The sequence below is a fragment of the Sediminibacterium sp. genome (assembly GCF_030695065.1).
Taxonomy (GTDB): domain Bacteria; phylum Bacteroidota; class Bacteroidia; order Chitinophagales; family Chitinophagaceae; genus Sediminibacterium.
Window position 1 is genome coordinate 115,344 of record NZ_JAUYTR010000007.1, and the last position, 57,671, is coordinate 173,014.

The following is a 57,671-nucleotide window of genomic DNA, read 5'->3' on the forward strand; positions in this document are numbered from 1 at the left end:
GAGGTATTGATTGTAATCGGCTTCTTTTTGGAGTGCGGCTTTTTGTGCTTGTAATTCATTAAAAGCGGCCAATACAGCGCTCCACTCTTTAAAATATTGTTGATGGGTAGCCAATATGTTTTCATTGGATGCCAATGCATCTATCACAGTTCTTTGAAAATCGCTATCGCCCAATTCTAAGGTATCAAACTGTTGGTGTAAGTCTACTAGTAAGCCTGCTAGTTCTTTTAATTGTTGCAGTGTAGCAGGGGTGTCATTAATAAAAGCCCTCGATTTTCCATTGCTTCCAATTTCTCTTCTAATGACTACACTGTGGTCTGTAGTTGTTGCTTCTTCAAAATCGTGTTGTTGCAAAAAAACTTGAACTGCTGTTTTTTTACCTGCTGTAAAATAGCCTTCTATAATGCATTTGCGCTCTTTGTTTACCAACACACTGGTGTCGGCTCTTTCGCCAAGTATCAAACTTAATGCACCCATTAAAATACTTTTACCTGCACCCGTTTCGCCGGTGATAATATTAAGCCTTTCATCAAAATCAATGGTTAATTCATCTATGATGGCATAATTCTGTATGGTTAACTGACGCAACAAATAAATAGTTTTTAATAGAGTAGCAAGTTAACTAATTTCCAGAACACCTTGCAATACCCGATTTTGCTCTTTGATCTAATGAATCCTTGTATTCATGGTCTTCCATGCTAATACATTTTTGATAATATTGAATAGCCAAGGCTTTCTCTCCTTTGTTTTCATAGATTTGTCCTATTTGAAAAGCAGCTCTTGCAGCATAGTATTCTTTTCTGTTTTCCCCTAATTTGATGGTATTTAGATAATTTTTAATGGCATCCTCCTTTCTACCTAAATCGTCGTAAATGCGCGCAACTCTATACACGAATTCTACGCTTTCTTCCTCTTTACTAAAGTTGTTCAACGATTTGCCTGCTAATTGTTTTAATGCTTCTAAATGGTATCCACCATCGCTCAATAATCGGGCTTTTAATAAAGTTATATTGGGCCAAATCTTTTCTTTAGCATCTTTTAAAGCCTTTTTGTCTGCATCGGAATAAGTAGCGCCTTTTACAATTGCCAACTGTTTATTGGCATTGGCTTGTTGCATATTTCCTTGCAAAAAATAGCACCAACTAATTTTTTGGTACACGTCTTTTACATAAAATTTTCCTTTGAATTTTTTGGTGTACTGTTCAAAATAATAAATGGCTTCTGGTGTTTCTAAATGGTACATTTTAGCATACCCCATCAGAAAATCCCAAATGGGTAATGGTAAATATTCGTCCGATTTATTTCTATTGAAAATAATGTTTTTGCTTAGCTCTACTTCTTTGTTGTTTAAAGCAAGGTTGGCTGCCATAAATGCATGCAAATGATTATTTTCTAAGTCTAATTTTTTTTGGTTAATGAAGGTTAAAGCCGCTTCTTTATCATTTTCTAAATAAAAAAGTAAGTAGGTGTACACAAAGGCCGATTCATTAAAAAAGAGTTTAGCCCAAGGATCGTTGCTATAAGTGAAGTTGCGTACTTTCTTCATTCCTTGTGCAATAGAACCCCTCATTCCAAATAAGCTGGTTAGCCATTTATATCCCTTTGGAACGGTTCCAATAACGGCTTCTAATGCACCAAACCATAAATCGTTTGGACTAAACTGAGGAAATTTCTTCTTATTTTCTTTTAATAGTATAAATGCTTTTCGGCAATCCCATCCTGCATCCCAAAAATTTCCAAATTTAATTTGTACGGTTGCTCGTTGTATGCGAATTACTGCTTGACTGTATAAATAAAAAGGAGACGATTTATTTCCTTTTTCTATGAGGGTTAATCTTTCTTGGAATTGTGGAAATAGCGTTGTGTATTCGGCTGGGTCTTCGTTAAAAAACAACGTATAAAAGTCAATGTAATTTTTGAGTAAAACAGGAACCAGGTTATCGGGCTGTTGCAAATGCAATTGTTGAATTTGTAGTTGGCCTGTTTTAGTTTTTAGTTTTCCTATTTCTTGGTAAGCCTGAAAACAACTTGCATTAAAATCAAATTTAGTTTGTGCCCACCCGTTTAAAGTGCTACACAAGAAAATTAATATAATGCTGGCAATTTTAGTCACGGCCTAAAAATAAGAAAGGGCAGCCAAACGACTGCCCTTGAGTATGTTAAATGCGTTTATTTATTTTACATCAACGCTGTCGTTCAAATCTGCATCTACTAAAATACGTCCGCAGTTTTCGCAAACGATGATTTTTTTGTGTAAACGAATTTCGCTCTGACGTTGAGGTGGAATAGAGTTAAAGCAACCGCCGCAAGCATCACGCTCAACAGCAACAACAGCTAAACCGTTTCTGTAGCTGGTTCTGATTCTATCATAGCTGTAAATTAAACGTTCGTCAATATGCGCTCTTGCATCTGCACTAAAACCATTTAATTCAGTTTCTTCTTTAACAGTGTCTGCAATAATTTTTTCTAATTCGCCTTTCTTGTGGTTCAACACGCCTTCTTTAACAGCAACCATTTTCTTGGCATTCTCTAATTGCTTAATTTTTTCTGCCAATTCTTCGTTTGCATCGCGGATATGCTTTTCGCAGAGTTTAACCTCTAGCTGTTGCATTTCTACTTCTTTATTGATTGCTTCGAACTCACGGTTGTTCTTAACGTTCTCACTTTGCTTTTCGTACTTCGCAATTAAGGCTTCGCTATCTTTGATGGCATTTTTCTTTCCTTCAATAAATTCGCCAATACCATTAATTTCTTCTTCAATACGAGTCTGACGTGCAGATAATCCTAAAATCTCGTCTTCAAGGTCGCTTACTTCCATTGGAAGTTCTCCTTTTAATACCTGAATTTCATCGAGCTTGCTGTCAATTTTTTGTAAACGTAATAGGTTTACTAGTTTTTCTTCAACGGAGAAATCTTTTACAGATGCCATATCGTGTTGGTAATTATAAAGTTTATCCCAAAAAATAACGCACAGGATTTGTCTGAACGGTTGTTTTAAGGACGGCAAAGTTAGGGAATTTGCTGGTTATTAGCGAAAAAAGGAGGTCAATCGTGTATTGTTCGCTTTCCCAATGCCCTATATCGGCCACTACCAGCTGGTTGTTGGCGTCAAAAAACTCATGGTATTTAATGTCGGCACTCACAAAAAAGTCGGCTCCAGCTGCAATGGCATCTTTAATTAAGAAACTGCCTGCACCCCCACAAAGGGCTATTTTTTGTACTTTTTTGCCCAATAATGGGGTGTGTTTGACCAATTTTAGACCAAATTGGGTACCTAATAGGCTTAAAAAGGCTTTTTCTTCCAAGGGGGATTGTAACTGTCCTATCATGCCAGACCCTACTTGTTGATTGAAATTGTTCAAAGGAATTAAATCGTATGCCACTTCTTCGTAGGGATGGGCTTCTTTTAAAGCAGTTACTACTTGCTGCTCCAAATAATTGGGTAAAATGACTTCAATGCGGGTTTCTTCCACCTGCTCTCGCACCCCTGGAGTGCCATTGGTAGGATTCGACAATTCCGATCCGCGGAAGGTCCCCATCCCCCCGGAACTAAAACTGGTTTCACTGTACTCCCCAATATTTCCTGCACCTGCTTCAAACAAAGCTGCTTGTACTTGCATGAATTGTGGTGTTGGTACAAAAGTTACAAGCTTGGTAAGTATTGATTTTTTGGGTTGTAAAATTTGGCAATGCGTTAATCCTATTCTTTGTGCTATAACACTGTTTACGCCTCCCCAAACATTGTCTAAATTGGTATGGATGGCATAAATGGCCAGATCATTTTTAATGGCGTAAATCAAGGCTTCTTCTACATAGTTTTTTCCAGTGATTTTAGTAATGCCTTTAAATAAAATAGGATGATGGGCTACTACCAAATTGGCACCTGCTGCCTTGGCTTCTTCCAAAACCGCTAGGGTAGCATCTAAAGCGCAAACTACACCCGTACACTCCCAATTGGCCGATCCGGTTAGCAAGCCTGCATTGTCGTAAGACTCTTGATATGCAAGTGGAGCAAAGCTTTCAAGGGTTTGGGTAATTTGGCGTATGGTCATAAATAATAATTGCTCCAACGAATTTAGCTTCAATCTATCTTTGTTGTATGTCTGCTGCACAATTTCTTTTTAGCGATGGTAAAATACTAAAGCACGATAAGCGCTTGATATCGCCCAATAACCGTTCTTTTAGATATGGGGATGGTTTCTTTGAAACCATGAAATGGCATAAAGGGAAAATTTTATTAGCGCAGTTGCATATGGAACGATTGTTTCATACCCTACATGCATTGCATTTTAAACCACCGGCTTATTTTACGGATGAATATATTATGAATGCAATTCAAGCTTTGGTAGCCAAGAATCAGCACCACCAGTTGGCAAGAATTCGTGTTACCATTTATCGCGGCGATGGGGGAATTTATGATGAACAAAATCATTTTCCTCACTTGCTTATTCAAACCTGGGCGCTGAATGCTATGAACAATCGCTTGAACGAAAATGGATTGACCATTGATATTTATGCTGCGGCTGTAAAGCAAGCAGATCATTTTTCGTTGTTGAAAACGAATAATTATTTAGGCTATGCCATGGCTGCTTTATGGGCTAAAGAACAGCATTTGAATGATGCTATTTTGTTGAATCCACAAGGCAATATTGCAGACGCAACTATTGCGAATGTTTTTTTAATTCAGAATGGTTCAATTATAACGCCTGCTTTATCGGAAGGTCCTGTTAGCGGTGTAATGCGAAAATACTTGTTGACTCAATTGCGCGAAAAAGGCTATGAAGTAAAAGAGGGCGTTGTTACTGCTGCAGATTTAGCCAATGCTTCTGAAGTATTTTTAACCAATGCCATTTATGGGATGCGTTGGGTGAAGGAATCTGGCAAGAATGCGTATTCGCACCAGTTAGTGCCGCATTTGTATAAAGAAATTATTGCCCCTTTATTTGTTTAATTTTTATTGGGTTTCAATGGCATTATTGCTCGGTTGAACTTTTTATTGCTAATTCTGTTGAATGCTAAAACGTTTTAATGAAGCCCTCCGTTAATATCATTTGGTTTAGAAGAGACTTGCGATTAAAAGATAATGCAGCTTTATACCATGCATTGCAATCGGGAGTTCCTGTTTTACCTATTTTCATTTTTGATACCACTATCTTAGATCAATTACCAGATAGGGCAGATAAACGTGTTGCATTTATTCATGCTGCTATTGCTGAAATGCAAACTGAATTGGTGGCATTGGGGAGCACGCTTCAGGTATTTCATGGAAAACCTTTGGAGGTTTTTACTCAATTGGTTCAATCGTATCATGTCCAAACTGTTTTTACGAATCATGATTATGAACCCTATGCGCAAGAGCGTGATAATGCAATTGCCGATTTGCTCACTCATGCTGGTGTTGGTTTTGAAACCTATAAAGACCAAGTCATTTTTGAAAAAGAGGAAGTAACCAAAGACGATGGCAAACCTTATACTGTGTTTACTCCCTATTCAAGAAAATGGAAAGCCAAACTTACACCTGATTTTTTGAAGCCTTACCCTACAGAAAAATATGTTGATGCTTTTTATAAACAAGCACCCATTGCAATTCCTTCTTTGGCTTCAATGAATTTTAAAGAAGTAAACATGGAGTTCCCCTCTAAGCAATTGAATGAAGAGATTGTTCGCAAGTACAGTCAGAACAGAGATTTTCCTGCTTTAGAAAATGGTACTTCAAAAATGGGGGTGCATTTAAGATTTGGTACTGTGAGTATTCGCGCACTAGCTACCATTGCTGCTGGTTTAAATGAAACTTATTTGAACGAGTTAATATGGAGAGAATTTTATCAAATGATTTTATGGCATTTCCCTAAAGTAGGAAAGGGGCATGCTTTTAAAGCAGAATACGAAAAAATAAAATGGCGCAACAACGAAGAAGAATTTCAAAAGTGGTGCGATGGTAAAACTGGTTACCCTATTGTAGATGCAGGAATGCGTGAATTGAATGCAACTGGTTTCATGCACAATCGTGTGAGGATGATTGTGGCTTCTTTTTTAACCAAACATTTACTCATAGATTGGCGTTGGGGCGAAGCTTATTTTGCCAATAAATTATTAGACTTTGATTTGTCGGCCAACAACGGTGGTTGGCAATGGGCTGCTAGTAGTGGTTGTGATGCGGCGCCTTACTTTAGGGTATTTAATCCTTATTTGCAAACGGAGAAATTTGACAAAGAATTAAAGTACATTAAAAAATGGGTGCCTGAGTTTCAGGAGTTTAATTATCCGCAGCCTATTGTGGTGCATGAAGTGGCGAGGAAGCGAGTACTCGAAACTTATGCTGCTGCGTTGAAGCCTGTTTAAATTTTACATTAGTCTTGGCTGTGGGAAACATTTCCACTTTCGCTACAATCCTTCTTCGAAGTCTTAAATGCTCAGTGAAAATTTTCCCACAGCCAACTATATATAATCAGGCTTCAATGCAGCAACATATTAGTTGGTCCTTTGCGTTGTGAGCATTTAAGACGTTTACGGATTGTAGCGAAGAAAAGGTTTTCCTGAAGTGTTTGGAATCTTTTTTTAATTTTAGTTAAATGAATATGCGTGAAACTCTATATTAAGAATATGGTTTGTGGCCGCTGCAAGCTGATTGTGAAATCTGAGTTGGAGAAATTGGGTTTTTCATTAAAGTCGATTGAATTGGGCGAAGTGGAGATAGATGAATCTATTAATACTGATCAAAAAAAAGTAATAGCTGCAACATTATCCAGCTTTGGGTTTGAACTGATTAATGATAAGAAAAGTAAAACCATTGAACAAACTAAGAATCTCATTAGAGATTTGGTTCACAGTAAGAATAATGAGCTAGACATTAATTTGTCAAAATATATTAGTCAACACCTTACTATAGATTATACTTCTTTAAGTAATCTCTTTTCTGAAGTTGAGGGAACTACTATTGAAAAATATTTTATTCTGCAGAAAATTGAAAGGGTTAAAGAACTTTTAATGTATGATGAGCTTAGCTTGAGCGAAATTGCTTTTTTACTCAATTACAGCAGTGTTGCTTATTTAAGCAATCAATTCAAAAAAATCACTGGTTTAACGCCTTCTCATTTTAAACAACTCAAGAATAAGAAGCGGAAACACTTAGATGATTTGTAAATATTACAAATCAAACCCATAATTCTACAACGTCAGCTATTTGAGTAAATAGATCTTTGTACCCTTAAACAATTAAAATTGAATAAAATGGTACATCAATATCAAATTACTGGAATGACTTGCGGGAACTGTGTAGCTAAAGTTAAGTCTGCATTGCTAATGGTTCCCAATGTATCTGAAGTTGAAGTTTCTAAAGAATCTGGTTCAGCAACCATAACTATGGAAAAACATATTGCTTTGAACGTGTTACAAAACGCACTAGATCCTAAATACCAAATTGCTGCTTTAGGTCATACAGAAATGACAGAACAAGCTAAAAGCTGGTTTGAAACTTACAAACCTGTTATATTGATTTTTGCATATATACTAGTTATAACTCTCCTCATCCAGTTTTCTCGTTCTGTATTTGATTGGATGCAATGGATGGAACATTTTATGGCAGGTTTCTTCTTGGTCTTTTCTTTTTTTAAGCTCTTAAATATAAAAGGCTTTGCTGAAAGTTATCAGATGTACGATATAGTTGCAAAACAGTTTAAAGGATGGGCATATATATATGTTTTTATTGAATTGTTACTGGGCTTGGCTTTCTTACTTAATTTTAATCTAGTTATTACCAATTTGATTACATTATTGGTAATGAGCATTAGCATTATAGGTGTATTGCAGTCTGTGCTAAATAAGAAAAAAATACAATGTGCCTGTTTGGGTGATGTATTTAACTTGCCGATGAGTACGGTAACCATCATTGAAGATGCCTTAATGATTGGTATGAGTGCGGTAATGTTGTTGATTCATTTTTTGTAATTTTTTAAATTTAAATACTATGCGTAGTTTTTTATTTGTAATGTTTGTTATGTTTTTTTCAATGCAAGCTATAGCTCAGCACGAAAATCATACGATGCCAAAAGATACCGTTGTTAAAGCCAAAAGTCCGCGTACTTCAACCATGGCTTTAGTTGGCGGGAATCATGTACATATTGATTATGGTTCTCCTAGTGTTAGGGGTAGAAATATCTGGAATGGCTTAGTTGCCTATGGTCAAGTTTGGGCAACCGGTGCCCATAAAGCAACCTGGATTGAGTTTTCTAGTGATGTACAAATCAATAACAAACTTGTTCCAAAAGGGAAGTATGGTTTTTTTACTATTCCCGATAAAAACGAGTGGACATTGATTTTGAATAAGGATTGGGATATGCATTTGGCTGATGCATATAAAGCTGAAAGTGATATGATTAGAATTATAACTAAGCCAAAGAAGAATAAAAATTTAACAGAGGCACTCAAGTATCAAGTGATTAAAACAGGCAACGACAAAGGAAAAGTTGAAATAAGTTGGGAGTACTTAACTGTTTCCTTCGATTTTCAAAATGTAAAATCATAGCCCTTTTAATTATGCGAATTGATTCAAATAAATTATCCCGTATAGTAGTGATTGTTTTTTTCGTTTTTGTAGCCAATTATTTGGTAGCACAAAAGCGAGTGCGGTATGATTTATTTGTAAAAGACACGATGGTGTCATTTGCCGGTAAAACAAAAAGGGCCATTGCGGTGAATGGGCAAATTCCAATGCCTACCCTTACTTTTACCGAGGGTGATACTGCAGAAATTTTGGTGCATAATCTACTAAATGAACCTACTTCCCTCCATTGGCATGGTTTATTTTTACCAAATAAAGAAGATGGAGTTCCCTTTTTAACTCAAATGCCCATTGCCCCTGGTGCGCAGCATTTGTATGAATTCCCCATTATTCAAAATGGAACCCATTGGTATCACAGCCATAGTGGTTTACAAGAACAAATTGGTATGTATGGCTCCATGGTTTTGAATAAGCGTTCTAGTGATACGTCATTTAGAAAGGGGATTGATGATTTGCCAACCATACCCATTATTTTAAGTGAATGGACCAATTACAATCCAGAAAACGTGCACAGAATGTTGCACAATGCGTCTGACTGGTTTGCCATTAAAAAGGGAACTACTCAAAGCTATGCTGAAGCAATTAAAGCTGGTCATTTCAAGACCAAATTTAAAAATGAGTGGAAACGAATGTTGGCAATGGATGTAAGTGATATTTATTATGATGCTGTACTCATTAATGGTAAAGAAGAAATTGCATTGTCTTCTTTTAAAGCGGGTGATAAAATTAGGTTGCGGGTTTCAAATGGAGGTGCGTCTACTTATTTTTGGCTTTCTTATGCTGGGGGTCCAATTACTGTTGTGGCCAGTGATGGCAATGACGTTGTACCTGTAATAGCGGATAGACTCATTATTGGTGTGTCTGAAACCTATGATATCATTGTTACTATACCTGCTGCAAATACCTCTTTTGAATTGTTGGCTACGGCAGAAGATCGAATTAAATCGGCCTCTCTTTTTTTAGGACTAGGGGTTAAAAAAAGAGCAGATCCATTGCCTAAGTTGAAATATTTTGAAGGGATGCAGATGATGAACGATATGATGAAAATGAATGGTGATATGGATGTAATGGGGATGGATATGAGCATGCAAAAAATGGATATGAATTCAGTTATGTACTCCGAAAGCAGTGATATTAATACATTAAATTATACTAAGCTTAAATCTCCTGTTAAAACCAATTTAAATGCAAAGGCCCCAGTTAAAGAATTTCGTTTTGAGTTAACAGGTAATATGAATAGGTATGTATGGAGTATGGATAATAAAGTGCTTTCTGAGTCGGACAAAATTTTAATAAAAAAGGGTGAAGTTGTTCGCATTACTTTATACAATAATTCAATGATGAGACACCCCATGCATTTGCATGGTCATGATTTTAGAGTGGTGAATGGACAAGGCGATTATGCTCCACTAAAAAATGTATTAGATATCATGCCTATGGAAACCAATACCATAGAGTTTGAAGCCAATACAGAAGGTGATTGGTTTTTTCACTGTCATATCCTTTATCATATGATGGCAGGAATGAATAGGGTTTTTAGTTACGAGAAACAATTGGATAACCCATTATTGCCCAACAAAAAATGGGCATATAAGCAGTTGCAAAAAGAAAGTAACCGTTTTCACTTAATGGCGCAAAATGATTTTGCAACCAATGGAAACGATGGAATGGCTATGATACAAAATACTAGATGGAGTATTTCTTCAGAATGGCGCCTGGGATATAATGATATGCATGGTTATGAAAGCGAAACCCATATTGGTAGATATATCGGAAGAATGCAATGGCTAATGCCTTTTATTGGGTTTGATTGGCGATTTAGAAAACTAGGCATTCACCCTGTTGAGAAAAACATCTTTGGTCAAAAAAATACGAAAGACAGCCGAACACAAATTAGTTTGGGTTTGGCTTATACATTACCATTGTTGGTTACGCTGCAAACAGAAGTGTACCATGATGGTAATATACGCATACAACTAAAAAGAGAAGATATTCCTATTTCTAAAAGAATCCGAACTGCTTTTATGGTTAATTCTGATAAGGAATATATGTTGTCTGCAAACTATATTGTTGCAAAGAATGCTGGACTTCGAATTCATTACGATAGCGATATGGGTTTTGGGATTGGATTTTCTATGAACTATTAGTTGTACCTTACAGCTATACTTTTAGATATGTTTTGATTGCGGCAATCACATTTATCTAAAATTTATTTTATGAAATTTTCTCATTTCACTTTAGTACTTGTACTAAGTCTTTCTCTTGCATCTTGTGCCACCACTGCTAAATTTCCGGTTTCAACTGTAGTACCTGCAGCAGAAATAACTGCAAAAAAGAGTACTGATGCCAATAAAAACAATACGCTTGAAATTACTGCTCGTAATTTGGCTAGTCCCGATCGTTTAGTTCCTGCTGGAACAAATTACAGTATTTGGGTAATATCAAAAGGGCAGGGTACCAAAAATGTAGGCCAGTTATTGGTGAGCAATGGAGACAAAGCCACTTTTAAAACTACTACCGCTTTTGATTTTGACGAAGTGTTCATTACTGTTGAAAATCAAAGCGACTTAACGTATCCTACTGGGGTTGAAATTTCCAGGACTAAGTTTTAAAATATTGCATGCATCAGGAAACATTTTTTCTACTTCAAGAAATCTTCACGCCTTCGCTACAATCCGTTAACACGTCTTAAATGCTCGGCGTGAATTTTCTTGAAGTATATAACTATTGATTAAGCATGCGTCAGGAAAATTTTTTCTGAGCATTTAAGACTTCGAAGAAGGATTGCAGCGAAGAAAAAATGTTTGCTGATGCATGCATTGATTGATGGTTGCAGCGAAGGCGTGAAGTTTTCATGGCATATTATTAATTAAATGCGTGTGAGTTTTTCAACTGCTGCGTGGCCTTCACTGCCTAGATTGAGCGAAAAATTGTTTACGTAGAGATTGATATGCTGCCGCATTACGTCTTCGCTCATTTCTTGTGCATGCTCAATTACATAGGGTGCAACGGTGGGATAGTTGGCAAATGCGTATTTGATGCTTTCATTTATTAATGCATCTACTTGTTGTATGATAGTGGGGTCAATGGTTTTCTTGGCAATGATACCCCCTAGTGGAATGGGCAATTGTTGGGTTTCTTCCCAATATGCGCCAAGGTCTATGATCTTTTCTAATCCCCTTGATTCATAAGTGAATCGATTCTCATGTATAATTACCCCTGCATCTACTTCACCATTCAACACCGCGTTTTCTATTTCATGAAATACTTTGAATACTTTTTTTGTTGCGTTGGGATATGCCAAACTAAATAATAAATGTGCAGTAGTATTTTCTCCAGGTATGGCAATGGTCATTTGATCAATGGCTTCTTGTGTGTAGTTCTTTGGGGAATTAATTGTACTGGGTTTGGTTATTAATAATGGCCCTACTCCCTTGCCTAGTGCGCCTCCGCTATTGAGTAAATGGTATTGATATTGCACTTTACTCCATACCCCATAACTGATTTTAGAAAAATCCATTTTGCCTTGTATTGCCCATTCATTAAGGGTTTGTACGTCTTCTAAAAAGACCTCAAAGCTTATTCCTTGTGTATCTATTTTTTGATTTACCAATGCATCAAAAATAAAAGTATCGTTGGGGCAGGGAGAAAATGCCAGACTAAATTTCATAATTACGGATTGTTTGAACAACCATTCTTTTCAAATTTATTTCACATTATACAGCTTATCAACATATTGAAGCAACACTTTGTTGAGCCCTTCTATACTCTCTTTCAATAACCATTTGCTTTTATCTCTTTCGCCTACATAATTAGAAATAGACCTTATTTGTATAAATGGAATACCGGTTTCTCTTCCTACATAATGGAGTGATGCGCCTTCCATACTTTCTACTGCAGCCCCGTATTTCTTTTTTAATGCTGCAATTCGAGTGGGTTGGGTGGTTACTTGATTAACCGTTAATCCATCTACAATGGGTAAATTCAATAGGTTGTATTGTTTTATCCATGGATTGGGCAGTTTTCTTTTTTCGAAGGGATGATAGCTGCTCTTTTCTAGCTTCATATCGAATAGGTCTTTCCAAACTCCTTTTTCTTCTACTCCTGCATCTCCCAAGATTTCATTGTTCACTACCACTATTTGCCCGGGTGCATATTTTTTGCTGAAACTGCCTGCTATTCCTGCCTGAATAATTAAATCGGGTCGTTCTTCTATGGCCAATCGGGTAATGGCTACCGAGGAGGCCAATAATCCCACCCCTGACTGATAGAATTGCAGTTTTAAGCGATTGCTTTTACCTGTATACAATTCATTCACGTTCACAAATGTGGGCATCCATTCTGCTGTTGTGGCCGATGTTATGACAATCCTCATGCTGTAAAGTTGACGAAAAACACGCAACTTTCTCCATTTTTGTACCTTTGCAAAAATTTTTAACGGAATGGTGTACCTGACCAGACAAGAACATTTTAATGCAGCACATAAATTATTCAATCCTGCTTGGTCTAAAGAACGCAATGAGCAGGTTTTTGGAGTTTGTGCCAATGAAAACTGGCATGGTCACAATTATGACCTTTATATTACTATTAAAGGTATTCCTGACCCTGATACGGGCTTCTTGTTCGACGTAAAAGCATTGAGCAAACTCATTAAGACCCACGTGATTGATCATTTGGACCATAAGAACCTTAATATGGATGTGCCTTTTATGGCGGGTAAAATGTGTAGCACCGAAAACCTGGCTTTGGCAATTTGGAACCAATTGGCCCCCCATTTACCCCAACCGGTAAAGCTCCATTGTGTTAAATTGTACGAGACCCCCAGAATTTATGTGGAATATTTTGGGGAGTAAGTTTAAACAATTTGTTTGTAGTTGCGTTATATACTCATGAATCTGCCTAAATACATCTTTTTTGGTTTCTGGTACGTATTTGGATAGGTTTACAGAACAATTGGTTTAGACACTTGATCAGCACACTTCTGAAACAGTACTAAACAAACAAACGTTCACCTGGCTTTTGATTTAAGATTAACGAACAATGAATAACAAAAGAATCACTGTTTTCCGTAAGGAACATTTTAATGCTGCTCATCGACTGAATAATCCAGCTTGGTCTGCTGAGCGCAATAAAGCGGTTTTTGGGTTATGCAATAATGAAAACTTTCATGGCCACAACTATGAATTAATTGTTCAGGTGTCTGGTGAAATAGATCCAGAAACGGGTTACTTAATAGACTTAAAAATATTGAGCGACTTAATTAAAGAACAAGTATTAAACCGATTTGATCATAAAAATTTGAATCTAGATACGCAGGAGTTCAAGCACTTAAATCCTACGGCTGAAAATATTGCAGTAGTTATTTACGACTTAATAAGAGCTAAGCTAGACGAGCGTTACACATTAAAAATTAGATTGTATGAAACAGAACGAAACTTTGTCGAATATCCGACTGAATGGTGATAAAATTGTTTTCACTGATGATGAGTTAATGGAGGAAATGGGAGACAACCATATCAGTACTTCTGTAGATACCCCTATGGTTGCTGGTGCTTTTGATAAATCGGATGAGGAGAAGATTGCGATTATTCAAGATCATTTTAAAGCCATCATGGAAACCCTTGGTTTAGACTTAACCGATGATAGCTTAAAAGGTACGCCTAAGCGTGTGGCTAAAATGTACGTGAAAGAAATTTTCAGCGGCCTCAATCCTGCCAATAAGCCTTCTGTTGCTCTATTCGACAATAAATACAAGTACAACGAAATGTTGGTGGAAAAGAATATTTCTTTTTACAGCAACTGTGAACACCATTTTGTTCCCATCATTGGTAAAGCTCATTTAGCTTATATAAGCAACGGTAGAGTAATTGGTTTGAGCAAGCTAAATAGATTGGTAGAGTATTATGCAAAACGTCCTCAAGTACAAGAGCGTTTAACCATGCAAATTGCCAAGGAATTACAAAAAGAATTGGGTACTGAAGATGTGGCAATTGTAATTGATGCAAAACACCTTTGTGTTGCTAGCAGGGGAGTGGAAGATGATACTTCTTCTACCATCACTTCTTTTTACGGAGGTAAGTTTAAAGACGAAAAACGCAAGGAAGAATTTCTTCGTTACCTAGAATTAAAGACTGAGTTTTAAAAAATCATTTACTTTGCCATAAATTTTTAATTCATGGCAAAGCATGCTTTTGTATTCCCTGGTCAGGGCGCTCAGTTTTCTGGAATGGGAAAAAATTTATATGAAGCGCATTCTTCTGTAAAAGAACTATTTGAACAAGCCAATGATATTTTAGGCTTTCGTATTAGTGATACCATGTTTGCTGGAACCGACGAAGAATTAAAGCAAACCAATATTACCCAACCTGCTATTTTTATACATTCTGTTGCTGTTTTCAAAACCATTGAAAACGCAAAACCTGATATGGTTGCTGGTCATTCTTTGGGTGAGTTTTCTGCCCTTGTTGCCAATGGTGTGTTGGCTTTTGATAAAGCACTTGAGTTGGTTAGCATTCGTGCTATAGCCATGCAAAAAGCCTGTGAATTGAATCCTTCTACAATGGCTGCGGTATTAAACTTAGCAGATGAGAAAGTAGAAGAAATTTGCGCGGCTATTCAAGCTGAAACGGGTGAAGTAGTGGTGGCGGCTAATTATAATTGTCCTGGGCAGTTGGTGATTAGTGGCTCTATCAAAGCCATCGATTTAGCTTGTATTAGAATGAAAGAAGCGGGCGCAAAGCGTGCATTGGTGCTTCCTGTTGGTGGTGCTTTTCATTCTCCTTTAATGGCACCTGCTAAAGAAGAATTGGCTGCTGCTATTGAAGCTGCTGTATTTAATACCCCCACTTGTCCTGTTTACCAAAACACTGTTGCAAAAGCAGTTTCTGATGCTTCAGAAATAAAACAAAATTTAATTAATCAATTAACCGGTGCCGTTAAATGGACCCAGTGTGTGCAAGCAATGGTGGCCGATGGAGCTACTGAGTTTACTGAATGTGGTCCTGGTAAAGTATTGCAAGGATTGGTAGGTAAAATTGCTGGTGCAACCGTTACCACTAATGGCTTTAGTTAATTATTGCGGCTAATTTAATTTCAAGGCTTTTAGTATACCGTTGTCCCAAACCGGTAATACTGCCCTTGTGCCTGTGGTATAAGTTGCAATGCCAAATGTATCATCGTAGTCCCATACTCCCCAACCAATTCCAAACTTGTTGAGGTAGGTAGACATATCGGTCATGTAATTGAGAATGCTTTCGGGTGGAGCTACTTTTTTGTGTACGCCAAATTCATTGCAGATTACATCTACTTTTTTCTGTGTACTCCAGTTGTAAACGGCCTGCATAATTTTATTAATAGAGTCGGCAGCAAACTGTTGTTGGCCATACCATTCAATTTGAAACTTGGCTCCTGCATTAGATGCATTGGCTGCCAATGTACTCACATTGGTAGGATTACCAGGATAGGGAAGAAAGCGGATAAACGAATATGGTGCGCCAATCCAATCTGCTCCTTGGTGCGTGTAGGTGAATGGTTCGTAAAAATGAAAATTGTAAATGATGTTTTTCTTTGCAATGGGTTGTAATTGTATTAGCTCGTACCAATTACTGTGGCTTTCTGCAGTCACAATAATATAATGATTGGGTGCAGCTTCTCTAATAGAATTCACTATTTGCTCTTGATAAGGTGCCCACCAATTTTTGTCGATGCCCGATACCAAACGTTCTGCGCCAATATGCGGCTCGTTCCAAACTTCAAAAAACACTTTTGATGTGTCGTATGCTTTAAAATGGTTGGCTAAGTTTTTCCAAAACTGTCTGAAAGACAATCTTGCTAATGGGTCTATAGCCAATCTTGCTTCAAAATTATCACCCGTTGCATGCATTTCTAAAACAACCGATAAACCTGCAGCAGTAATGCCCTTAACTGCATTTTCTACATGTACTAAATTGGCTGCTTGCAATTCTTCAATCTTACTTGGATTACTAATAACAGATGGCCCAATGGGCAATCTTACATAAGTAAAACCTGCATCTTTAATTTGTTTATAGTGGTTGTTATTGAATCGATTGGCGTATTGCCCTGCATCGGAATAATCATTAAACCAATTAGAGAGATTGATTCCTTTGGCTAATTTGTCTACTGCTGTTCCTTTGGGGCCAACAACTGGATCTGCTGATGTTCCTGTTTTAGAACAAGCCGCAAATAATACTGTTACTCCAACCAGTAAACCAATAATGCCTTTGTTCAATCTCACTTTTCTATTTTTAGTTGATGCTGCAATTGATCCACTCCGGATCAAAATTGGCATTGTATTTTTTATAAAAATGTATAGCGGGCTCATTCCATTCTAACACCTGCCAAACCATCCCTTTTAGCCCTTTCTCTTTACACTCTTCTATTAAACGTTCAAAAAGCAGCTTTCCGATATGTTGCCCCCTCATTTTTTCTGTAACTAATAGGTCTTCTAAGTACATTCTTTGTCCTTTCCATGTACTGTATCTTATATAATAGAGTGCAAATCCATGGATTTCGTTGCTTCCGTCTTCCTTTGTTTCTTCGGCTACAAATGCCCACCATACTGGTTTCTCTCCAAATCCACTTTCTATAAAATGGTCTAAAGTTACCGTTACTTCGTCTGGTGCTTTTTCGTAAACAGCCAACTCCTTAATTAATGTTAATATTCTTGCACAGTCTCGTGCTTCGGCTCTTCTGATTTGGATATTCATAGTTTGTTAAGGGCTTGTTCAAAATCGGCAATAATATCTTCTACATTTTCTATTCCAACACTGAGTCTGATTAATCCGTCGGTAATATCAAATTGCAAACGTTCTTCTTTGGATAATCCCATATGACTCATACTAGCAGGATGCGATAAAAGTGTATCGGGTGTTCCGAATGAAATGGCTCTCACACAAATTTGTAAAGCGTCAATAAATTTTTTACCTGCTTCTAATCCACCTTTTAATTCAAAACTCATTAAAGCCCCTGCTTGCTTCATTTGCTTTCTTGCAATAGCATAGTCTGGGTGTGTGGGTAGTCCACAAAAATTTACTTTTTCTACTGCTTCGTGGTGGGCTAGAAAATTAGCAACCTGTACAGCATTGCTACAGTGTCGCTCCATCCTTAACTCTAATGTTTTTAGTCCATTGGTTAATAAAAATGAATCGAATGCATTGCTATTGCCTCCTAATAAAACATGCCATTTCCAAATAGGTCCGTTCATTAACGCAAGGTCTTTTCCTAATAATATTCCACCTACTGCCGTTCCATGTCCATTTAAAAATTTGGTGGTACTGTGCATTACAAAATCTGCACCCCATTTAAAGGGTTGCTGCAAATAAGGCGTTGCGGCAGTGTTGTCTACAGAAACTAAAATATTTTTTGTTTTTGCTATTGTGCAAACTCTTTCAATATCTATACAACGCAGGGTAGGATTGGAGGGTGTTTCAATATGAATCAGTTTAATAGAAGGATATTGAACAAGCGCCGCTTCAATTTCCGCTTCATTATTTAGGTTGATCATAACTGTCTCAACACCTGTATCCGCTAATACTTTATGCAAGAGTTCGTGTGTGCCACCATACAATGCATGATGTGTTAATACGGCATCTCCTTTGCTTAAAGTACCTAGAAACAACGTGCTCAATGCTGCTTGACCGCTTGAATGCAATAGGGCTTTTACTTCTAGCGGATCCCCTGCCTCGTTCTTAAGTAAAAATGTTTCTAGTGCTGCAATAATTTCTTCAGCAACAGTAAAACTTGGGTTGCCCCATCTGCTGTATATTTTGGTTTTGTCTTTTCCTGCAAAACGCTCACTGCCTTCTGTTGCTGTATCAAATGTAAAAGTTGAACTAGCATAAACAGGTGTTAAGTGTGCATGGTCTGCATTGGCATGGCCAGATGCATGTATTGCAGTGGTTCCAATTCCTTTAAACTTTTTATTCATACCCTTCGGTTCTTTTAGAAATTATTATTGGCTATTATTCACTGTCGTAAGCCCACTTAACCCATGTTGCACCCCAGGTAAATCCACCCCCGAATGCTGCCAAAACAATATTGTCTCCTTTCTTTAATTGTTTCTCCCAATCCCATAAACAAAGTGGCAATGTTGCAGCAGTAGTGTTGCCATACTTCTGAATATTAATCATCACTTTTTCTTTGGGTAAACCCATGCGATTGGCAGTAGCATCAATAATTCTTAAATTGGCTTGGTGTGGTACCAACCATGCTATATCGTCTGCTGTTAAATTGTTTCGCTCTAATAATTCGGCACTAACATCGGCCATGCCTTTCACCGCAAATTTGAAAACCGCTTGTCCTTCTTGGTATGCATAGTGTTCCTTAGCCATTACTGTTTCTACCGTTGCTGGTTTTAAAGATCCACCCGCTTTCATATGTAAATATTGTCTGCCACTTCCATCACTGCGCAAGATGCTGTCTTTAATGCCCACTTCTTCTTCGGTTGGTTGTAATAATATTGCTCCAGCTCCGTCTCCAAAAATGATGCAAGTAGCTCTATCGGTATAGTCTATGATGGCACTCATTTTATCTACCCCAACTACAATCACATTTTTATAGCGGCCACTCTCAATAAACATGGCTCCTGTTGTAACGGCATATAAGAACCCACTGCATGCTGCACTCAAATCAAATCCCCATGCATTGGTTGCGCCTAATTTATCGGCTATAATATTGGCGGTTGCAGGAAATACCATATCGGGTGTAACAGTTGCACAAATAATGCAATCAATATCTGTTGGTGCAAGATTTTTCTTGCGAAGAATTTCTTGTATGGCAGGTACAGCCATATCGCTGCTTGCTTTGCCGGGCTCTTTTAAAATTCTTCTTTCTTCTATTCCGGTTCTGGTTCTAATCCACTCGTCGTTGGTATCTACCATTTTTTCTAAATCGAAATTGGTCAACTTTGTTTCGGGAACATATCCTCCTACTGCGGTAATTGCTGCGCTTCTTTTATTCATTTATTATCAGGGTTATATAAAAGGTTGAAGGTAAGGCTAATTGCTTTCTTTTTGCTATTTTCGTCTCAATTATGATAGCTTTTGTTCGTGGTCAATTTGCAGTTAAAACACCTGCCCGTGTTGTGGTAGATGTGAATGGAGTGGGGTATGATCTTCAAATAAGCCTAAATACCTTTTCTGCCATTAGCAATAAAGAAAGCGGGCAATTGTTCACTTATTTGCATATTACTGAGAACGCACATACCCTTTTTGGTTTTGCAGAATTGTCTGAGAAAGACCTTTTTTTACAATTGATTAGTGTGTCTGGAGTAGGTGCTTCTACTGCCCGTATGATGTTGTCTGGTATGAAGCCCGAAGAAATAACCCGTGCCATTGTTCAGGGAAACACCAAACAGCTAGAAGGAATCAAGGGGATTGGTAAAAAATCGGCTGAAAGATTGATTGTAGAACTAAGGGATAAGCTGGCTAAACAGCATAATGAAAATATTTTACCCGGATTTGTTACCCCGCAAATAGATTCGGATGCAATAAATGCCTTAATTTCATTGGGCATTGGCAGAGTAATGGCCGAACAAGCCGTTAAGAAAACCATGCAAATATCCCCAGAAAACAGTTCATTAGAAGAAATTATTAAACTAGCACTCAAAAACCTATAGCCATCGAATTGAGCTTTACTTAACCAAGCGGGACTGTTGTTGAAGTATTCCTACACCATTGTATTTTTTTGTTTGACCATTTTGTGGTGTAATAATTCTTTTGCCCAAACCAAAGACAGTTTGCGTTTTCCTATTCAAGACAGAAGGGGTGATGCAATAAGTGCACCCAACAAAAATCCATTCGATATTAAGGATACTGGATTAGTAAAAAGAAAGACGGAATACGATCCTAAAACCAAGTCTTATTTTGTTAGTGAAAAAATTGGCAATATTTGGTACCGCAAACCCGCTGCTATTTCTTTTGAAGACTTTTGGAAATTGGAAGCAAAGAAATCGGAGAACGATTATTTTAAAAAAAGAGCCAATGCCCTTTCTCTGTTAAATCAAAAAAGTAAGCGGCCTCCCTTACAAACTTATCCTAAATTATTCGACCGCATATTTGGGTTAACTGGTCAAAACCTTAAAGTAGATATTCGTCCTTCTGGTGAAGTAAATGTAATGGCAGGATATCAAGGACAAAATATCAAGAATCCTACTTTGCCTGAACGTGCTAGAAAAAATGGTGGCTTCGATTTTGATATGAATGCCAACTTGAATTTGAATGCCAATATTGGTGACAAACTCAAGTTCCCCATCAACTATAATACCCTTACCAATTTAGGTTTCGACAACCAATTGAAATTAGATTACAAGGGCATGGATGATGAAATTATCAAGAGTATTGAAGCAGGTAATATTTCTTTTCAATCGAAGGGTACCCTAATACCAAGTGCACAAAACTTATTTGGGGTTAAGGCACAATTTCAATTTGGAAAATTATTTGTGACAGGTGCTTTGGCCAACCAACGTTCATCTAGGCAGAGTTTAAATTTACAAGGAGGTGCTGCAACCCAATCCTTTCAAAAAAGATTGGATGAATACGAAGAGAACAGACACTTTTTATTGGGGAAATATTTTAAAGACAATTTTAATAAAACCATGCGCAATTTACCTGTTGTGAATTCTCAGGTACAAATTCAGCGCATGGAAGTTTGGGTAACCAATAGAACAGGGGCAACTACCGATGCAAGAGATATTGTGGGTTTGATGGATTTAGGAGAACCAGCACCGTTTAATCCTTCTATTCAGTCTTTAACCAGTAATCCTTTACCTGCCAATGGATCCAATAATTTATATGCTTCTTTAGCAGGCGATCCCAATGCAAGAAATCCTGCGTTCATCAATAGTTTATTATTGACCAAGGGCTTAAGACCAGTAGATGATTTTGAAAAAACATTTGCCCGAAAATTATCTACCAACGAATATTATTTTAATGCACAAGCGGGTTTCCTTTCTATTAATACCCAATTGCAAGCAGATGAAGTATTAGCAGTTGCTTATCAATATACCTACAATGGTAGGGTGTTTCAAGTGGGTGAATTTTCACAGGATATTTCTTTGGATTCTAATAAGGGCGTACAAAAAGTATTGTTCTTAAAATTATTAAAAGCCACTTCACAAAGAACCAACCTACCTATCTGGAGTTGGATGATGAAGAATGTTTATTCGCTTGATTTATTTGGCGGGATTGAAAGAACCGATTTTAAATTAAATGTATTATACGAAGAGCCCAGTGGTGGGTTAAAAAGATTCTTGCCTGAAACGGCTCCTGCTGTAGACGGTCAACCACTTTTGCGTATTTTAAATTTAGACAGACTCAACAACCGAAACGATCCACAGCCCGATGGCGTATTTGATTATATAGAAGGCTTTACCATTTTGCCCCAAATGGGTAGGGTGGTGTTTCCGGTATTAGAGCCTTTTGGTAGAGACTTAGATACCCTTGCATTTACTGGCTTGCCTCAAGCTACCAAGGATAAATATGTGTACTATCAATTGTATGATTCAATTAAAGCCATTGCACAAACATTTGCCAATGTGAATCGATTTGTGATGCAAGGTCAAGTGAAAGGATCGGGTGGTAGTTCTGAAATTTATTTGAACACATTTAATATTCCACAAGGTTCGGTATCGGTTACTGCAGGCGGGCAAGTATTAAGAGAAGGTGCAGACTTTATTGTGGATTACAATTTGGGTACAGTTAAAATTTTAAACCAAGGTATTTTAAGTGCGAATATTCCAGTTAAAGTAAACTTTGAAAACAATATTGGATTTGGCATGCAGCAAAGAGGATTTGCTGGATTACGGGTAGACTATTTAGCGAGTAAAAAATTATCGGTTGGGGCTTCTATGGTAAGATTGGGTGAGCGCCCTTTCTTTACTAAAATGGGTTATGGTGATGACCCTATTAGAAATACCATGTATGGAGTAGATTTTAGTTATAGATCAGAGTTGCCTGGATTAACTAGATTATTAGATAAACTTCCTTTTTATACTACTAAAGCCAAGTCTTCTATAAATGCATATGGAGAAGCTGCTGTATTAAAGCCCGGACATCCACCACAAATAGGGAAAGGAGACCAGGGGTTAATTTTCATTGATGATTTTGAAGGAACTCGAGCTTCCATTGATTTGCGTTTTCCTTTTGTGTCTTGGGCTTTGGCTTCTACACCGCAAGGGAATCCTCGTTTTCCTGAATCTACTTTAACCGATTCAATTGATTATAATTTTAACCGAGCAAAAATGGCTTGGTACAATATTGAACCCAATTTACAAGACAAGAATAGCCCGAATAATCCATTGCGCAGAAATTTGGCCGAGCTAAGTGACCCTCGTGTTCGTCAAGTATTTACCAACGAATTGTTTCCTCAGCGTACTACCAATATTACCGACGTTCAAGCTGCTACTTTTGATTTGGCTTTTTATCCAACTGAAAAAGGTCCTTATAATTTTGAAACCAGACCTGGACAAATTAATGCCAATGGTCGTTTGAGTAATCCAACCACTCGCTGGGGTGGTATTATGCGAGCGATTGATCAAACAGATTTTGAAACAAACAATATTGAGTTTGTTGAGTTCTGGATGCAAAATCCTTTTATTACCAATCCTGCAAGCAGAGGAGGAAAATTATTTTTAAACTTTGGTAATATTAGTGAAGACATTTTAAAAGATGGACGTCGCTTTTATGAAAACGGAATGAATACACCTACGGTTCCTGCTTCGGTTGATAGCAGTAATACTTGGGGTAAAACACCAGTGAATCCAATTCAAATTACTCAAGCATTCAGCAACGACCCTAATGATCGTATTTTTCAAGATGTGGGTTTTGATGGAATTGATGATATAGCAGAGCGAAGAAAGAAGAGTTATATTTTGCAACAATTGGCCAACAATTTTGGTCCTGCTTCTGCAGTTTATCAGCGTGCATTTCAAGATCCATCTAACGATAACTATCAGTGGTACAGAGACCCTTCATTTGATGCCGTTGGAACGGGTATTTTAGGCCGCTATAAAAACTTTAATAATCCGCAGGGCAATTCACCTGTAGCTACTTCAGACGGCATATTCACTTCTGCTGCAACATTGTATCCTGATAATGAAGATTTAAACAGAGACAATACCTTGAATGAATCTGAATCTTATTATGAATATGAAGTACCATTGGCTCCTGGAATGGATGTGGGTAGAACGCCTTATATTACCGATAAGAAAAGAGTAACTGTTAATTCTGCAGATGGAGTAACCAGAACAGAAGATTGGTATTTATTCAGGGTCCCCATTAAGGGCTATACCAGAAAAATTGGAAATATTCCCGACTTTAAATCAATTCGTTTTGTTCGTTTATTCATGACCGATTTTGAAGATTCGGTTGTAGTTAGATTGGCTCGACTAGATTTAGTAAGAAACCAGTGGCGCCAGTTTATTTATAATTTAGATACTACTGGTTCTTATACTCCAATCAATACTACAACTGGAACATTATTTAATACGCTTGCAGTAAACTTAGAAGAGAACAGCAGTAGAACACCTGTGAATTATTTAATGCCTCCGAATGTAGAACGTGTTCAATTACTGAGCAATAACGGTGTAAACCTTCAGCAGAATGAACAAGCCATTTCTATGCGGGTAAATAATTTACAAGCGGGTGATGCAAGGGGAATATTTAAAACATTGAATTTGGATATTAGAAGATATACCAAATTGTCTATGTATTTACACGCAGAATCTATTACTGGGCAACGACCAGTGGTAGACAATGAAATAAGAGCGGTTATTAGAATTGGGCAAGATTTTTTAAACAACTACTATGAAATTAAAGTTCCCCTTAAAATAACTGCACCTGGCATTTATCCTCGTGGACAAGAAGCAAGGGTTTGGCCAGAAGAAAATAATATTGATTTCTTGCTGAGAGACTTAATTGATTTAAAATTAGAGCGAAATAATTCGGGTGCTTCGTTAAGCAATATTTATAGAAAAATCATTGGCAATAAAACCATGTCTATCATGGGTAATCCTAATTTAGGGGAAGTGCGTGGATTTTTAGTTGCAGTAGAAAATCCTGCTAGACCCAATGGGGTAGCAGTTAGTGCTGAAGTTTGGGCCAATGAATTAAGGTTGTCTGGCTTAGATGAAAAAGGGGGATATGCTGCACTCGGAAGAGTAGATTTGGTATTGGCCGATTTGGGAACCCTATCTGTTTCTGCCAATACGTATACGCAAGGATTTGGTACCATTGAACAAAGAGTGAACGAAAGAGCCAGAGATAATTTAATGCAATTTGATGTGGCTGCAAATATTGATGCAGGTAAATTGGTTCCTAAAAAAGCCAGATTATCTGTACCCATTTATGCAAGTATAAATCGCTCTACTTTAACGCCTGAGTTTGATCCATATGATATGGACGTTAATTACAGAGATAAATTAAATGCGGCTGCCCCAGATAAACGGGACTCTATCAAAAGAGCGGCGGCCGATATTACCACCATCAAAACATTAAACTTCACCAATGTTCGAGTGCTGCAAGGGCAAGGGAGAGCGGGCTTATTAAGCTTGAGTAATTTTGATTTTAGTTATTCCTTTACCCAAACAGAACATACCAGTCCGGTTATTGCGCAAAACAAAGTAACCAGACATAGAGGTGGTTTGGGATACACTTATATTGGACAAAATAATTTTATTGAGCCATTTAAAAAAATGATTAAAGGCAAGAGCCCTTGGTTGGCATTTGTTAGAGATGCTAATTTTAATTTGAAGCCTTCTTTCTTAAGTTTCCGTGCAGATATCAATAGACAATTTGGTGAGTTTATTCCTCGAATTGTTAATACAGTAAATAGCAAAGTAGATAGAGTAGATACTACTTACGATAAGTATTTTACGTTTGATCGTTTTTATAATTTACGGTGGGATTTAACCCGCTCTGTTAACGTAGATTTTAACGCAACCAACAACGCTAGAATAGACGAGCCTTTTGGAAGAATTGATACCAAACTTAAAAAAGATTCTGTTAGAACAAATTTCTTTAAAGGTGGTAGAAATACCTTGTATCAGCAGAAGGCCATTATGAATTACAATATTCCATTGAATAAGTTTCCTTTCTCAGATTGGATTACCGCCCGATACAGTTATGGAACTTCGTATAGTTGGATAGGGGCAAGTAGAATAGCTGTTAACTTAGGAAATACTATTGAAAATTCACAAGAGAACAATTTGAATGCGCAGTTCAATTTTGGAAATCTATATGCCAAATCTAGGTGGATGCGTGCGTTGGATAATATTCCACCACCGCGTTCTAAGAATGATCCTAAGAATGGCAAAAGTGCACCACCAGTTGTGAATCCATTGGGGTCAGTATTTCCTACTAAAGCAGAAGTGATAGCTGGATTGATTGGTCAAAAAAGAACCGATGCCTTAAAGCGTTGGAGACAACAAAGAAGGGATATCAAGAATGCAGAAAAAATGTTGCGACAAGCAACTACGCCAGAGCTTGGAGGGCTTGAAAGATCGGCGGGTAAGTTCATAACCATGTTTAAAAATATTTCTATTAATTATGGCGAAAACTTTAGAAGCAGATTGCCGGGTTATATGGATAGTACTCATTTTATTGGTCAGAATTTTCAAACCATGGCACCTGGTTTAGATTATGTGTTTGGTAAACAACCCGATGCTAATTGGATCAACAACAAGATTTCAAAAGGCTTATTAACCAAAGACAGTACATTCAATTTCTTGTACAGACAAAGTTTTGAACAAAGGCTTAGTATTACTGCACAAATTGAGCCCATACGTGAGTTATTAATTGATATTAATTTAGATAAATCATTTACCAAAGACTATACCGCACTAATTAAAGACACTACAGGTTCGGGCAATAATTTTGGGCAATTGAATCCATTGTTTAATGGCGGTTTCAGTGTTTCTTATATTGCCTTCAATACCTTATTTGGTAGCAGTAATCCCAATGAATTGTCTGCTACATTCAAGGAGTTTGAAGCCAATCGTTTGGTGGTATCTAGAAGAGTAGCTGCATTAAATCCTTATTGGCAGCAATTGCCTGCGAACCAACAATTTACTTCTGATGGGTATGCCACCGGATATGGCAGGTATGCACAAGATGTATTAATACCTTCTTTCTTGGCTGCTTATACTGGGAAAGATCCTAACACCATTGCTTTATTAAGAGAAGGTGCAAGTAAAATAAGCGCGAATCCATTTAGTGGAATTATTCCTAAGCCCAATTGGAAATTAACTTATACCGGCCTCACTAAAATACCAGCAATTGCTTCTATGTTTAGCAATTTTACCATTAGTCATGGCTACAATGGTCAGTTGAGTATGAATAGTTTTAGCAGTGCACTACTGTACCAAGATCCATTCAGGTTAAGTGCGCCTGGATTTATTGATACTACCAGTGGAAACTTTATTCCATTCTTCTTGGTTCCTAATATTAGCATGGCAGAACGCTTTGAACCTTTATTAAAAATTGATTTCACTACCATTGGTCAATTCAATTTCAATTTAGAATTTAGAAAGAGCAGACAACTTAGCTTGAGTTTAATAGATTACCAATTAAGTGAAAGCAGAAGTACCGAATGGATTGTGGGATTGAATTGGAGAAAGAGAGGATTAAAATTGCCGTTTAATATAGCAGGTAAAGGATTGCAAAACGACTTGAATTTAAAACTAGATGTTTCTGTAAGAGATGTATCTATCAGCAATAGTAGATTAGACCAAACCAATGCCTATGGTACGGGTGGCCAAAAAGAAATCACTATTCAGCCTGCCATTGATTATGTAATCAACAGTAGGATTAATGTGAAACTATTCTTTGATCAACGTAGGGTTACACCGTATATTTCTACATCAGCGCCTATTACGAATACAAGGGCTGGAGTGAATGTGCGGATTTCGTTGGCGCAATAATATTTTAAAATGATTTGATTGCTAAAAAAAAAGAGTGCGATTGTTGTCGCACTCTTTTTTATTGTGAATCTGAGTTTAGTTTTTTCGGAAAGCCCATTTACCAATTTCTTTCCAGCCAACCTTTTTACCATACATTAAAATACCCGTACGATATACTTTTCCACTTAACCAAGTAGTTAATAAGAAACTTCCAACTAAAGTGAGCATACTTGCAGCCAATTGCCAATAAGGTACGGTGCCTGGTACTCCATATGCAATTCTAGCCATCATTACCATGGGAGAACTAAATGGAATAATACTTGCCCAAGTAGCCATACTCGTGCTTGGATCTTCCACAGCACGACTCATAATAATGAAAGAGAAAATGATGGGCATTGTAATCGGTAACATTAAACTTTGAGCATCTTGTGGATCTTCGTTAACTACTGAACCAACAGCCGCAAATAAAGAAGCATAAAATAAGTATCCACCCAAGAAGTAAAAAATAAAGCAACTGATAATTAATGGCCAGTTGGCAGTACTCATGGTGTTTTGAAACTTATAGAGTTTCTGCGCTGTTTCGCCTGCTTGTGCCATTGAAGCGCCAGGTCCCATTTGTGCATTGGCTTTTTGCAATTCAGCTACTTGCTGAAGCACATCTTGCGGAATAAAAAATTGTGAAGCAGCAATGATGCCAAAAATCAATATGATCCAAACAAAAAATTGGGTTAACCCCACTGCGCCAATACCAATGATTTTTCCCATCATTAATTGAAAAGGTTTTGCACTGCTGATCATCACTTCTGCAATACGATTGGTTTTTTCTTCCATCACCCCACGCATAACCATGGCGCCATAAATAAACATCGTGATATAGATGAGCATGCCTGATCCAAATCCAATTCCATAAGAGAGTGCAGCACTGCTTTCTTTTACAGAATCACCAGACTCTTCCAATGATTTCATTTCCGCAAACTGTGAAGATGATTTGATGGAATCTAGCTTTGCTCTATCTATACCTGCCTGCTGCAACATTTGGTCTTCAATGGCATCATTAATTCTGTCTTCAATTTTAGATTCTAAGCTTAAGCCAATTCTTTTTTTAGATCGAATGATGTATTCTGCTTTGGCTGTTCCCTCAAATTTTGGAATGATAATAATATCGGTATAGCCTTTCTTTGAATAGTTAGCAGTATCTACATCAGTAGGAAATTCAAATTTGACATCACTTGCATCTCTTAAGTTTCCTTTAAAGAAACCATTCTGGTCTACTACCGCAATTTTATGCATTTCTTTATCTGTTGCGGCAAGGAATGCAGCTCCTGCTATAAAGCCCACCATAATTAAGGGGGTGAGAATGGTAGTCAGTAGAAAGCGCTTGTTCATTACTCTACTGAGGTATTCGCGCTGTATAATAATCAATATCTTGTTCATATAATTAGTTGTCTATTTTTTGAAATGCTCTTGCAGTTGCGTGTGTGCCTTCTACCTGGCTAATGAAAATTTCATTGAGGGTAGGAAGAATTTCATGAAAAGATTCAATGGTGCATTGGTTGTTTAAGAAATGGGTTAAAATATCATTGCTTTTATATCCCTCATTAATTTGCAATACCAATTCATTGTTGTTTACATTCACAATGTTGAAAGCTGGTGCGCTTAATGTTCCTGGCAATTCATTTAATTTAATACTGAACTTATTTTCTTTGAACTGCTGCTTTATATTATGGACTGTTCCATCTAAAATTTTCTTGCCCAAGTTTACCAAAACAATATGGTCGCAAATTTCTTCTACCTGCTCCATTCTATGTGTACTGAATATAACGGTACTGCCTCTTTTAGCCAAGCCGTATATTTCTTCTTTAATTAGGTTGGCATTGAGTGGATCTAAGCCACTGAATGGTTCGTCTAGAATAATGAGTTTGGGTTCGTGTAATACCGTTGTTACAAATTGTAATTTCTGGCTCATTCCTTTACTAAGGTCTTCAACTTTTTTATTCCACCAGGTTTCCATTTCCAATTTCTTAAACCAAAACTTGATTTTTTGCATTGCTTCTGCTTTGCTCAAACCCTTTAGCTGTGCTAAGTACATGGCTTGCTCACCAATTTTCATTTTCTTGTACAAGCCCCTTTCTTCTGGCATATAGCCAATCTTGATAATGTCGTTTAATGGATCAAAGGTTTGTCCATCAAATTGAATATGACCACTGTCTGGATAAAATATCCCTGTTATCATTCTCAATAAGGTGGTTTTACCTGCACCATTTGGCCCCAGTAATCCAAAAATACTTCCTTGCTCAATGGAGAAACTAATATCGTCTACCGCTTTTTGGGTGGCGTAATGTTTTCTCAAATTGGTTAATTCTAAAATTGCACTCATATGCTTATTTATATATGAACTAAATGTAATGATTAGTGTTGCCTTTCAACAAAATATTACAAGAACGGGCTTGTTTTTGAGTAATTTTGCATAAAATATTTAAAGCAAGCGAAATGAAGGGTTTATTAAGGGGGGGGAGACTACTTTTATTGGGAACATTACTTGTTGCATTATCTAGTTGGGGTTTTTTGGTACATAGAACCATACACCAATTAGCCGTTTATCAACTTCCAGCTGAAATGGCTGGCTTTTTTCACAGCAATATGGCTAAACTGGTGTACGATGCGCCAAGAGCAGATACCAGAAGAAATACCGATAGCACCGAAGCGCCTAAGCATTTTATTGATCTAGAACCATTCAATGAAAAGCCTGCTTATGATTTGCCCCATGATTTTAATAAAGCAATAGCAAAATATAGTATGGATACCCTAACTAAATATGGGTATGTTCCTTATCAAATTATTGTGCTGAAAAACCAATTGACCAATGCATTCAAAATGCAAAACAAAGATTCTATTTTGTTTTATGCCGCAGACCTTGGTCATTATATAGGTGATGCAAATGTTCCTTTGCATACTACCATTAATTACGATGGGCAGTTAACCAATCAACAAGGGTTACATAGTTTATGGGAATCTATGATTCCTGAATTAGAAATAGAGCAATACAATTTATACAGTGGTCATAAAGTGCGTTATCTTAGAAATCCTATAAAAGATGTTTTTCGTGCTATCAAAAGAGCGCATGAGTTAGTACCTACAATGTTGGCTAAAGAAGTGGAAACCTCATTGGAGTTTACCGACTCTACCAAGTATCGATATCAAATGCGCAACGGAAGACAATCTAGGTCTTACACCACCGCTTTTGCAAAAGCCTATTCAGAAAAATTAAAGCCTACGATTAATCAACAACTATTGCATTCTGCAGATATGATTGCCGATTTCTGGTACACTGCTTGGGTAGATGCAGGCAAGCCTGATTTAAGTGGCATCACTAATTGGACTCCTGAAAAGAAAGAACAATTTGCGGCAGAGCAAGCAGCGTATCAATTGAATTCTTTAATAAAGGAAAACTTATTAGAGGCAAAGAAAAAATAAAGGAATCATTTTGTTATGCCCATACAATAGCAATTTGCCTTGCTAACTTTTGGCCATCCATTGCGGCGCTTACAATTCCCCCTGCATATCCCGCACCTTCACCACATGGGTATAAATTATTGAGTTGTGGATGAGTTAGTGTTACTACATCTCTTGGAATACGAATAGGTGAGGAGGTTCTGCTTTCTGTTGCTACCAATACGGCATCATTGGTATAGTATCCTTTCATTTTTGCACCAAACATTTTTAATGCACCCTGCAAACTTTCTATAATAAAGTTGGGCAATACTTCTTTTAAATTAGCAGCAGCCAATCCAGGTAAATAACTGCAATCTGGTAAATTACTTGACGGCTTGTTGTTGCAAAAATCTACCATTCTTTGCGCAGGTGCTACAAATTTTCCACCTCCTGCATTGTAAGCTTTTTGTTCTACCGATTGTTGAAAATCCATTAGTAACAATGCATCAGCCGATTGCTTGTTGAAATAGTTTAATGCATCTGTTTCTGCCACTTGCACCACCATACCGCTATTGGCAAATGGATTGTTTCTTTTACTGGGGCTCCAGCCGTTCACCACTAATTCTCCGGGATCTGTTGACGCGGTGGCTATGATCCCCCCGGGGCACATGCAAAAACTAAATACACCTCGTTGGTTTACTTGTTCCACTAAGCTATAAGATGCTGGTGGTAAAAAATTACCCCTAACATCGCAATGGTATTGAGCTGCATCAATAATGCTTTGCGGATGTTCTATTCTTACGCCTAGTGCAAATGGCTTTGATTCAATTAAAATATTTTTTTGGTGCAACAACCTAAAAATATCTCGTGCGGAGTGTCCTGTTGCCAATATATACGCATCCGCCGAAAACCGATTGCCATTGGCGGTGATTAGCTCGTGTATTGCATTTTGCTTTGTAACTATATTGGTTACCTTGGTTTCAAAATGAACTTCGCCACCTGCAGCAATAATTTGCTCACGCATGGCAGAAATAATCTGTGGTAATTTATTGGTGCCAATATGCGGATGCGATTGGTATAATATTTTTTCTTCGGCACCAAACTGATAAAATAATTGCAATACCTTATCTATGCTGCCTCTTTTACTGCTTCGTGTGTACAACTTCCCATCACTATAAGTGCCTGCACCACCTTCGCCAAAGCAATAATTACTATCGGGGTTAATAATGCCTTCTTTATTGAGTACCGCTAAATCTCTTCTTCTTGCTTTAACGTCTTTGCCTCTCTCTAGTATAATGGGTTTAATGCCCAATTCAATCAATTCCAATGCTGCAAACAATCCTGCTGGCCCTGCACCAATAATAATGACTGTTTTTGCTTTGGTTTTAATGGGATCTAGCGGAATACTGATTCTTTCTCTTTCTACAAAAGGCTCATTTATAAAAGCCTGAAGGGTTAGGTTGATCCAGACTTGCTGCCTACTTCGGGCATCGATGGATTGTTTGAGGGTTCTATATCCGGTAACCGCTGAAATAGCAACGCCAACTGACTGTGCAATCAATTGATGCACTAATTCAGGTAAGGCAGCTTCTTCTGGCTTTAATTTTAACGTGATTTGTTTTTGCATACTGTCAGGTGTTGATCCTAAAAAGTAATTGGGTGTTTTAGAATGGCAAGTCGTCTACCACTTCTCCCGGAGGTGGCATATCGTTGTAACTGGCTGATGGCGGCATGTCTACATCACTGGTCAATTTTACCGTTTCCATTCTCCAAGCATCTAAGTTGGTGATATAATTTTCGCGACCATCTTTCATCCACTTGGTTCCTTTAATATTGAACATCACTTTTACTTCTTCTCCTAAATTAAAGCGATCGGGCATGGCTGTTTTGTCTTGCACACATTGAAACTTTACATAATTGGTAATGGTTCTTCCATTAATATCTTCTGATTTCTCAATTACAAATTCCCTGGTTTTAAAGTTTTCCGTGCGTTGTACTATGTCAAATTTAGCAACCAATTTGCCGGTGATTTCGTAACTCATGTTTGTGCTTTTATTTACTGCAAAAGTAGGTTTAAATTTTCCAATTATTATTGTACCTTTCTTCACTTCAATGTTTATTCATGCGTATTCTATCAATTTTTTATAGTGGGTTCATTTTACTGTTGTTGGCTTGTGGTACTACTCAAGTTCCAAAACAGGTAAGTTATTTGGGTTACCCTATATCACCTAAAATTAAAGCGGATACTGCTTTAATTAATTTGTTACAACCCTATTCAATGGAAGTAAACCGTACCATGAATAATGTAATTGGGTTTACGCCTACAACAATGACCAAGCGTTTACCTGAAAGTGGGTTGGGCAATTTTATGGCAGACTGTATGAAAGAAATGGCATCTCAAAAATTCGGATTACCTGTAGATATTGCTTTCATGAATCAAGGAGGCATAAGAGCCAGCATTAATAAAGGAAATATTACCATCGGCAATGTATATGAATTAATGCCTTTTGATAATTTACTGGTATTACAAGAGCTCAAAGGCTCGGTGATTGAAGCCTTAATGAATCATATTGCCGCAGACGGTGGTTGGCCTATTTCTAAAGGGTCTTCTTTTAAGATTAGGAATAAACAGGCGGTAGATATTATCATTAATGGAAAGCCACTTGATCGCAATGCTACTTATATAACGGCCAATTCAGATTATATAGCACAGGGTGGGAGCGATGCCGCTATGTTAAAACCATTCCCTTTTCAAAACAAAGGGTATCTTATTAGAGACGCATTAATTGAATACATCAAACAAATTACCGCTAGCGGTAAACCAGTTGATGCTAAAATTGAAAACCGAGTAACCAGCAGCAACAATGAATAGAAGACATTTTATTAAACAAACCGCATTGGCAAGTTCTGCAGTAATGGCTAGCACTGTTGCTGGAACTTCTTTATTGAGCGCACAAGGCATACCCGAACAATCTTTGCTCACCATTTTGCATACCAATGATGTACACAGCAGATTGGATCCTTTTCCAATGGATGGGAGCAGGAACCAAGGATTGGGCGGAGTAGCAGCCAGGTCATCGTTGATTCAATCTATTCGGGAAGAAAACAATCCAACCCTTTTATTGGATGCGGGAGATATTTTTCAAGGCACCCCTTATTTTAATTTGTACAAGGGCGAACCTGAAATGAAAGCCATGAGCAAAATGGGGTATGATGCAGTTACCATGGGTAATCACGATTTTGATGCGGGAATTGAAAATTTTGCGAATCAATTGCAACATGTAAGTTTTCCAGTGGTCATAAGCAACTATGATTTCGCCAATACACCCATGGAGTATAATTATAAACCATATACCATTATTCAGAAAGGAAAGCAGCGCATTGGCATTTTAGGGGTTGGTATTGAATTAGAAGGCTTGGTGCCAAAGAATTTATATGGTAATACTGTTTATAAAGATCCCATTGTTGCTGCCAATGAAACAGCTGAAATATTGCGTCAAAAAAAATGCGATTTAATCATTTGCTTATCACACTTAGGTGATAAATACAGTGATAATAAAGTGAGTGATGAAATTTTGGCAAAAGAGAGTCGAAACATCGATTTGATTATAGGGGGGCATACGCATCGCTTTTTTGATCAACCTAGAAAATATACCAACAAAGACGGTGGGGATATTTTGGTGAACCAAATGGGCTGGGGAGGCATCCAAATGGGTCGTTTGGATTATAATTTTTCGGCGAGCAAAAGGAAAAATTCGCCGAAAGCCCATACTGTAGTTATAATGAGAAAACCTAACGAATAAAAAAATTTTTTTTTCAACATAAAGTCTACATATTCGCATCCCTATTTTATTTTTTAAACATATCCACATATGGGGAAAATAAGATAACTTGTAGCAGAGACTTAACTTAACTGATTATATAAAATTGTTCACTTTTTTGTATGGCTAAGAACGCTGAAAATGTTTGGATCAATTGTTTAAAGATTATTAAAGACATTGTAGAATGGCAACATTTTAAAACATGGTTTGAACCTATTACTCCTGTAGAACTAAAAGGGAATGTATTAATGATACAAGTTCCTTCTCAATTCTTTTATGAGTACTTAGAAGAACACTATGTTACTTTGCTTGCGAAAACCTTAAAACGTGAATTGGGTAAAGATGCTCGACTAGAATACCGTATTATGGTAGATAGTGGCAACACCAATAGCAGAAATGGTTCTGTTGATATTCCTGCACGTGGTCCTAAATCGATCAACAACAATGAAATGAATTTTCCATTGGTGATTGATAATCCGGTGAAGAATCCATTTGTAATTCCTGGTTTAAAGAAAATGCAAATTGACCCTCAATTGAATCATGGCTATATTTTTGATTCATTTATAGAGGGAGATTGTAATAGGGTTGCCCGTAGAGCTGGTAAAACAGTAGCTGAGAAGCCAGGTGCCAACTCATTTAATCCATTGGTTATATATGGTGGAGTTGGATTAGGCAAAACCCACTTGGCTCAAGCTATTGGAAATGATGTAAAAAGAATGCACCCTTCTAAAGTGGTGTTATATGTAAGTAGCGAAAAATTCATTAACCAATTTGTTGACCATAGTCGCAATAATGCCATTAATGATTTTATTCACTTCTATCAGTTGATTGATGTGTTGATTATTGATGACGTTCAGTTTTTTAGCAGAGCAGAAAAAAGCCAAGATGCTTTCTTTGCCATCTTTAACCACTTACACCAAAGCGGTAAGCAGTTGGTGTTAACTTCTGATAAACCACCTAAGGATTTAGATGGTATGCAAGAGCGTTTGTTGAGCAGGTTCAGATGGGGACTTAGTGCAGACTTGCAAGTACCCGACTACGAAACAAGAATTGAAATTCTAGAAAAGAAAATGAAGAACGACGGACTAGATATGCCTAAAGAGGTAATCAAGTACGTTGCATACAATATCAATACAAATGTGCGCGAATTAGAAGGCGCATTAATTTCTTTATTGGCTCAATCTTCTTTAAACAAAAAAGAAATAGATGTAGAGTTGGCTAAGAAAGTATTGAGAAACTTTGTTAAAACCAGCAGCAAAGAAATTACTATTGACGCCATTCAAAAAATGGTCTGCGAATATTTTGATGTTCCTTACGACCGTTTGCTTCACAAAACACGTAAAAGAGAAATTGTACAAGCCCGCCAAATTACTATGTACTTGGCCAAGGCATTTACCAAGAACTCTTTGAAGACTATCGGGGAGCATTTTGGAGGCAGAGACCATACTACTGTTATTCACTCTTGTCAAACAGTGAAAGACTTAATGGACACAGACTCTATTTTTAGAGAAAATGTAATGGAATTAACGCAGAAAGTGCAGTTAGCTGCTATGTAATTAAGTTTAGTTTCGCCTGAAAATACTGTGCATCCTGTCTCTTGTAGGCGGGATGTTTTATTTTATGATTTTTTGCATCATTTTTTGGCAGTTAAGCTTAGGAAACTTATTTTTGCAGCCCTCTCCCAAAAGGAGTAAGGACGGTGAGGTGGATGAGTGGCTGAAATCAGTAGTTTGCTAAACTGCCGTACGGGTTAAACTGTACCGCGGGTTCGAATCCCGCCCTCACCGCAGATTAACTAAACACTAATCTGCAAGCAAACTCAAGAATGATTTTCTCCGGCGAAAATCAGGATAACAAAGTCTCGGGAAGTAGCGCAGGCCGGTAGCGCACCTGGTTTGGGACCAGGGGGTCGCAGGTTCGAATCCTGTCTTCCCGACGAAACAAAAAGAGCCTCGGCAATAGCCGGGGTTTTTTTGTGCGCGAGTGTTGAGCGTTTACGCTCATAAACGAGAGCGCAAAAAAAACCAAAGAGCGCGAAGCGCTCAGGCTCATTTTGTTTCAGTACCCCCCACAATAGGATCACGGAGCGCAGCGACGTGAATCCTATTGTGATCAGCGAACATGAAAACTTATATATATTGGGTTAACAACTTTTTGGTAATTATCGAAATTCTAATTTATTTCAATTGTTTGTTAAAAAAGGAATAAAAAAGCAAAATTGGGATATAAAAATAGGAAGATCCAAACAACAATCAAACTATTTAATCAACTTTGGAATTTATCCTAAATCAATCAAGTTTAAGCTACTCTATATCTATCTTGATCTTAAGTTGCAAGACGTAGCAGTCACTGTTGAAAGAATAAATAATTATTTGTTTAGGTAAAGGCTAATCAGGAATGATGCTTTTACAAATAATGGATAATGCTCTTTGAAAATATAGAAGCGAATTGTATTTCGGCACTACGAATAATTATGGTGCAACACGAGTATATACTTGAGCTTTTTGCAAATAAGAATGCCGATCAGATAATATTCCTTAAATTTTTTTTTACACTTTCATTTCTTGATAAACCCAAAATATACATTCTGACTAAGCCTATTAATTCCAATAATCCATGCACAAACAGTGGATTCATGAAACACTAAGAATGAATTAAGAAAATTCTTAAATGAGTTTACGAAATGGAATATACTGATCAGAATGTTTTCGCTACATTCAAGGAAAAAAAGAAACAATACGAAAGTAAATTTTAATATGTTCACAAATACAAATGCTCGAAGCAAAAATATTTTCCGATCGCATGCTTGAACTTGTTCGCGACTCATTTTTTTCTCTTTTTATACAGATATAGCGATACCTGATCTCCCAAATTTAAAATCTCTGCAGATTTAGTCAGGTTCGCATGGTGTGCGATGGTTGACTTACAAGCGTGAGAAAAGCTTTATTACACCCCATGTAACACTGCTTAATCGTGTAGATCAATCACTTGAAAAGTATGCTTTATCAAAAAATACAAAGGTGCAACATACATGTTTTCCCAAAGTATCTATTCAATAACTCAACGAAGCTCTTAAAATGATTAGTGAAATTTGTGATAAGGGATGTCATTGAATTTCTTTATGGCCAGACATACGTTTGCCACGACTTTCACTCTTGAGCAGGATATTCCAATTACTACTAAAAAGAAATGATGGAATATGACATACTAGAAAGCACAATGAACTAAACTAAGACGTCAAAATGCCTGATATCTGCTGATATGAGATTATTGAATGAAAAAACTCGGACAAAATGCTGTGATTAATAAACAATTACAGACCTTCATTTTGCTTAAGATAAACTAATAAATTTAGTATTCCTATAAAAAAATACCCATTAATTTAATATTCAGTAAGTTAAATATCATATTTTTCAATTGCCGAAATCGAAATTGAACTTTTCTCAAAATAATTAGTGCTAATTACTAATATTTTTAGTAATTTGGTTTTATTCATCAGTGTTTGTAGATAATATTTTATGCACATGACGGATTTTATAGAGGGGAACTGTATAAAAAATACATAATAACTTATATATTTAGCATTATGGGAAAGCCTTTTGGGAACGAACTGGAATTATTGGATGAAACCATTGAATGGGCTTCAGGAGTGGACGTAGAATCTCTCTCAGCAAGTGTCAAAAAATATCACCATCCTGTTTACATCGTGGGTTCTGGCGGTTCATTTAGCGCCTGTATTTACGCAGCAGATCTGCTAACAGCCCGAGGTGTCTTTGCTAAAGCAGTTACACCATTGGAACTCTTTTATGCCAGATCAACGTTGCGGAGGTCAAATTTGATTTTTATAAGTGCAAGCGGACGCAACACAGATATTCTTTTTGCTTTTAAAAAGGCTGTTGAAAGCGAGCCGGTATCTGTCATCAGCATTTGTATGCAGAAAAAAACAAAATTAACTGCTCTTTCTTCAAATTATTCTGCTTGCACGACCTACGAATTTGAACTACCTACCGGTAAGGACGGTTTTTTGGCGACTAATTCGCTTGCAGCCTATTTTGCGATATTATACAGGGCAATCGAGAATCCTGTGTTAGGTAAGTTACCTGCCAAAAAGCCAGAATCATTTTACACAGATTTTATCAGGCAAACCACCACCGGTACTTGTTTTGCGATACTCTATGGTTCTTATAATCACGGGGTCGCCGTAGACCTTGAGTCTAAATTTTCTGAAGCTGGTTTAGCACCGTCTCTGCTAAGTGATTATAGGCATTTTGCTCATGGCAGACATCAATGGTTTGATAAAAGAGAAGACTCAGCCATTATTGCTCTAACAAGCAAATCAGATGAAAAGCTTGCTCATAAAACACTTGCGTTGTTACCTGACAAAATACCGAGAATCATATTGCATAGCGACGAACCCAATCATAGTGCTGCAATTCATTTGTTGGTGCAATCAATGCAAATCATTAAGCATTACGGGAAAAAGCAAGGCATCGACCCAGGCCGCCCTGGTGTCCCAGATTATGGTTCCAAAATTTATCATCTACGCTATGATAGGTTGATCAGTAATAGGGCAGAAACGAACATGGAAGTTGCCATTAAACGTAAGGCAAAAATCGAGGGTGCCGCAATTCTTAGCGATGATAGTTTAAAAGTCTGGAAGGGGTATTACGAAAGTTTTATTGAAACACTTAGTCTCGCAAAATATGGAAGTCTTGTTTTCGATTATGATGGAACGTTATGTTCTTCAGCCAATCGGTTTAAAGGCATGGGAGAAGATGTTCAACAGTTGCTGGTAAATTTTGTCAAGAAGGGATTCGTTTTAGGTATTATATCAGGTAGAGGCAAATCATTGCGAGAGGATCTTGAAAAAGCGTTTGCTAAAACACCTGAGCTAAAGAAGAACGTAATTGTAGGTTATTATAACGGAAGCGATATCGCTCCATTGACGAACTCCAAACGGCCGGATAAAACCAGCGCGATGCATCCATCTCTTAAGATAATTCAGGGAAAACTGGCGAAGATTGGAATTATCGGAGCCGAGAGCCCTAATCAGCTCACTTTTGGTTCTGCATCTACTGACGAATGGAGTACTTTGAGGGATGCCTTGTTAAATGAAATGATGTTGCTTGATCTCGAAGATATAACCGTTGTTGAATCCTCACATTCAATTGATGTCATACCAAGAAAAATTGCGTCAAAGAACAACATGCTTGCGCATTGTTACAAAAAAAGTAAGCAACTAGGGTTGGTGCAAGAAGCGCTATGTATTGGCGATAAAGGTCAGTGGCCAGGAAACGATTATGCATTACTTGCAAACAAATATTCGTTGAGTGTAGGTGAGGTATCTTCAAATCCTGATACGGGCTGGAATATCTGCCCTGCTGGGTTACGAGATGAGAAGGCAGTCGCTTACCTTTTTGAGAAAATAAAATTCAGTAAAGGATACTTTTCATTTCAAGCAAAATAAGAATACATGAAGATCGAAATAGCTGAAGCTTTACTGCAAAAAGTTCTTGAAAAGTCAACAATAACTGAAGATAGGATTGATGAGTATCGTAAGTATTTTCAAAGAATGGCTAAGTACAAGTATGACAATTACGAGCAGTATGGTGCTGGTATGCGCTTTATTGAAAAGCTTGCCCTTTGGCTTGACGGCATGGAAGATGCTGACAAAGAAACAGCATTGGAGTTTATAAAAAACCGAGTGGTGTTTATTTCTGCCTTGGAAATGCGTTTGTTGGTTGAGGCTTGTTATCCTGATTTAATAAAAGATATTCTGATTGATACTATTAATATTCAAAATTCATATCCGTCATACACACTTAATAAAGTCATCAATTCTCAGGAATACAAAATGCTTCTCAGACGTTCGCTTTTTTTTGGGATGAGCGATGGTGCACGTATTGATGAATTTAGGCGTGCTAATACGGGCAAAATATCACACGAGCAAATCTACCAGACCTATGAGCTATCCGAAGTTCGGGCAGAGAAAATGCAGAAGGAACTGATTCAGGATTTCCCTGGTCTCTTTGGACGTGAAGCTAAGGAGGGTGAAGACAAATTTCAGCGATTGTTTTTACTTGACGATTTTTCAGCAAGCGGAACCTCTTATTTGAAATATGATAAAGAGAAGGATAAATTGAAAGGAAAAATTGCTGGACTATACGAATCCGTTTTTTCAAAGGATAGTAAACTCTCAAAAATTTTTGATATCGACAATCTGAAAGTATATGTAATAATATATCTCTGCACTCAACAGGCCAAGAATGCCATTGAATCAAACTTCGATATACTCGAAGCAAAGTACGGTCATCGTCCACAACTTCTTACGATGCATACAATTCCGCAATCATTTGCGCTTGATCCATCCAGTGATCAAGACAAACTGATATGTGAGATCTGCATGAAAGATCAATATTATGACCCTAAATTACAAAATAAGCATACCGACCAAGGAGGTACTGATGTAAAAATGGGCTTTGGAGGATGTGGTCTGCCTTTAATTCTCCATCACAATACCCCTAATAATTCTGTACCTATATTATGGTCATATGAGAACAGTAAATTTGAAGGATTGTTTCCAAGAATTCCAAGACATATAGTGCTATGAGAATAGATAAAAATCCTTTCGTAACCCGTACGTCTGAATATATTGACATGGAGGAAAAATTCATTCAATTATTCAGTGCTGATATATTGCAGCTATTTAAGGATGATGAACTTTGGAATAAGGTTAATGTACTAAGGAGTTCTCCTGGCGGTGGTAAAACGACATTATTAAAGCTATTCACCCCAAAGGTCCTTCATGCCATTACTCTTAATAAAAATCATAATGAGCATGTCAAAGAAGTGTTCTTGGAGCTAAAGTCCCGTGGGGTATTTGATCGTCAGGAAAGGATTAATGTTGTTGGAACATATATTTCATTCAATACCCAATTTTCAACTTTCGAATATCTTCCTTTTCCAGCCGGGCAGCAACTCAGGATATTTTTTTCGCTAGTGAATGTAAGATCGATCTTATCCTTTTTGAAATCTTTGTGCCTTGTCAAAGATTTTCAATACCCGCAGCAATTAGATAGGATATCCTTTGGTGATACAACATTACCGAGCATGCCTTCACCGCTTCATATGTTGTCAAAAGGATATGAATTATATTCGTGGGCTATTGCTCAAGAAGAAAAGATTTTCGATGCTGTGGATAGTATCAACCTAAAAGATGTTGAGCAATTAACCGGTAGTGATGATTTATACGCCCTAGATTTCCTCGCGGCAGCTAATATTCGTGTTGATGGGGAACCAATAAAAGAGAAAGTGTTAGTCATGTTTGACGATGTGCAAAATCTATCGCGCAGTCAGCGTAATCATTTAGTAAAAACGATAGTCGATAAAAGGCCCCTGGTAAATACTTGGATTGCAGAACGGCTCCGTGCTTTAACTATGGAAGAGTTGCTTTCCGAGGGACAGATTGAACAACGAGATTTACGGATTATTGAACTGGAAAAGTTCTGGTCACGGCGATACCAACAGTTTGAAAAATTTGCAAAATCTGTTGCCAATCGAAGGCTAGAATCTGCTTTCCCGGATCAGCAGTATGATTTTAGTAGTTTTTTGATGTCCTCTATGGGCCATGGCAACACCGTAAAGATTGAAAAGGCATTGACCACAGTGAAAGAAAGGATTAAAGAAAAGTTTGGTAAGCAGGAACAATATAAAGCTTGGATTTCACAAAAGGAGGAGTTGCAGGGTGAACCTTTTCATTTATTGATCGAATGGAGAACGCTTGAGATCATCCTTCACCGTGAGAGTAATCAGGCAAACCTGTTTGATTTTACAGAGCTTAGTGAAGACCAGTTGCAGGAGCAGGAAGGAAATGAAGAGAAGGTGGCGGCACAGTTGTTTGTTTATCGGGAATTTGGCATTCCCTTTTATTATGGATTTGAACTCGTTGCTCGATTATCATCTTCTAATATTGAACAGTTTCTCACAATCGCCTCCGCATTATTTGAGGAGATACGAAGTAATTCAATTAAAAAAGTGTTACGGTCACAGACGACGCTGCATATAACGCCAGAAAAACAACAGCAGATCATTCAAAAACTGGCTGGTGAAAAGTGGAAGGCATTGGATAAGCGTGTCCATGAATTTAATGACATAAAAAGATTGCTCGACGCAATAGGCGAACTTTGCCGGTCTGAAACTTATGTGCCGAATGCCTGGAATGCACCCGGTATTAACGGAATTGCTATTACAATGGCCGAACGCAATTTACTTAAGGATTATGCTTTAAAAGATAACACACATATCTATCATTATCTCGCTAGATGCCTTGTGCTATGCATTAGCTATAACCTAATAGATATCAAACTAAATTATCGCTGCAAAGGAAAAGATTTAATGATCATTTACCTTAACAGGCTATACTGTGCCAAATATGAACTCCCCCTACATAATGGCCGTTTTAAAGAACGAAACCTTGGAATCTTAGCTGGTTATCTTACCAAAGGTTTCCAAGGTCAAATTAAAATGAAAATGTAATATGAGGTGGGAAAATTACATATTAAGAAGTGATGAAAAGTTCATGCCTTTTTGGAATGAATATTTGGCGCAACCACGGGACATTCTCTATATCATGGGACTTGGTTTTGATCCGAGATCTGTAGTGGGAATTTCAAACATTTATGGAGTGAAAAGTACTGGACTGCGTGATACACTAATCGTTCGATACTACAAAAACGAGAAGGATAAATTTTCATCGACTCATCCTAAAGTAGTTGAAAACCTTTCTACCCTTACTGATTTTTTATTAGCGAACGGCCATGCGTCTTTCACCGAAAAAGATGTAATTTTTAGATCAGATGAAGACACTAGTATTACTGCACTCCAATCTGGTGGTATTATAGCATCAACGAGTGACATAGAGCAGTATTCAGATATTATCGTTGACATTAGTGCCATGCCCAGAAGTGTTTTTATCCCATTAATTGTAAAACTGCTGATGTTGATTGATGGTCATAATGCAACTTCAGGCGCTACAGTTAAAAATTTGCATATTGTTGTAGCGGAAAATCCATCTCTTGATGGAAAAATCCATGATAATGGTACAGATGAAGAAGCAGATTATATACACAGTCTTCGCGCAAGAGAGATCAGTAAATATGAAGACCAAAAGGAAGTTTGGATTCCCATATTAGGTGAAAATCAGGAGGAGCAATTTGCTAAAATTCGAAAGAAGTTATCACCTGTTGAAACCTGTCCGATATTGCCATTCCCATCTGAAAACCTGCGACGTGGTGACAATCTTATTAATAAGTATGGTGAAATGCTGTTCAATGATGCAGATTTTGAAACAAAAAATATTGTGTATGCAGATGAGGGAAATCCGTTTCATGTTTACCGTTTACTCAATAAAACGATTGAAAGATATAATCGGTCGTTTCAAATTCTGGAGGGTTGCAAAATCGTTGTTTCGGCACTTTCCAGCAAATTATTGACTGTTGGCGCGTTTTTGTCTGTATATGAGCAAAAAACACTTGGGAAAAATGTTGGAATTATGCATGTAGAATCGTTAGAGCATGCTTTGGATGATGATTACGAGACAGTAAAAAATGAAGTTGAAAAAAACCATAAATTATTCGAAATTTGGCTCGCGGGAGAACCCTACATTGGACTATGAAAAACGCACCTGTTTGTTTTGGGACCGGTTTGGTCGCTTTAGATGTCATTTTAAACGGCAGCCCAGCCACTTTGCCTAAGCTTTCGGCTGGCGGGTCGTGCGGTAATGTTTTGAGTATTCTCAGTTACCTGAATTGGTCTGCATATCCGGTAGCTAGACTTGCAAATGATCGCGCAGGTGCAGAACTTGTCTTAGATATGACCAGATGGGGGGTTCATCAAGAATTCCTTTCCCAAACGGAAGAAGGAAGCACGCCGATAATAATCCATCGTATTTTAAAGGATAAAAATGGTCTCCCTATACATAAATTTGAATTTAAAGACCCGGAGACCAAAGGTTGGCTTCCACAGTTTAAGCCAATTACAAAAAATGTTGCCGCTGAAGTAATGCACTCTAATCTGATTCCACAGGTGCTGTATTTTGACCGTATGAATCCAGGTACATTTGAGCTTGCAAAATACTATAAAGCAAAAGGATCTGTTATTTTTTTCGAACCGACATCGGCGAAAGACGAGGAATTATTTGAAAAGTTTCTAGCATTGGCTGATGTTGTCAAGTACTCACACGAACGTATTCCAGAATTTAGAATAAAGCACCCTTCAATTACCTCTTTTTTGGAAATTGAAACACTAGGAAAGGAAGGTTTAGTTTTTCGCTGTAAAAATCGAACTAAACCCAATCATTGGAAAGAGGCTAAAGGTTTTGATATTGAAAAGGTGCAGGATGCTGCAGGTGCTGGCGATTGGTGTTCAGCAGGCTTGATTACTCAGTTGTGCAGTAACGGCTATAAAGGTTTATCTAGTTCTTCACATAATGATGTTGAGAAAGCCATCAGTTTTGGCCAAATTCTTGGCGCCCTTAATTGTTTATATGATGGTGCACGCGGATTGATGTACTATATCGAGTCCAAAAAACTGGTTAAAGCTGTTGCAAGTGTCGAAATGAGTAAATCTATTTCTAGCCTGAAACTGCCTACAACTCCGATTATTGATATAAGCTCGAATCTAAGGTTTGCAAAACTCTACAGTAAGAAATAATAAAATAGTTGTGTTTGGTATTCTACAAATCGGTATGTCGCCTCCGTTTTCGCGCTTCTTTTCTGCTTTCTATAATTCTACCGAATAGAAATTCCTCTATATCATCATAGTTGAGTTCTAATTCGTCTATTGCAATATCTACATCTTTCTCTTCCAAAATACTCGCTGGAATTACAATTGTATGCTCAAAGATTATATTGTCGGTATCCTCTGCCAAGTACACATGATCATTCCAATCGGATACTGATGGTAATTTTACATCATCATAAATTTCATAGTACAATGATCGATCCATAAAGAAATCGATGGAAGCTTCCCCAGTTATTTTTAACGGAACGTAAAATTCTCCATCAATTAATTTTACCTCGTCTGTATTGATTGATACTTTGACATCATCAATCGATCCGACAGAGATATGATCATCGTTTGATAGAGGATAGTCAACGAAAGCTTCAAACGGTTTCCACAGATATACTTCTTCTTCAATGACTTTCCGCACCGACGGTATCAAGTCGATGAATTTCATCATTAATAATTCGTTTTTGCCTTTATGCTCATAGTAGAGTTTAGTACATTCAAACTCATTTGAATTGTAAAAATTCTCAAATGTTTTGTGAACAGTAATGTTTGATATCGTAGCAGCTGTAGCTCCTAGGTTCTCATCGCTCGAAAGAAAATGTATTGGATGTTTTAATGCAAGGTCCTTCAGGCTTTCGAAAATATAGGCATCGGGAATATCTTCTCTACTTTTTAATTTTTTAAACGGCGGCAAGACAGAGAAATATCCTTCAAATATTTTCGCTGTGTAATCTTCACGAAGTGGATGAAGAATAGAGTTAGTTTCTTTTATGTATTCATTCCAGACCTTCTCCACTGAATCTTTCACCATAGGTTTCGTCTTACGTATTTGATAAGCAATTCTATTAAGGACTAATTCCTCATCTTCGTGGAGACCCTTACGCGATAGGTTTTTAAGTTTATTTTCTGCAGTGTCGAGTTCACTGGTAATATCTGCAATATTATGCGAAGTGCATTCCTTGTAAACTATCCAAGGAAAATGCATCTTAACTAATCCAAGCTTAGCCAAGGAACGCATGTAAATCATATCGGTTTTGTTTAAAGATCTATCAGTACGCAAAACGTTACTATCAAAAACGACATGTATTAAATCTGGCTTTCTTACCGTAGGTTCTTCCATCAATAGAATATTTATATCACAAAAATACTAAATACATTTTGTGGGCAGTGCTTTCTTCCGAACCTTGTAGATCTCAAGCCAGCCTTTTTACACTCATAATTGCCCCATAACATTAAATTAATCAACATCACCGTAGGGTCACCCTCCATTTTCAGAATCGTCGAATAAAGGGCGGTTGTTCAGCCCCCTTCTTAACCAGTGAAAGAACAAACGTTTACATCCTTACTTACGCGATACCGCCTAGGTGCAGCTACACCTGACGAGCGGGAGTTCCTGGAGCGCATGTTTGAATGATTATCAAACGAGCCTAAATCATCACAGAAGAAGACTGGCAGTTGGCGCAAGGGGAGGAAAGCATGTTTAAAGCGATCACAGCTGGATATGAACGGGAAGAAGAACCAATTGCCGCGGAAACAGAACAGACAGACGCCACACGGATTGGCACGCCGTGCCGGGATCAGAAGATTGATCACAGTGGTAACAGCTGCATGTGTTCTGGCACTTGCTAGCGTAGGGTCGTATTTCCTGTTTTTTAACGGAGGCAGACAAGGCCCAACCAGCCCTTACTGCCCAACACACCGGAATTCGAGATGAATAAGTCGATCAAGGGAAAGACCGGTCCTTTCAGCGACCTCCAGTAGCTCAAGTCGCAGTTCTTGTCGGCAGGTATTAAGCTTACCAGAAAATAAACGGAGATCAAAACTCATTGGTTAAACTTTTGATCTTATAGATATATTGAAATGGAATGAGAGGACGATAGTTCTAATCGGTGGTACAAAATTTACATACAAACTGATATAAAAAAAGCACCATTGATATCCTGTATTTTGTACCTTAACAATAGTTCTTTCACAAACACATTTTCTATCCTGAGTTATTCCTTGAGTTAAGCTTTTTAAAAAAGTAACTTGCTGAATATTAACATATTAGTGCCCCCCCCATTTAATTTCAATTAAAAAAGAATTAATTTGAAAGATATATTCTTTTAATACAACCAATTCATGAAAAGTTATCTTTTAAAAGGGTTATTCTTTTGCTGTTTATTTTTCTCGTGGACCAATTTTGTTATTGCCCAAAAACAAAATATTTTTTCATTAGTAAAAGAAGCTGATCCAGCAAAACTTAAAAAGTACCTAGATACGACTAAAATTCCGCTTAATATAACGAATACAAAAGGCTATTCACCTTTGCATATGTTGATTGAGCACTATGTACAATATCGTGTTGATTATGCTGCAACTGATGAAGCAAAATACAATATCACCACTACAAAATCAGAGATGTATTGGGATTGTATGAAATTGTTATTAGATAAAGGAGCACCACCAAATCAATTGACTCCTGAAGGGTGGAATGCTTTACAATATGCGGTGCTAAATGGTAAACTATCTGCTATTAACCAAATACTATTAAAAGCAAAGGGGGGAGATATCAGAGACCAAAATGGAAATACACTATTGCATTTAAGCATGTTAATCAATCCTGATGAAATAATGCCAACTTTTCATGAGCAGTTAAGTGGGCTATTAGTAGCTTATAAAATTGAAAAATATACTACTAATTTCCTGGGTCAAACTCCACTTGTTTTTTACATGAGTCAACCTAGGTGTAATTGGAAAAATCCTTTAAACGTACCAGCTTTTAAAATACCATCAACCACTAACTCGCAAACAAATATTAATTGTCAAACAAGTGCAACAAACCGAATGTTAGAAGTTTTTCAAGACTATGAACTTAAGTGTATTTTAACCAAAGACTTTTCAGGAAGAAATGCTATGGATTATATGAAAATACAGAATCCTTGGGCAGAAAAGTCTTTCGCCTCTTTTGTGAGTCGTGCCTCGGCAGCCCATAAAGAAGTAGAGAATTACCAACGGCAGATAAATGAAATTACTAGGCAGAATTTGGAAATATACAAAAATAACAAGCTAGCTGCTAAGGGTAGTAATGAGTGTACAAAATGTTTAGTAGACAAATCATTTAATATCAAATACGAGTATGATTGCAATAAAAATCAGTTTAGCAATGATAAAATTGTTGCTTATAAAATGACTTCAAAAGTATCATTTGAGGTTAAACCTAACAAGATGGTAATTTTTTTTCCTAATCATGTAATTGAAGCCCCTATTATTGCAAGTAAGTATAATACTATTGGATTTATAGAGTATGAGTTGGATAATTATGCATTTAAATCAGTAGGTTTTAAAAATGATTTGAGTCATGTCTTTTTAATACGTAAAACTGGAACTGTAGAGGGATTTTGTAATTTTTAGTATGATAAACAAAATAATTCCATGACTAAAATAGTAGGCTTTCTCCGCGGCATCAATGTTGGTGGTCATCATAAAGTGCCAATGGCAGAGCTAAAAAATATCCTTACTCAATTTGGCTGTGAAAATGTAATAACGATTTTGAATTCAGGAAATTTTGTATTCGAATTAAAAAATGATGACCTTAAAGCTTTAGAAAACAAAATAGAATCAGTTCTAGCTAAATCATTTGGATTTGCTATCCCAGTGATTTTAATCTCCCATAAACAATTAACCCAATTGGTTAATAAAGACCCTTTTGCAGGCATTGATGTTCACAAAAATATTCGACTATATATATCATTTTTAAAGGATACACCTAAGGTAAAGCTTGCTATTCCTTACATATCCAATGACCAAGCATTCAGCATTATTGGTGTGAAAGATAAAATCATTGCAAGTGTTTTAGATATCACTACCACTAATACCCCAAAAGGAATGGAAGACTTAGAAAAGCTTTTTGGGAAAAATATTACCACCAGAAATTGGAATACGATTCAGAAAATACATAATTGTTGAAAAATTCACATTATAGTGTGAAAAATGAGCTAATTTATCTTGAAGTCATTAAAATATTTAAAAATTCACATTTCGGTGTGAAAATTGTTACTTTTTTCGATTATTTTCATAATATTGTATCATAAATCACACTATAATGTTAATTAGTGAAATAGGAAATAGGATAAAATTGAGAAGAAAGGCATTACGAATTACTCAATCAGATTTAAGCCAACTTGCCAATATTTCAATAAACACTTTATACAAAATTGAGAGAGGTCAAACCAATCCAACAATTGATATTATTGAGAAGATTATAGCAGTCTTAGGTTTGGAAATGAAACTATCAGTAAAAGAAAGTTCAATTAATCCTCTTTCATGAGAAAATTAGGCATTTATCGTAATAAAGAATTTGCAGGAATGCTTACAGAAGTAAGCAGAGAAATGTATGTTTTTGAATATGATGAAGCATATTATAATGACAATTCAAAACCTCCAATAAGTCTCACCATTCCGAAATCACAAAAAGAGTTCACTTCATCTTTTTTGTTCCCATTCTTTTTTAATATGCTATCTGAAGGTGTCAATAGGCAATTGCAATGTAGACTGCTAAAAATAGATGAGCACGATCATTTTGGGTTACTTTCTGCTACTGCACAACATGATACTATTGGAGCAATAACTGTAAAACCATTCAAATTTTAATGAGCCAAATAGAAATAACATATTGTCCAGGAACATTATCAGAGGGTTTTACAACTTATAGCCCTTCGTGTTTACGCAATATGTTTAATAATAAAAAAGTAAGTCATATCCTTCCTTACGACGCTCCACAAGTAAATGAAGTTGATTCAGAAAAATTTATGGAGAATAGAAAAAGGATATCTATATCTGGTGTTCAAGAGAAAATGTCTTTGCTATTAAATAAAAATAATTTGCGTTTAACTGAAAATGGAGAGCAAGGAACATATATATTAAAACCAATTCCTAGAGATCTTAAAAAAGTTGATCAAGTGCCTGCCAATGAGCACTTAACAATGCAAATAGCCTCTCAAGTATTCGGTATTAACACTGCTCATAATGCAATGATTTTTTTTAAGAATGGTTCTCCTGCATATATCACAAAGCGTTTTGATGTTAGGGCGGATGGATCAAAATGGGGTAAGGAAGATTTTGCAACGCTTGCTGGAAGAACTAAAGATAATGCAGGTGCTGATTTTAAATATACATACTCTTATGAAGCTGCAGCAGCTATCATAAGACAATATGTTCCTGCATGGAGGGTAGAAATTGAAAAGTATTTTAAAATAATAGTATTCAATTACCTTTTTTTAAATGGGGATGCACATTTAAAAAACTTTTCCTTATTGGAAAGTGAAACAGGAGATTATTTATTAAGCCCTGCATATGATTTAATCAATACAAGGTTGCATGTGGATGATACAGATTTTGCATTAGATAAAGGATTATTTGAAGACAATTATCAATCTGAAACCTTTAAAAAAACATTCCATAGGGGGAAGCATGATTTTGAAGAGTTTGCAAAAAGAATAGGCGTTTCAGAAAATAGAATTGAAAAATTATTAGAACCATTTTTAGTTAAGCAAAAAACTGTTGAGATCCTTGTAAATCATTCCTTTCTAAATAATCCCAATAAGCGCGGATATTTAATGGATTATAGTTCAAGAAGAAACTTACTGATAAAGTGAGTTTGATTTTGCCTCATTTAATTAAAGCTATCTTTGTATATTATAACATAATATGACCTTTCAAGAACTTAATCTCAATACAGCCCTCTACTCAGCCTTAGATGATTTAGGGTATACAACCCCTACAACTATTCAACATAAGGTATTTCCAATAGCAATGTCTGGAAAAGATGTATGTGGGATTGCCCAAACAGGAACCGGTAAAACTATTGCTTATTTATTGCCCTGTTTAAAACAATGGAAGTTTGACAAAAATAAAAACCCACAAATTTTAGTGGTTGTTCCAACCAGAGAATTGGTTGCTCAAGTGGTAGAAACCGTTAAGAAATTGACTTCTTATATGAGTTTGATTGTGGTAGGTGTTTATGGCGGTGTAAATATCAATACCCAGCAATTGGAAGTGGAGAAAGGGGTAGATGTATTGGTTGCTACTCCAGGACGTTTGTTTGATTTGGCCATGAACGGAGCTTTTAAAACAAAGTATATTAAAAAGCTAGTGATTGATGAAGTAGATGAAATGATGAATCTTGGATTTCGCACACAGTTGAGAAATATTATGGATTTGTTGCCTCCGAAAAGACAAAATCTATTGTTTTCTGCAACCATTACTGAAGAAGTAGAATCTTTAATGGAAACCTATTTTAATGCACCTATTCGTGTAGAAGCTGCCCCAACTGGTACGCCATTAGATAATATAGAACAAAGCCGTTTTAATGTTCCTAATTTTTACACCAAAGTAAACTTGCTAGAACTATTATTAGAGCAAGATACATCAATGACGAAAGTTTTGGTTTTTGCAGCAACCAAAAAATTAGCTGATCAATTATTTGAGTCATTGGAACAGAGATTTGCAGGTTCAATAGGGATCATCCATTCTAATAAAGAACAAAACCATCGCTTTAATACCGTTAAAAAATTCAAGGATGGTGATTACAGATTTATTATTGCTACTGATATTGTTGCGAGGGGAATTGACATTGCCGAAGTAACACATGTGATCAATTTTGATACACCTGATGTTCCTGAAAACTATATACATCGAATTGGAAGAACAGGACGGTTTGATAAGAAGGGAATTGCCATCACTTTTACCACCGAGAAAGAAATGCCTTTTATTGTTGCAATTGAGCAATTGATGAAATACGAAATACCTGTTAATGAATTACCAATTCACTTGAGTATCTCCGATATTCTTACAGAAGACGAGAAGCCTAAAGTGTATATGAAAGTTCCGTATATTAAGCCAAAAAAGAAATCGGAAGCTGGTCCTGCATTTCATGAAAAATCAGCAAAGAATCAAAAGCGAAATGTAAAAGTGAGGCGTAAAGATGCCATGAAGAAAAAATATGGCAAACCCATCAAAAGAGGAGCAAAAAAATAATCATCAACCAATAATTTTCTAAATTCAAGAATATGAAAAAGAATAAATTCATTGTCCTTTTAACATTGGGGTTTCTTGCTTTTTCAATAAATACTTTCTCCCAATCTTCTTCTAAGCCAACTTATGTAATTGTGCATGGAGCTTGGGGCGGTGGATGGGCATTTAAAAAAGTTGATTCTTTGCTTACAGCAAGTGGTAATAAAGTATACAGGCCTACTTTAACTGGTCAAGGTGAACGCGTACATTTAGCTACACCTGAAGTTGGATTGGGTACGCATATCAATGATGTAGTAAACACTATTCTTTTTGAAGACCTAAAAAATATCATTTTAGTTGGTCATAGTTATGGCGGTATGGTTGTAACGGGAGTAGCTGATAGTTTACCAGAAAGAATTTCCAAACTGGTTTATTTAGATGCTTTTGTGCCTGAAGATGGAGAGAGTGTATTTGCTCAAGGTAAAACACCCGAAGGCATGAAGCCCTTGATTGAAAATGGATTTTTAGTTCCAAGATGGGTAAGGCCGAATCAATCAGCTCCAAAAGATGTTCCTCATTCTGTAAAAACTTTTACCGATAAAATCAGTTTAAAAAATCCAAAACGATTATCCATACCTACCGCCTATATACTTACTGTAGAGAAAGGCAAGGACTCTGATAAAGATGATTTTTCTACACAAGCCGATAAGGCTAGAAATAAAAATTGGCCTGTCACAATTTTAGAAGCAGATCACAATCCTCAATGGTCAGCACCTTTTGCTTTAGTAGGATTATTCAATAAGCTTAAATCCAACTAACATTTAAATCTTTCAGCAGTTGCTTTCTCCAAATCTTCTCTATGATCTGGATGCGCTATACTGATTAATGCTTTTGCACGTTGGGTCATATTCATTCCAAATAAATTCACTGCACCGTATTCGGTAACCACCCAGTGTATATGTCCTCTGGTTGTTACTACACCTGCCCCTTGTTTTAAGTATGGTACAATCCTAGAAATCCCTTTATTGGTGACCGATGGAATGGCTATGATGGGCTTTCCACCTTCGGACAGTGCTGCGCCCCTAATAAAATCCATTTGACCACCAATACCTGAGTATTGATACATGCCAATAGAGTCGGAACAAACCTGTCCTGTTAAATCTATTTCAATTGCACTATTGATGGCGGTTACTTTCTTATTCAAACTCAACACCCTTGGGTCGTTTACATAATCAATGTCTAATGATTTGATGATGGGGTTGTCGTCTGCAAAATCGTAAAGGGCTTTAGTACCCAACATAAATGAAGTAACACAATAGCCTTTTACAATTTTCTTTCTACTGTTGTTAATGGTTCCATTTTGAATCAATGGAATTACGCCATCGGAAAACATTTCTGTGTGTAGTCCTAAATTTTTATGGTTGGTTAAGTTCTTCAAAACTGCATCTGGTATACTTCCAATACCCAATTGTAATGTAGCTTCATCTTCTACCAATTCTGCAACAATTTTTCCAATTTGATGATGCACTGCTGTTGCACCACTTGCATAACTTACTTCTGGCAATGGATCATCTGTCCATACTGCCATATCAAAGCGAGAGAAAGGAATAAACCCATCTCCATGTACCCGGGGCATATTGGGATTCACTTGTGCAATCACTAATTTAGCCGAACGCAACGCAGACTTTACAATGTCTACTGAAGTACCCAATGAACAATAACCATGTTTATCTGGAGGCGAAACGGAAACAATGGCAACATCTACTGTTAAAATATTTCTATTAAACAACAAGGGGATCTCACTCAAAAACACGGGCGTATAATCGCCCATTCCTTGACTAATGGCTTTTCTGTTGCTTTCAGAAACAAATAGTGAATTCATGTAAAAATGCCCCGAGAGGGAAGGATCATTTAAGTTAACGCCTTGTTGGGTTATACTAATTAATTCAACGTTTTGTAAACGCTCTTTTTGATTTACCAACTCATTAATTAATCTTACAGGCGTTGCGGCACTTCCATGTAAGAAAACAGTTGTATTGGATTGAATTTGTTGAATAGCTTCGGTGGCGGTTACAAAATGTTGCTTATTTATCATAGGTTTTTTATGCTTGTCAAAATTAATGTAATCATTCAGTTGAGAGTATGATTTTGCGCAGTTCCTTTTTTTTTTTCGATATTTCGTCCATTAAATATTTGTTTAGTTTAAGAAAGTTGTAGCTTTCCTATTTAAACGATTGCGTGATTTCAGATAACTATATTAATCAGTTACTTGAATCAATTTCTGTTAGAGATTGTGAAAAGTCTTATAAAGAGTTATTCATTGCCCTACATGATAAGCTATATAAGTTCGCGTATGCTATTTTAAAATCTGCTGAAGATGCAGAAGAAGTTGTGTCTGATCTCTTCATTAACGTATGGGTTAAAAGAAAAAGCCTAAAACCGCTCAATAACCCAACTCTATATCTATTTATTGGCACCAAAAATTATGCAATTAATCGGCTGAAATTGAATAAGCGCAATATTTTACCTCAATTAGATGAACTTACCACCAATTTAGAAAGTATCTATTTTAATCCAGAAGAATTGTTCATTTCTACTGAGTTGTCCCAAAGAATATTGGCTGCTATAAATGAACTTCCCCCTAAATGTAAAATCATCTTTAAGCTAGTTAAAGAAGATGGGTTAAAATACAACGACGTTGCTCAACTGTTGGAAATCTCCTCTAAAACGGTTGAGTCTCAAATGGCTATTGCATTTAGACGGATTCGCCAATGTTTAGAATTCAAGAACGAATTCCCTGAAATTCATTCGATTTTGACCCAGAAAAAATAATTTCCCCCCTTTTAGGGGTATATCTCCATTTTCATTGTCCTTATAGGGAACATTCCGTTTATTAATGAAAGAGGAACAATTTTGGATACTCCTGACAAAAAAGCTTTGCGGGGAAGCAACTGCCGAAGAATTGGCCTTATTGCAGGAATACATTAATGAGAACAATGAGCGATTGGTTTCTCATGAAGTATTACAGGACTTATTTTCTGCTAATCCAAAATTAGAAGAAACAAATAAGCAAAAGCTGGAAGATCTTTATTTGAATCATGTTAATCGCTTAAAGTCTCAAACAAACGATTTTTCTGAAAATGATTTGCGCAATGAAAATCACCTTAAAAAAGAGAAAGCTACTTCATCACGTACCTTTCGCTTGATCAAAATTGTTTCATCTATAGCGGCTGTAGGTATTGGTTTATTCTTTATAGTTGAATCCTTTTTTGATGAAAAACAGAATATTGTTCAAGGTACGCGCTCGCACAATGAGGTAAATGTAAGCATGGGCTCAAAGTCTAAAGTAGTTTTACCTGATGGTACACAGGTTTGGATTAATTCTGGCAGCAAACTCACTTATAATGGTTCATTTAAAGGGAATTTGAGAGAAGTTGTTTTAGACGGGGAAGCTTATTTTGACGTGGTTCGTGACATTGCACGCCCCTTTATAGTTCATACTTCAGCTATTGATATTCATGTATTGGGAACAGTTTTTAATGTAAAAGCTTATGATGTTGATAAAACTATTGAAGCTACTTTAATTCATGGATCAATAGAAGTTGTTAATAGAAAGCAACCAAGTGCCCCTAAAGTAATGCTTAAACCACACGAGAAAATCATCTTTAATAAAGACTTGGTGCTCAGTAGAAAAGACGCAAAAACTCAATATGTTCCTAAGCCAACTGAATTACCCATTACATATTATGCGCTGGTTACTCCAATTCCAAAAAGTATTTCTGATTCTAGTATAATAGAAACAAGTTGGGTATATAATAAAATTGTATTTGAGGAAGAGAAAATGTCTGATATAGCTGTTAAGCTTGAAAGATGGTACAATGTCAAAATTGAAATTGCAGATGAAAAAATTCGCAATATTCGGCTTAGTGGTTCTTTTGTTGATGAATCTATAGAAGAGGCATTGAGAGATTTACAATTACTAATCCCTTTTAAATACCAAAACAAAAACAATATGATTACAATTAGTAAAAAATAAAAACGGGAAATGTTCCAGCATTTCCCGCAAAAGTGTAGCAAACAACTCTTGGAGTAAACTCCAAATGACGTTGCATTCTTTTATCATCTAAACCAAAATTATGCAAAAAAGTGTACATCCTAGCCACAAAAAGTGGCGCAGGACGCTTCTTAAATCCTTGCTTATTATGAAGCTTGCCATTGTAATTACCTTATTAACGGTCATGCAGGTAAATGCAACCACCTCTGCTGGTCAAAAAGTTAATCTAAAGACTTCTAAGACGGAAATCAAGAAAGTATTAAAACAAATAGAAAATGAAGGATATTTTCGTTTTCTATACAATTCGGATTTGAAAGACTTGAAAACAAAAGTGAATTTCAGTGCTTTCAATTGGACAATTGACCAATCTTTAAATGGCTTGTTTACAGGAACTAATTTAACCTATAAGCAATTGGGCGGTAATCTTTTTGCCATATTATCTACAAATGAAATAGAAAATGAGCGCATTAAAATTACTGGCAAAATTGTTGGAGAAAACAATGAGCAATTATCTGGTGCTTCTGTTTTGGAAAAAGGGACCAACAATGGAACATCAGCAGATAACAATGGTAACTTTGTTATAACAGTTGACAAAAACGCAACATTAGTAGTTAGTAGCCTTGGATATGAGCCAATTGAAATAAAAGTGGCGGGTCGTTCCATTGTTGACGTTCAGCTTACTTTATCTGTTAAAAAAATGGATGAAGTAGTTGTTATTGGATATGGAACCGCAAGTAAAAGAGATCTCACAGGATCTATTGTAAAGATTGCCGGTAAAGATGTTGCAGACAAACCCAATACCAACCCTGTAGCTTCATTACAAGGTAAAGTTGCGGGTCTTTCTGTTGTAAATAGTGGCACTCCAGGAGCTGCCCCAGATATCAGAATTAGGGGAACAATTAGTATTGGTTCTGTGAGACCTTTATATGTTGTTGATGGTGTATTCAATGATAATATAGATTATATTAATCCTAATGATATTGAATCTATTGAAGTATTAAAGGACCCATCCTCCCTCGCTATATTTGGTGTAAGAGGTGCAGCAGGAGTTATTGCCATTACAACCAAACGAGCAAAAGCTGGTCAAGTAATCATCAATTTCAATAGCTC

The 57,671-nt window shown here is 36.8% G+C and carries 48 protein-coding genes and 2 tRNA genes (2 of these 50 cut by a window edge); 34 read left to right on the forward strand and 16 right to left on the reverse strand.

Annotated features, from left to right (window positions below; translation table 11 throughout):
* The 4 genes in view from recN to Q8S25_RS01815 are tightly spaced (at most 60 nt apart) and all read right to left on the reverse strand, a layout consistent with a single transcriptional unit that may run on beyond the window.
* A protein-coding gene (recN, locus tag Q8S25_RS01800; RefSeq protein ID WP_305534292.1) for a DNA repair protein RecN crosses the window boundary here: on the reverse strand, positions 1–591 show its 5' end (the start). The gene continues 1,086 nt to the left of window position 1, outside the view; the window shows 591 of its 1,677 coding nt (coding positions 1–591); the start codon lies at positions 589–591; its stop codon lies beyond the left edge, outside the window.
* 31 nt (positions 592–622) lie between these two features.
* Positions 623–2,113 carry a tetratricopeptide repeat protein gene (locus Q8S25_RS01805; RefSeq protein WP_305534294.1) on the reverse strand — a complete coding sequence of 497 codons (1,491 nt, stop codon included), beginning with the start codon at positions 2,111–2,113 and terminating at the stop codon, positions 623–625.
* Positions 2,114–2,173: 60 nt separating this feature from the next.
* Complete coding sequence (locus Q8S25_RS01810) at positions 2,174–2,929, reverse strand: zinc ribbon domain-containing protein (RefSeq protein WP_305534296.1); 756 nt, start codon at positions 2,927–2,929, stop codon at positions 2,174–2,176.
* Between the two features lie 22 nt (positions 2,930–2,951).
* Positions 2,952–4,052, reverse strand: a complete 1,101-nt coding sequence (locus Q8S25_RS01815) for a Nif3-like dinuclear metal center hexameric protein (protein WP_305534299.1) — start codon at positions 4,050–4,052, stop codon at positions 2,952–2,954.
* 47 nt (positions 4,053–4,099) lie between these two features.
* Between Q8S25_RS01815 and Q8S25_RS01820 the strand changes: the two genes are divergently transcribed.
* The 7 genes from Q8S25_RS01820 (at position 4,100) to Q8S25_RS01850 (ending at position 11,172) form a co-directional block, all read left to right on the forward strand.
* Positions 4,100–4,951, forward strand: coding sequence for an aminotransferase class IV (locus Q8S25_RS01820; RefSeq protein ID WP_305534301.1), 852 nt, complete (start codon positions 4,100–4,102; stop codon positions 4,949–4,951).
* A 77-nt stretch (positions 4,952–5,028) separates the two neighbouring features.
* Positions 5,029–6,342, forward strand: a complete 1,314-nt coding sequence (locus Q8S25_RS01825) for a deoxyribodipyrimidine photo-lyase (protein ID WP_305534303.1) — start codon at positions 5,029–5,031, stop codon at positions 6,340–6,342.
* Positions 6,343–6,582: 240 nt separating this feature from the next.
* The gene (locus tag Q8S25_RS01830; protein ID WP_305534305.1) at positions 6,583–7,143 is read left to right on the forward strand and encodes an AraC family transcriptional regulator; all 561 of its coding nucleotides are present in this window, start codon (positions 6,583–6,585) and stop codon (positions 7,141–7,143) included.
* 87 nt (positions 7,144–7,230) lie between these two features.
* Positions 7,231–7,947, forward strand: coding sequence for a heavy-metal-associated domain-containing protein (locus tag Q8S25_RS01835; protein ID WP_305534307.1), 717 nt, complete (start codon positions 7,231–7,233; stop codon positions 7,945–7,947).
* A gap of 19 nt (positions 7,948–7,966) precedes the next feature.
* Entirely contained in the window at positions 7,967–8,524 is a 558-nt protein-coding gene (locus Q8S25_RS01840) for a DUF2911 domain-containing protein (RefSeq protein ID WP_305534309.1), read from the forward strand.
* A gap of 11 nt (positions 8,525–8,535) precedes the next feature.
* Positions 8,536–10,707 (forward strand): multicopper oxidase family protein, encoded by a 2,172-nt coding sequence (locus tag Q8S25_RS01845; protein ID WP_305534311.1) that lies wholly within the window; start codon positions 8,536–8,538, stop codon positions 10,705–10,707.
* 69 nt (positions 10,708–10,776) lie between these two features.
* A complete protein-coding gene (locus Q8S25_RS01850; protein WP_305534313.1) occupies positions 10,777–11,172 on the forward strand; it encodes a hypothetical protein in 396 nt (131 codons plus the stop codon).
* Between the two features lie 257 nt (positions 11,173–11,429).
* On the opposite strand, the gene Q8S25_RS01855 is transcribed toward Q8S25_RS01850, so the two are convergent.
* Together Q8S25_RS01855 and mqnB are read right to left on the reverse strand one after the other, a co-directional pair.
* Positions 11,430–12,230, reverse strand: a complete 801-nt coding sequence (locus Q8S25_RS01855; protein ID WP_305534315.1) for a 1,4-dihydroxy-6-naphthoate synthase — start codon at positions 12,228–12,230, stop codon at positions 11,430–11,432.
* A 36-nt stretch (positions 12,231–12,266) separates the two neighbouring features.
* Entirely contained in the window at positions 12,267–12,935 is a 669-nt protein-coding gene (gene mqnB / locus Q8S25_RS01860) for a futalosine hydrolase (RefSeq protein WP_305534317.1), read from the reverse strand.
* A gap of 67 nt (positions 12,936–13,002) precedes the next feature.
* On the opposite strand from mqnB, the gene Q8S25_RS01865 reads away from it, so the two are divergent.
* The 4 genes from Q8S25_RS01865 (at position 13,003) to fabD (ending at position 15,632) form a co-directional block, all read left to right on the forward strand.
* Positions 13,003–13,413, forward strand: coding sequence for a 6-carboxytetrahydropterin synthase (locus Q8S25_RS01865; protein WP_305534319.1), 411 nt, complete (start codon positions 13,003–13,005; stop codon positions 13,411–13,413).
* A 187-nt stretch (positions 13,414–13,600) separates the two neighbouring features.
* Entirely contained in the window at positions 13,601–14,023 is a 423-nt protein-coding gene (locus Q8S25_RS01870) for a 6-carboxytetrahydropterin synthase (RefSeq protein ID WP_305534321.1), read from the forward strand.
* On the forward strand, positions 13,980–14,702 hold the full coding sequence (gene folE / locus Q8S25_RS01875; RefSeq protein WP_305534323.1) for a GTP cyclohydrolase I FolE: 723 nt from the start codon (positions 13,980–13,982) through the stop codon (positions 14,700–14,702). Before Q8S25_RS01870 ends, folE begins: the two co-directional genes overlap by 44 nt.
* Before the next feature lie 33 nt (positions 14,703–14,735).
* Positions 14,736–15,632 carry an ACP S-malonyltransferase gene (gene fabD / locus Q8S25_RS01880; RefSeq protein ID WP_305534325.1) on the forward strand — a complete coding sequence of 299 codons (897 nt, stop codon included), beginning with the start codon at positions 14,736–14,738 and terminating at the stop codon, positions 15,630–15,632.
* 9 nt (positions 15,633–15,641) lie between these two features.
* On the opposite strand, the gene Q8S25_RS01885 is transcribed toward fabD, so the two are convergent.
* Genes Q8S25_RS01885 through Q8S25_RS01900 form a run of 4 tightly spaced genes read right to left on the reverse strand, consistent with a single transcriptional unit; the run spans position 15,642 to position 19,539 of the window.
* Positions 15,642–16,868, reverse strand: coding sequence for a glycoside hydrolase family 5 protein (locus Q8S25_RS01885; protein WP_305534327.1), 1,227 nt, complete (start codon positions 16,866–16,868; stop codon positions 15,642–15,644).
* Positions 16,825–17,286: a GNAT family N-acetyltransferase gene (locus tag Q8S25_RS01890; RefSeq protein WP_305534329.1), complete on the reverse strand. Its 462-nt coding sequence runs from the start codon at positions 17,284–17,286 to the stop codon at positions 16,825–16,827. Before Q8S25_RS01890 ends, Q8S25_RS01885 begins: the two co-directional genes overlap by 44 nt.
* Complete coding sequence (locus tag Q8S25_RS01895; RefSeq protein ID WP_305534331.1) at positions 17,283–18,506, reverse strand: PLP-dependent aspartate aminotransferase family protein; 1,224 nt, start codon at positions 18,504–18,506, stop codon at positions 17,283–17,285. Before Q8S25_RS01895 ends, Q8S25_RS01890 begins: the two co-directional genes overlap by 4 nt.
* A gap of 34 nt (positions 18,507–18,540) precedes the next feature.
* Positions 18,541–19,539, reverse strand: coding sequence for a beta-ketoacyl-ACP synthase III (locus tag Q8S25_RS01900; RefSeq protein WP_305534333.1), 999 nt, complete (start codon positions 19,537–19,539; stop codon positions 18,541–18,543).
* A 71-nt stretch (positions 19,540–19,610) separates the two neighbouring features.
* Between Q8S25_RS01900 and ruvA the strand changes: the two genes are divergently transcribed.
* Together ruvA and sprA are read left to right on the forward strand one after the other, a co-directional pair.
* Entirely contained in the window at positions 19,611–20,195 is a 585-nt protein-coding gene (ruvA, locus tag Q8S25_RS01905) for a Holliday junction branch migration protein RuvA (protein WP_305534335.1), read from the forward strand.
* Between the two features lie 72 nt (positions 20,196–20,267).
* Positions 20,268–27,494, forward strand: coding sequence for a cell surface protein SprA (sprA, locus tag Q8S25_RS01910; protein WP_305534337.1), 7,227 nt, complete (start codon positions 20,268–20,270; stop codon positions 27,492–27,494).
* Between the two features lie 75 nt (positions 27,495–27,569).
* On the opposite strand, the gene Q8S25_RS01915 is transcribed toward sprA, so the two are convergent.
* The gene (locus tag Q8S25_RS01915) at positions 27,570–28,907 is read right to left on the reverse strand and encodes an ABC transporter permease (RefSeq protein WP_305534339.1); all 1,338 of its coding nucleotides are present in this window, start codon (positions 28,905–28,907) and stop codon (positions 27,570–27,572) included.
* Between the two features lie 4 nt (positions 28,908–28,911).
* Positions 28,912–29,850: an ABC transporter ATP-binding protein gene (locus tag Q8S25_RS01920; RefSeq protein ID WP_305534341.1), complete on the reverse strand. Its 939-nt coding sequence runs from the start codon at positions 29,848–29,850 to the stop codon at positions 28,912–28,914.
* A 113-nt stretch (positions 29,851–29,963) separates the two neighbouring features.
* Between Q8S25_RS01920 and Q8S25_RS01925 the strand changes: the two genes are divergently transcribed.
* A complete protein-coding gene (locus tag Q8S25_RS01925; RefSeq protein ID WP_305534343.1) occupies positions 29,964–30,947 on the forward strand; it encodes a zinc dependent phospholipase C family protein in 984 nt (327 codons plus the stop codon).
* 13 nt (positions 30,948–30,960) lie between these two features.
* Here the strand turns inward: Q8S25_RS01925 and Q8S25_RS01930 are convergent, their stop codons facing one another.
* Together Q8S25_RS01930 and Q8S25_RS01935 are read right to left on the reverse strand one after the other, a co-directional pair.
* Positions 30,961–32,532 (reverse strand): NAD(P)/FAD-dependent oxidoreductase, encoded by a 1,572-nt coding sequence (locus Q8S25_RS01930; RefSeq protein WP_305534345.1) that lies wholly within the window; start codon positions 32,530–32,532, stop codon positions 30,961–30,963.
* 37 nt (positions 32,533–32,569) lie between these two features.
* A complete protein-coding gene (locus Q8S25_RS01935; protein WP_305534347.1) occupies positions 32,570–32,947 on the reverse strand; it encodes a DUF3127 domain-containing protein in 378 nt (125 codons plus the stop codon).
* An 80-nt stretch (positions 32,948–33,027) separates the two neighbouring features.
* Here Q8S25_RS01935 and Q8S25_RS01940 point away from each other — a divergent pair, with 80 nt between their 5' ends.
* The 10 genes from Q8S25_RS01940 (at position 33,028) to Q8S25_RS01985 (ending at position 45,436) form a co-directional block, all read left to right on the forward strand.
* Positions 33,028–33,777 (forward strand): 5'-nucleotidase C-terminal domain-containing protein, encoded by a 750-nt coding sequence (locus Q8S25_RS01940; RefSeq protein WP_305534349.1) that lies wholly within the window; start codon positions 33,028–33,030, stop codon positions 33,775–33,777.
* Positions 33,770–34,708, forward strand: coding sequence for a bifunctional UDP-sugar hydrolase/5'-nucleotidase (locus Q8S25_RS01945; RefSeq protein ID WP_305534351.1), 939 nt, complete (start codon positions 33,770–33,772; stop codon positions 34,706–34,708). Before Q8S25_RS01940 ends, Q8S25_RS01945 begins: the two co-directional genes overlap by 8 nt.
* 140 nt (positions 34,709–34,848) lie before the next feature.
* Positions 34,849–36,282 carry a chromosomal replication initiator protein DnaA gene (gene dnaA / locus Q8S25_RS01950; RefSeq protein ID WP_295186756.1) on the forward strand — a complete coding sequence of 478 codons (1,434 nt, stop codon included), beginning with the start codon at positions 34,849–34,851 and terminating at the stop codon, positions 36,280–36,282.
* Between the two features lie 142 nt (positions 36,283–36,424).
* Positions 36,425–36,513, forward strand: a tRNA-Ser gene (locus tag Q8S25_RS01955).
* A 75-nt stretch (positions 36,514–36,588) separates the two neighbouring features.
* Positions 36,589–36,662 (forward strand) — tRNA-Pro (locus Q8S25_RS01960).
* A 1,650-nt stretch (positions 36,663–38,312) separates the two neighbouring features.
* Positions 38,313–40,193 carry an SIS domain-containing protein gene (locus Q8S25_RS01965; RefSeq protein WP_305534352.1) on the forward strand — a complete coding sequence of 627 codons (1,881 nt, stop codon included), beginning with the start codon at positions 38,313–38,315 and terminating at the stop codon, positions 40,191–40,193.
* Between the two features lie 6 nt (positions 40,194–40,199).
* The gene (locus Q8S25_RS01970; protein WP_305534354.1) at positions 40,200–41,336 is read left to right on the forward strand and encodes a hypothetical protein; all 1,137 of its coding nucleotides are present in this window, start codon (positions 40,200–40,202) and stop codon (positions 41,334–41,336) included.
* Positions 41,333–43,261 carry a hypothetical protein gene (locus Q8S25_RS01975; protein WP_305534356.1) on the forward strand — a complete coding sequence of 643 codons (1,929 nt, stop codon included), beginning with the start codon at positions 41,333–41,335 and terminating at the stop codon, positions 43,259–43,261. Before Q8S25_RS01970 ends, Q8S25_RS01975 begins: the two co-directional genes overlap by 4 nt.
* Before the next feature lies 1 nt (position 43,262).
* Positions 43,263–44,399: a hypothetical protein gene (locus Q8S25_RS01980; RefSeq protein ID WP_305534358.1), complete on the forward strand. Its 1,137-nt coding sequence runs from the start codon at positions 43,263–43,265 to the stop codon at positions 44,397–44,399.
* The gene (locus tag Q8S25_RS01985; protein WP_305534360.1) at positions 44,396–45,436 is read left to right on the forward strand and encodes a PfkB family carbohydrate kinase; all 1,041 of its coding nucleotides are present in this window, start codon (positions 44,396–44,398) and stop codon (positions 45,434–45,436) included. The genes Q8S25_RS01980 and Q8S25_RS01985 overlap by 4 nt, the downstream gene beginning before the upstream one ends.
* A 22-nt stretch (positions 45,437–45,458) precedes the next feature.
* Here the strand turns inward: Q8S25_RS01985 and Q8S25_RS01990 are convergent, their stop codons facing one another.
* The gene (locus Q8S25_RS01990; protein WP_305534362.1) at positions 45,459–46,634 is read right to left on the reverse strand and encodes a PIN domain-containing protein; all 1,176 of its coding nucleotides are present in this window, start codon (positions 46,632–46,634) and stop codon (positions 45,459–45,461) included.
* A 1,001-nt stretch (positions 46,635–47,635) separates the two neighbouring features.
* On the opposite strand from Q8S25_RS01990, the gene Q8S25_RS01995 reads away from it, so the two are divergent.
* The 7 genes from Q8S25_RS01995 to Q8S25_RS02025 all read left to right on the forward strand — a co-directional run bounded on the left by Q8S25_RS01995 (position 47,636) and on the right by Q8S25_RS02025 (position 53,325).
* The gene (locus tag Q8S25_RS01995) at positions 47,636–48,907 is read left to right on the forward strand and encodes an ankyrin repeat domain-containing protein (protein WP_305534364.1); all 1,272 of its coding nucleotides are present in this window, start codon (positions 47,636–47,638) and stop codon (positions 48,905–48,907) included.
* A 21-nt stretch (positions 48,908–48,928) separates the two neighbouring features.
* Complete coding sequence (locus tag Q8S25_RS02000) at positions 48,929–49,462, forward strand: DUF1697 domain-containing protein (RefSeq protein ID WP_305534366.1); 534 nt, start codon at positions 48,929–48,931, stop codon at positions 49,460–49,462.
* A 136-nt stretch (positions 49,463–49,598) separates the two neighbouring features.
* Positions 49,599–49,823, forward strand: a complete 225-nt coding sequence (locus tag Q8S25_RS02005; RefSeq protein WP_305534368.1) for a helix-turn-helix domain-containing protein — start codon at positions 49,599–49,601, stop codon at positions 49,821–49,823.
* Positions 49,820–50,146 (forward strand): HipA N-terminal domain-containing protein, encoded by a 327-nt coding sequence (locus Q8S25_RS02010; protein WP_305534370.1) that lies wholly within the window; start codon positions 49,820–49,822, stop codon positions 50,144–50,146. The genes Q8S25_RS02005 and Q8S25_RS02010 overlap by 4 nt, the downstream gene beginning before the upstream one ends.
* Positions 50,147–50,226: 80 nt before the next feature.
* Positions 50,227–51,150, forward strand: coding sequence for a type II toxin-antitoxin system HipA family toxin (locus Q8S25_RS02015; RefSeq protein WP_305534372.1), 924 nt, complete (start codon positions 50,227–50,229; stop codon positions 51,148–51,150).
* Positions 51,151–51,202: 52 nt separating this feature from the next.
* Positions 51,203–52,531: a DEAD/DEAH box helicase gene (locus Q8S25_RS02020; protein WP_305534374.1), complete on the forward strand. Its 1,329-nt coding sequence runs from the start codon at positions 51,203–51,205 to the stop codon at positions 52,529–52,531.
* Positions 52,532–52,563: 32 nt separating this feature from the next.
* Entirely contained in the window at positions 52,564–53,325 is a 762-nt protein-coding gene (locus tag Q8S25_RS02025; RefSeq protein ID WP_305534376.1) for an alpha/beta fold hydrolase, read from the forward strand.
* Here Q8S25_RS02025 and Q8S25_RS02030 read toward each other — a convergent pair.
* Entirely contained in the window at positions 53,322–54,602 is a 1,281-nt protein-coding gene (locus tag Q8S25_RS02030) for an acetyl-CoA hydrolase/transferase family protein (protein ID WP_305534378.1), read from the reverse strand. The genes Q8S25_RS02025 and Q8S25_RS02030 overlap by 4 nt on opposite strands.
* A 143-nt stretch (positions 54,603–54,745) precedes the next feature.
* Here Q8S25_RS02030 and Q8S25_RS02035 point away from each other — a divergent pair, with 143 nt between their 5' ends.
* From Q8S25_RS02035 to Q8S25_RS02045, 3 genes are all read left to right on the forward strand, one after another.
* The gene (locus Q8S25_RS02035; protein WP_305534380.1) at positions 54,746–55,339 is read left to right on the forward strand and encodes an RNA polymerase sigma factor; all 594 of its coding nucleotides are present in this window, start codon (positions 54,746–54,748) and stop codon (positions 55,337–55,339) included.
* A 64-nt stretch (positions 55,340–55,403) separates the two neighbouring features.
* Entirely contained in the window at positions 55,404–56,543 is a 1,140-nt protein-coding gene (locus Q8S25_RS02040; RefSeq protein WP_305534382.1) for a FecR family protein, read from the forward strand.
* A 166-nt stretch (positions 56,544–56,709) separates the two neighbouring features.
* Positions 56,710–57,671, forward strand: the beginning of a protein-coding gene (locus Q8S25_RS02045) for a TonB-dependent receptor (RefSeq protein WP_305534384.1). 2,335 nt of this gene lie beyond the right edge of the window; only the first 962 of its 3,297 coding nucleotides appear in the window; it begins with the start codon at positions 56,710–56,712; its stop codon lies off the right edge, out of view.

Bases quoted from the DNA above. Each gene is read 5' to 3' on its own strand.
- Q8S25_RS01810 (WP_305534296.1), bottom strand. From the start codon at position 2,929: ATGGCATCTGTAAAAGATTTCTCCGTTGAAGAAAAACTAGTAAACCTA.
- Q8S25_RS01815 (WP_305534299.1), bottom strand. From the start codon at position 4,052: ATGACCATACGCCAAATTACCCAAACCCTTGAAAGCTTTGCTCCACTT.
- Q8S25_RS01820 (WP_305534301.1), top strand. From the start codon at position 4,100: ATGTCTGCTGCACAATTTCTTTTTAGCGATGGTAAAATACTAAAGCAC.
- Q8S25_RS01825 (WP_305534303.1), top strand. From the start codon at position 5,029: ATGAAGCCCTCCGTTAATATCATTTGGTTTAGAAGAGACTTGCGATTA.
- Q8S25_RS01835 (WP_305534307.1), top strand. From the start codon at position 7,231: ATGGTACATCAATATCAAATTACTGGAATGACTTGCGGGAACTGTGTA.
- Q8S25_RS01840 (WP_305534309.1), top strand. From the start codon at position 7,967: ATGCGTAGTTTTTTATTTGTAATGTTTGTTATGTTTTTTTCAATGCAA.
- Q8S25_RS01845 (WP_305534311.1), top strand. From the start codon at position 8,536: ATGCGAATTGATTCAAATAAATTATCCCGTATAGTAGTGATTGTTTTT.
- Q8S25_RS01850 (WP_305534313.1), top strand. From the start codon at position 10,777: ATGAAATTTTCTCATTTCACTTTAGTACTTGTACTAAGTCTTTCTCTT.
- Q8S25_RS01855 (WP_305534315.1), bottom strand. From the start codon at position 12,230: ATGAAATTTAGTCTGGCATTTTCTCCCTGCCCCAACGATACTTTTATT.
- mqnB (WP_305534317.1), bottom strand. From the start codon at position 12,935: ATGAGGATTGTCATAACATCGGCCACAACAGCAGAATGGATGCCCACA.
- Q8S25_RS01865 (WP_305534319.1), top strand. From the start codon at position 13,003: ATGGTGTACCTGACCAGACAAGAACATTTTAATGCAGCACATAAATTA.
- Q8S25_RS01870 (WP_305534321.1), top strand. From the start codon at position 13,601: ATGAATAACAAAAGAATCACTGTTTTCCGTAAGGAACATTTTAATGCT.
- folE (WP_305534323.1), top strand. From the start codon at position 13,980: ATGAAACAGAACGAAACTTTGTCGAATATCCGACTGAATGGTGATAAA.
- fabD (WP_305534325.1), top strand. From the start codon at position 14,736: ATGGCAAAGCATGCTTTTGTATTCCCTGGTCAGGGCGCTCAGTTTTCT.
- Q8S25_RS01885 (WP_305534327.1), bottom strand. From the start codon at position 16,868: ATGCCAATTTTGATCCGGAGTGGATCAATTGCAGCATCAACTAAAAAT.
- Q8S25_RS01890 (WP_305534329.1), bottom strand. From the start codon at position 17,286: ATGAATATCCAAATCAGAAGAGCCGAAGCACGAGACTGTGCAAGAATA.
- Q8S25_RS01895 (WP_305534331.1), bottom strand. From the start codon at position 18,506: ATGAATAAAAAGTTTAAAGGAATTGGAACCACTGCAATACATGCATCT.
- Q8S25_RS01900 (WP_305534333.1), bottom strand. From the start codon at position 19,539: ATGAATAAAAGAAGCGCAGCAATTACCGCAGTAGGAGGATATGTTCCC.
- ruvA (WP_305534335.1), top strand. From the start codon at position 19,611: ATGATAGCTTTTGTTCGTGGTCAATTTGCAGTTAAAACACCTGCCCGT.
- Q8S25_RS01915 (WP_305534339.1), bottom strand. From the start codon at position 28,907: ATGAACAAGATATTGATTATTATACAGCGCGAATACCTCAGTAGAGTA.
- Q8S25_RS01920 (WP_305534341.1), bottom strand. From the start codon at position 29,850: ATGAGTGCAATTTTAGAATTAACCAATTTGAGAAAACATTACGCCACC.
- Q8S25_RS01925 (WP_305534343.1), top strand. From the start codon at position 29,964: ATGAAGGGTTTATTAAGGGGGGGGAGACTACTTTTATTGGGAACATTA.
- Q8S25_RS01930 (WP_305534345.1), bottom strand. From the start codon at position 32,532: ATGCAAAAACAAATCACGTTAAAATTAAAGCCAGAAGAAGCTGCCTTA.
- Q8S25_RS01935 (WP_305534347.1), bottom strand. From the start codon at position 32,947: ATGAGTTACGAAATCACCGGCAAATTGGTTGCTAAATTTGACATAGTA.
- Q8S25_RS01940 (WP_305534349.1), top strand. From the start codon at position 33,028: ATGCGTATTCTATCAATTTTTTATAGTGGGTTCATTTTACTGTTGTTG.
- Q8S25_RS01945 (WP_305534351.1), top strand. From the start codon at position 33,770: ATGAATAGAAGACATTTTATTAAACAAACCGCATTGGCAAGTTCTGCA.
- dnaA (WP_295186756.1), top strand. From the start codon at position 34,849: ATGGCTAAGAACGCTGAAAATGTTTGGATCAATTGTTTAAAGATTATT.
- Q8S25_RS01965 (WP_305534352.1), top strand. From the start codon at position 38,313: ATGGGAAAGCCTTTTGGGAACGAACTGGAATTATTGGATGAAACCATT.
- Q8S25_RS01970 (WP_305534354.1), top strand. From the start codon at position 40,200: ATGAAGATCGAAATAGCTGAAGCTTTACTGCAAAAAGTTCTTGAAAAG.
- Q8S25_RS01975 (WP_305534356.1), top strand. From the start codon at position 41,333: ATGAGAATAGATAAAAATCCTTTCGTAACCCGTACGTCTGAATATATT.
- Q8S25_RS01980 (WP_305534358.1), top strand. From the start codon at position 43,263: ATGAGGTGGGAAAATTACATATTAAGAAGTGATGAAAAGTTCATGCCT.
- Q8S25_RS01985 (WP_305534360.1), top strand. From the start codon at position 44,396: ATGAAAAACGCACCTGTTTGTTTTGGGACCGGTTTGGTCGCTTTAGAT.
- Q8S25_RS01990 (WP_305534362.1), bottom strand. From the start codon at position 46,634: ATGGAAGAACCTACGGTAAGAAAGCCAGATTTAATACATGTCGTTTTT.
- Q8S25_RS01995 (WP_305534364.1), top strand. From the start codon at position 47,636: ATGAAAAGTTATCTTTTAAAAGGGTTATTCTTTTGCTGTTTATTTTTC.
- Q8S25_RS02000 (WP_305534366.1), top strand. From the start codon at position 48,929: ATGACTAAAATAGTAGGCTTTCTCCGCGGCATCAATGTTGGTGGTCAT.
- Q8S25_RS02005 (WP_305534368.1), top strand. From the start codon at position 49,599: ATGTTAATTAGTGAAATAGGAAATAGGATAAAATTGAGAAGAAAGGCA.
- Q8S25_RS02010 (WP_305534370.1), top strand. From the start codon at position 49,820: ATGAGAAAATTAGGCATTTATCGTAATAAAGAATTTGCAGGAATGCTT.
- Q8S25_RS02015 (WP_305534372.1), top strand. From the start codon at position 50,227: ATGTTTAATAATAAAAAAGTAAGTCATATCCTTCCTTACGACGCTCCA.
- Q8S25_RS02020 (WP_305534374.1), top strand. From the start codon at position 51,203: ATGACCTTTCAAGAACTTAATCTCAATACAGCCCTCTACTCAGCCTTA.
- Q8S25_RS02025 (WP_305534376.1), top strand. From the start codon at position 52,564: ATGAAAAAGAATAAATTCATTGTCCTTTTAACATTGGGGTTTCTTGCT.
- Q8S25_RS02030 (WP_305534378.1), bottom strand. From the start codon at position 54,602: ATGATAAATAAGCAACATTTTGTAACCGCCACCGAAGCTATTCAACAA.
- Q8S25_RS02040 (WP_305534382.1), top strand. From the start codon at position 55,404: ATGAAAGAGGAACAATTTTGGATACTCCTGACAAAAAAGCTTTGCGGG.